Raw genomic sequence first — 57,671 nt, 5'->3', positions numbered from 1 at the left:
GGCACAGCATTTTGACTACATCGCCATCGGTGGCGGCAGCGGCGGCATCGCCTCAGCCAACCGGGCAGCCATGTACGGCAAGAAAGTCGCCCTGATCGAAGCCAAAGAGCTGGGTGGCACCTGCGTCAACGTCGGCTGCGTACCGAAGAAGGCCATGTGGTATGCAGGCCAGATCGCCGATGCCCTGAAATATGGCGCCGACTACGGCTTCGACACCACGCTCAACCACTTCAGCTGGGCCAAGCTGGTCGAATCCCGTCAGGCCTATATCGGGCGCATTCACCAGTCCTACCAGAACGTGCTGGGCAAGAACCAGATCACTGTCATCAAGGGCTTCGCCCGCTTCGTCGACAGCCATACCGTCGAGGTGAACGGCGAGCACTACAGCGCCGATCACATCCTGATTGCCACCGGCGGCCGCCCCGAGGTCCCGACCATTCCGGGCGCCGAACTGGGTATCGACTCCGACGGTTTCTTTGACCTGCAAAGCCAGCCCAAACGGGTTGCCGTGGTGGGTGCCGGCTATATCGCCGTGGAGATCGCTGGCGTGATGCAGGCACTTGGCTCCGAGACCCATCTGGTAGTGCGCAAACATGCGCCGCTGCGCAACTTCGACCCCATGATCCACGAGACCCTGGTGGAGATCATGGCGCAGCAAGGGCCCAAGCTGCACACCCACGCCATTCCCAAGGCCGTCATCAAGAACGCCGACGACAGCCTGACCCTGCAACTGGAAGATGGTCGCCACCTCACCGTGGACTGCCTCATCTGGGCCATCGGTCGCGTGCCTGCCACCGACAACCTCAATCTGGCTGCCACCGGCATCACCCTGGACGAGAAGGGCTTTATCCCGACCGACAAGTTCCAGAACACCGCCGTCGCCAACCTCTATGCCGTCGGTGACAACACCGGCCGCATCCAGCTCACCCCGGTGGCTGTCGCGGCAGGCCGCCGCCTCTCGGAGCGGCTGTTCAACAACAAGCCGGGCGAGCACCTCAACTACGATCTGGTGCCGACCGTGGTGTTCAGCCACCCGCCCATCGGCACCATCGGCCTGACCGAGCCGGAAGCCGTTGCCGAGTACGGGGAAGATCAGGTGAAGGTCTACCGCAGCCAGTTCACCGCCATGTACTCGGCCCTGACCCAGCATCGCCAGCCCACCCGGATGAAACTGGTCTGCGTCGGGCCGGAAGAGAAGGTAGTCGGCCTGCACGGCATCGGCTTCGCCATGGACGAGATCCTGCAGGGCTTCGGCGTCGCCATGAAGATGGGTGCCACCAAGGCGGACTTCGACAACTGCGTTGCCATCCATCCCACCAGTGCGGAAGAGTTTGTGACCATGCGATAAGCGGAGTTGAAGCTGGCCTGTCATTATCAGACCAGCTTCTACAACTGTGTTTCCACTCACCATCCGACCAGCGCGGAAGAGTTTGTGACCATGCGATAAGCGGGGTTGAAGCTGGCCTCATCACCATCGGGTCAGCTTCCACCACTTGCTACCAAACCCGGCCCAGGCCGGTTTTTTTGTACCTTGCCCGTCCACCAGCCAACAAAACCCGCCTTCTTTACGCCGATTTTACGCCAGCCAAATTGGGCTTTATGGCGCCTTTACGCCCGTTTTACATACCCTTTCAGCGTCAATGAGACCCATGGGATCGACACGGATATGCATCGATCCCTGACGCTAATTACCTCAACGGAGTCGTTATGAATTGGCTATATCTGCTGCTGGTCCTCGCCCTCGCGGGCTATCTGCTGCGCGCCCTCGCGCGCACTCATGAGTGAGGAACCGGATATGTGGCAAGAGATCATCTATCCCGTCACGTTCGTGCTGCTGGTGCTGCTGCCGGCGCCTCTGCTTGGCAACTACCTGTATCGGGTGTTTGAAGGCAAGAGTCGCTGGCTGGCCCCGCTTGAGCGCGCCACCCTGGCCTGCTGCGGCACGGACGGGCGCGAGCAGGACTGGAAGTCCTACGCCCTCAGCCTGCTGGCTTTCAACGGCGCCGGTTTCGGCCTGCTGTTCCTGATCCTGATGGCGCAGGGGCTGCTGCCCCTCAACCCGCAGCAACTGCCAGGGTTGAACTGGCAACTCGCCTTCAACACCGCGGTCAGCTTCATGACCAACACCAACTGGCAGGCCTACTCCGGCGAAGCCAGCCTCTCCTACTTCAGCCAGATGGTGGGGCTCACCACCCAGAACTTCGTCTCCGCCGCCACAGGCGCCGCCGTCGCCATCGCCCTGTTTCGCGGCATCGCCCGCCAGCAGACCACCCACCTTGGCAACTTCTGGCAGGATCTGGTGCGCTTCTGCCTCTACGTGCTGCTGCCGATGGCGCTGATCCTGGCGCTGCTGCTGGTATGGCAGGGGGTGCCCCAGAGCCTGTCGGCCTACCTGCCGTTCCACGCCCTGGAAGGTCAGGAGCAGCTGCTGCCGCTCGGCCCGGCCGCCTCCCAGATCGCCATCAAGCAGCTCGGCTCCAACGGCGGCGGCTTCTTCGGCATCAACTCGGCCCATCCGTTCGAGAACCCGACCGCCCTCTCCAACTGGCTGGAAATGGTCGCCCTGCTGACCCTGGCCGCCGCCATGGTCTGCACCCTGGGCCGTTACGTGAAGGATCTGGCCCACAGCCGCGCCATCCTCATCGCCATGACCATCATGCTGGTGCTGGGGCTCTGCCTCGCCATCGGCCAGGAGCTGAAACCGGATCCCGCCCTCGCCCACCTCACCAGCGAAGCCGGCAACTGGGAAGGCAAGGAGAGTCGCTTCGGCCCCGTGCTGTCCAGCATCTGGGAAGTGGCCACCACCGCCGCCTCCAACGGCTCGGTCAACACCATGCACGACAGCTTCACCCCCCTCGGCGGCATGGTCGGCATGATCAACATGCTGCTGGGTGAAGTGGTGTTCGGCGGCGTCGGTGCCGGCATCTACGGCATGATGCTGTTCGTGCTGCTGACCGTGTTCCTGTGCGGCCTGATGGTGGGGCGCACCCCAACCTATCTGGGCAAGCGGCTCGGCATCACCGAGATGAAGTGGGTGGCCGCCAGCATGCTGGTGATGCCGGTCGGGGTATTGGTGATCGGCGGCATTACCCTGCTGATGCCGAACTCCGCCACCGTCATCGGTCACGATGGCCCCCATGGCCTGTCACGACTGATCTATGCCTACGCCTCGGCCGCCGGCAACAACGGCTCCGCCTTCGCCGGCTTTGCCGCCGCCGACAGCTGGCAGTGCATCGCCATCGGGCTGGCCATGCTGCTCGGCCGCTTCGGCTACATCATTCCGGTGCTGGCCATCGCCGGCCAGCTGGCCCGCGCCCCGCGTCAGGAGCGAAGCGAGGGGGACTTCCCCGTCAGCGGCCCGCTCTTCATCACTCTGCTGATCGTCACCGTGCTGCTGATGGGGGGTCTCTCCTTCCTGCCGGTGCTGGCGCTGGGCCCGGTGGCGGAACACCTGAGCCTGCTGGGAGGAGCCTTCTGATGCTGCACCTCCGACTGATCTGCGTGACCAACTATTCGATGCAGGGAGCTTTCCAATGAGCAAGTCCGCTTCAATGAGCACCGACACCCTCAAGGTGAAGGGCAAGAAACAGAAATCACAGATCCTGCAGGCCATGGTGGAAGCCCTCTATCGCTTCAATCCCAGGGCGCTGCTCGGCAGCCCTATCCTGTTCACCCTCTGGCTGGCGGCCGTGATGGCGACCCTGGAGTCACTGCTGGGGCAGCCGCTCTCCGGCGTCGCCCCTTCGCTGGCCTGGCAGCTGACCGCCTGGCTCTGGCTCACCCTCTGGTTTGCCAACTTCGCCGAGACCCTGGCAGAGGGGCGCGGCAAGGCGCGGGCCGACAGCCTGAAGGCCGGCATGAGCCAGCTCAAGGCACGTCGAGTCACCAGCCCGCAGGATGTCAAGGGCGAGTGGGTACCGGCCACCAGCCTGCTCAAGGGCGATCTGGTGCTGGTGCGCAGCGGCGAGATGATCCCGGCCGACGGCGAAGTGGTCGCCGGCATCGCCTCGGTCAACGAGGCGGCCATCACCGGCGAATCCGCCCCCGTCATCCGCGAGTCCGGCACCGACCGCAGCGGCGTGACCGGCAACACCACTGTCGTTTCCGACGAGATCTGGGTGCGCATCACCAACAACCCGGGCGAAAGTACCCTGGATCGCATGATTGCCCTGGTGGAAGGGGCCAAGCGGCAGAAGACCCCCAACGAGATGGCGCTGGACGCCCTGCTGGTAGGGCTGACCCTGATCTTCCTGCTGGTGGTGGCCACCCTGCCCTGGTTCCTCGACTACAACGGCACCCAGGTGCCCCGGCTCTATCTGCTGGCGCTGTTCATCACCCTGATCCCGACCACCATCGGCGGCCTGCTCTCCGCCATCGGCATCGCCGGCATGGACCGGCTGGTGAAGCTCAACGTGATCGCCAAGTCGGGCCGGGCGGTGGAAGCCGCCGGCGACGTGCGCACCCTGCTGCTGGACAAGACCGGCACCATCACCTTCGGCAACCGGATGGCGGACGAGCTGATCCCGGCCCCCGGCGTGGACCCCTCCCTGCTGGCCCAGGCCGCCATGCTGGCCTCGCTCGGAGACAATACCCCGGAGGGCAAATCCATCCTGACCCTGGCGAGCAAGAGCCACACCAGACCGAGCCAGCTGGAGAGCGACATCATCATCCCTTTCAGCGCCGAGACCAGGCTGAGCGGGCTGGATCGCAATGGCCATCGCTATCGCAAGGGGGCGGTGGACGCCGTGCTGCGCTACCTCTCCCTCGATCGCAAGGCAGTGCCGGAGCTCATCCTCAAATCGGTGGACAACATCGCCCGCCAGGGCGGCACCCCGCTGCTGGTCTGTACCCACGAGAAGTTGCTGGGGGTGGTGTACCTCAAGGACATCATCAAGCCGGGTATCAAGGCCCGCTTCCAGATCCTGCGCCACATGGGGATCCGCACCGTGATGATCACCGGTGACAACCCGCTGACCGCCGCCGCCATCGCCGCCGAGGCCGGGGTGGACGACTTCATCGCCGAGGCGACGCCGGAGAAGAAGCTGGCCTACATCCGTCAGGAGCAGGCCGACGGCCGGCTGGTCGCCATGTGCGGGGACGGCGCCAACGACGCCCCGGCGCTGGCCCAGGCCGACGTGGGGCTGGCCATGAACGAGGGAACTCAGGCAGCCAAGGAGGCGGGCAACCTGGTGGATCTCGACTCCAACCCCACCAAGCTGCTGGACGTGGTGCTGGTGGGCAAGCAGCTGCTGGTGACCCGCGGCGCCCTGACCACCTTCTCCATCGCCAACGACGTGGCCAAGTACTTCGCCATCCTGCCGGCCCTGTTCATCGCCGCCTATCCGCAGCTGGGGGCGCTGAACCTGATGCAGCTGGGCAGCCCGGAGAGCGCCATCCTGTCGGCCATCATCTTCAACGCCCTGATCATCGTCGCGCTGGTGCCGCTGGCCCTGCGCGGGGTCAGCCTGAAGGGAACGGCGGCCAGCCTGCTGCGCCGCAACCTGCTGATCTACGGCGTCGGCGGCCTGATAGTGCCTTTCATAGGTATCAAGCTGATCGACCTGGTCATCACCGGCCTGGGCCTAGTGTGACTACATAGCGGGGTGCAGGCCTGGCTTGTACCCCATCAATCTTTTGGAGCAAAAAATCATGATAGCAATCAGAACCCTGCTGACCCTGACCCTGCTGCTGGGGGTGGCATATCCGCTGGCCGTCACCGGGCTGGCCCAGCTGCTCTTCCCCTGGCAGGCCAACGGCAGCCTGCTCACCAACGCCAAGCAGCAGGTGGTCGGCAGCGCCCTGCTGGCCCAGAAATTCGAGCGGGCCGACTACTTCCACTCCCGCCCCTCCGCCAGCGATTTCGCCACCATAGGTGGCGGCGGAAGCAACCTGGGGATGAGCTCGCCGCTACGGGCCGAGTTTGCCGCCGCTGCGGCCAGGGCGCAGCCGGAAGCCAGGGTCCCCGCCCTGCTGACCCGCTCCGCCTCCGGCCTCGATCCCCATCTGCCCCTCGATGCAGCGCTGGCCCAGGTGGATAGGGTCGCTGGGCAACGGGGGCTGGATCCCGTTCAGTTGACGGAGCAGGTCAAGTCGGCGGCACAAGCTGGTATCCTTGGCCCGCAGGTGGTCAACATTCTCCAGTTGAACCTGCAACTCGATCATCAAAAGGGCGCCTGAGGGCGCTCCTTGCCGTTCGGGAAGGCTCCCTTTCGACAACGGGGACAAGCATGAGCAATGAGGTCACGGCCGCAGTTCGGCCGATGCAACGGGAGCACGGGGATGCGTGATGAAGTGAGGGCGGACGCCCTGCTGGCTAGCCTGGAGCAGGAGCACAGGGGCAAGCTGAAGGTGTTTCTCGGTGCAGCCCCCGGCGTCGGCAAGACCTACGCCATGCTGCAGGCGGTGCGGGAGCAGGCCAGAGAGGGAGTCGACATCCTGATCGGGGTGGTGGAGACCCACGGCCGCCAGGAGACCCTGGCCCTGCTCGACAAGCTCGCCATCCTGCCGCGCACACTGCACCTGCACCGCCAGCAGCGGCTGGAGGAGATGGATCTGGACGGTCTGCTGGCGCGCAAGCCCGCCATCGCCGTGGTGGACGAGCTGGCCCACAGCAACGCCCCCGGCAGCCGCCACGAGAAGCGCTGGCAGGATGTGGAGGAGTTGCTCGGTGCCGGCATCGATGTCTACACCACCCTCAACGTGCAGCACCTGGAGAGCCTCAACGATCTGGTGTGGCAGCTGACCGGGGTCAGGGTCAAGGAGACCCTGCCGGATCAGGTGCTGCTGGAGGCCGACAGCCTGGTACTGATCGACCTCCCCCCCAAGGAGCTGCTCGGCCGCCTCAAGGAGGGCAAGGTCTATGTGCCCCACCAGGCCAAGGCCGCTCTGCAGTCTTTTTTCTCCCTCAACAACCTGACCGCCCTGCGGGAGCTGGCGATGCAGACCGCCGCCAGCCACGTGGAGGGGGATCTGCAGTTGCAGTGGCAGGCCGCTGGCAAGACCACCTTGCCGCTGCGGGGCAAGCTGATGGTCTGCATCGGGGATGAGCACGGCGCCGCCCTGGTGCGTTACGGCCACCGCTTCGCCCAGCGCAGGCAACTGCCCTGGCTGGTGGTGCACATCGACTGCAGGGGGCAGCGCTCCCCCGAGCTGGAGCAGGCGCTGGCCCTCGCCTCCCAGCTGGGGGCCAGAGTGCTGACCCTCTCCAGCCCGGCCGTGGCCGATGCCCTGCTGGAGACCGCCGAACAGCAGCAGGTCTCCCAATTGCTGCTCGGCAAATCCCGCAACCCGCCCTGGCGTCGATCCCTGGTACAGCACCTGCTCAAACAGGCGCAGGGATTCGAGATCACACTGGTGGATACCGAGAAGCGCAAGCCCGGCCTGACCCTGCCAACGGCAGGCCCGGGTGAGCTTCGCCAAAGCCTGCTGGCGGTGGCCATCATGGGGGGAACCTCGGCCGCGGTCTGGGCCCTCTCCCACTGGCTGCCCCCCGCCTCCCTGCCCATGCTGTTCGTGCTGGGGGTACTGGCCACCGCGCTCACCACCAGCCTGGTCCCCGCCATCCTGGCCGCCGTGCTGGGATTCGTCGGCCACAATCTGTTGTTCACCGTCCCCTACTTCTCCCTGAGCGTGGCCAGCCACAGCGACCTGCTCACCCTGTTCGTGCTGCTCATCGTCGGCATCGCGGCCGGGCGCCTCGCCTCCCGCCAGCGTCAGCAGCTGGTCAGCCTGCGCGAGACCCAGCAGCTCGGTAACGCCCTGCTCTCCCTGAGCCAGGGACTGGCCACCGCCAGCAGCCCGGTGGACGTGCTGAGACAGGGAACCCAGGCCATCGCCCTCGCCCTTGGGCAGCCCGTGTTCGCGCTCGATGGGGATTACCAGTACCGGGCCGGTGACACCCAGACCGGGCCGGGCCAGACCGACAAAGCCGCCATTGACTGGTGCCTGGCCCAGAAGCAGAGCGCCGGTGCCCATACCGCCACCCTCAACGCCGCCGAGGCCCAGTATCATCACCTCGGCGATGACCTGGTGCTGGGCATCCGGCTGGCCAGCCCGCTCACCTCCGCCGCCGAGCACCAGCTACAGGCCCTGCTCACCGATATCCGCGCCGCCCTGGCGCGGATCGATCTCAACGAGCGGCTGGCCGACAGCCAGTTGCAGGCGGAGACCGACCGGATGCGCGCCGCCCTGCTCTCCTCGGTCTCCCACGACCTGAAGACGCCGCTGGCCACCATCATGGGGGCCGGCAGCACCCTGCTGGAATACGGGGACCGGATAAGTGCGGAGGACCGCATCGAACTGCTGCACTCGGTGCAGGACGAGGCGCGCCGCCTGCACGGCTATGTGCAAAACCTGCTGGACATGACCCGCATCGGTTCACCGGATTTCCAGCTGAAACGGGACTGGGTCGACCTGGCGGACCTGGTGGAAAGCGCCCGCCGCCGGCTCGACTCCTCCTGGCGCCAGCACAAGCTGCTGGTGCACTTCGATCAGCAGATCCCCCGGCTCTATGTGCACGGCGCCCTGATCGAGCAGGTGCTGGTCAACATACTCGACAACGCCTCCCGCTACTCACCGGCCGGCACCCCCATCGAGTTCAAGGTGATGCTGGCGGACCCCGACCTCATCATCGACATCATCGATATCGGGGTCGGCATCGCCGAGTCGGATCGGGACAAGATCTTCAATCTGTTCTACACCCAGCCGGTCGGTGACTGCGGCAGCCGCGGCACCGGGCTTGGCCTCGCCATTTCCCGCGCTATGATAGAGGTCCACGGCGGCCGCATCTGGGCATTCGCCGGCCCCAACGGCAACGGCACCTGCATGCGCATCTCCCTGCCGCTGGCCCTCAACGCACCGGCGGCCTGATGGTCGCCGCCCTTTTCAATCAGCAAACGGGAGGCTGAATGGCTCACATACTGGTCATCGACGACGAGGCGGCCATCCGCCGTTTTTTGCGGATCAGCCTGATCGCCGAAGGACATCAGGTGAGTGAGGCGGTCGGCGTCACCGAGGGGATGGCGCAGTATCGCCACCTCAACCCCGACCTGGTGATCCTGGATCTGGGCCTGCCGGATGGTGATGGCATCCAAATCCTGCACGCCATCCGCGAGCATCACGCCAATCCCGTTCTGGTGCTCTCGGCGCGGGACTCCGAGCAGGAGAAGGTGCGGCTGCTGGATGCGGGGGCCAACGACTACATGAGCAAGCCGTTCGGCGTCGGCGAAATGATGGCCCGTATCCGGGTGCTGCTGCGCCAGCGAGTCGGTGCCACCAGCGGCGAGTGTCGACACTTCCCCCACTGTGATCTGACTCTGGACAGCAGCAGCCACAAGGTGACCCTGCAGGGCGAGGAGATCCCTCTCTCCCGCAAGGAGTTCGCCCTGTTGCAGGCGCTGGTGTGCCACCCCGGCAAGCTGGTGCAACAGACCCAGCTGCTCATCGACATCTGGGGACCGAGCCACAAGGAAGATACCCACTACCTGCGCATCGTCATCGCCAGCCTGCGCAAGAAGCTGAGAGATAACCCCCAGCAACCCACGCTGATCGAGACCGAATCCGGCATCGGCTACCGCTTTATCGGCAGCTGATGCAAGAAGCTGGGCGGCAACATTCCCAGCAACCCACCCTGATCGAAACTGAAGCCGGCATCGGCTACCGCTTTATCGGCAGCTGATGTTTCACGTGGAACGACGCCAACCACAGCACAGGGCCAGCAGACCGCACCCCCCGAGCAGCAGACCGAGATCCTGCAAGCTGGCTGCAACCGCCAACCCCAGGCTGAGCAACAGGTAGTAACCGAGCCCGAACAGGGCGCCGGCACTGCCCGCCACCTCCCGGTAGGCCAGCAGCGCCTGGCTCAGCACATTGGGGATAGCCAGCCCGAACGCGACCACCACTCCCGTCATGGGCAGCAGAAACCAGAGCGATGCCTGACTGGCCCACACCAGCCAACCCGAACCCAACGCCAGCACGGCGGCGAGCCGTATTAACGAGGCAGGCGTCCAGCCACGGCCCAACAGATGCTTGTTGAGCAGGCTGCCCACCAGGGTCGCCAGCGCCAACACGATGCCGGAGTAACCAAACTCGCCCGCGCTCAACCCCAGACTGGCAAACAGAAACGGCGCCAGGCTGTAGTAGCCGAACAGCATGGTGTTGAACAAGGCGACCAGGGCAGCGCTGCGCCACAAGCCGGTATCACGCACCATCCGGCAGGCCAGCGGCCAGAGTGCGACCCTTTGGGTGGTGGCCGGGCGGGTTTCCGGCAGTTGCCAGCAAGCCATCAGCAACAAGCCGATTGCCAGCGCCAGCAGGGCGCCGAATACCCCGACATAACCCAAGCCATCAGCAAGCAGGCCACCGCTCACCAGCCCCAGCACCGGGCTCAGGGAGAGCGCGATGCCCATCACCGAAAAGACCCGCGCCAGATCGCTGCCCTGATAGCTGTCACGCAGCATGGTCTGGGTCACGACCGATCCCACGGCGGCGCCGAAGGCCGCGATGACCCGGGCCAGCAGCAGGGTTTCAAATTGAGTGGCCAGCAACGCCAGCAGGGTGCCGGCGCCATAGGTCAGCAACCCCGCCAGCATGGCGGGACGCCGCCCGATGAGATCGCACAGTCGGCCCCAGCAGACCACGCCCGCCGCAAACGCCAGAAAATAGACCGACAGGGTCTGGGACGCCTGCCCCTCGCTCACCCGAAACTCAGTGGCGATATGGGTCAGCACCGGGCTGTAGATGGTCTCCACCATCTGGGGAAACATCATCAATCCGACCACCAGCCAGCGCGGTGGCAACCTGTTGTTCATGACACACCTCCTTCACAAGAGGTCGCCATTCTAGAGAGGGATAAGATGTCCGATTACAATAAGACGGACTATAAACAGCAAGAATCGGACACATGGCCTTTATTCTTCCCGATCACCCCTTTGATCCGGACCAGCACGACGGCAGCGCCATCGGTATTGCCGCCGCCCTCGGCTGGCACGACTCCGGCCGCCATCAGCACCAGCGTCACCAGCTGCTGTTCGCCCAGGCAGGCTGCATGACCATAGAGCTGGACGATCAGGTCTGCCTGCTGCCGCCGACGCGAGCGGCCTGGTTGCCAGCAGGCCTGCCCCACCGGGTATTGATGCGCGGGGTAGTGGCCTATCGCTCCCTCTACTTCCAGCCGGAGCCCGCGTTGCCAAACGAGATGGCGGTGCTGGCGGTCAACCCGCTGCTGCGGGAGATCATCGAGCGGATGGCGCTCTGGCCCTGGGACAAGCCGGAAGCAGAGCAAACCTGCACACTGGCATTATTGAAAGAAGAGCTGGCGCAAGCGCCGCGGGAATCCTGGCAGTTGCCGCTGCCGTCAGACGGGCGTCTGATCGGCTGGCTGCAGGAGATAAAGCGGGGTGACACCCTGCCCGATCGGCTCAACCGGCTGGCCGAGCGGGTGGGTGCCAGCGACAAGACCATAGGCCGCATCTTCATGCGGGAGACCGGCATGAGCTACCAGGCCTGGCGCCAGCAGTGGCGACTGCTTCGGGCCATGGAACTGCTGGCAGAAGCCGAGCCCATCAGCCGGGTGGCCGCTGCCCTGGAGTTCGCCAGCGACAGCGCCTTCATCGCCTTCTTCAGGCAGCACACGGGGCAGACCCCCTTGCGCTACCTCAACTCTCGGGATGAGTCGCATCGGCCGAACTCGCCTCCACCACCAGGGTCTCCAGGGCCAGCAGCTTGAGGTTTTGAATGGCCTCTGCCACCACGTCATGGGAAGCCTGCTGCTGCAAGGCCAGCATCTCCTGTTGCAGGGCGGCGCTATCCAGCTCGGGTCTGGGGTTCTCGGCGGCCATGGCATTCAGGCTCAGGCTGCTGGCAATCAGGGTAGCGATCAGGATCTTCATCTGGCGTGCTCCGGTGTGGTTGAGATGACCACATAACTATTCCAATAGTTGTGCCAGATTTATAACAACATGATTTTATTGATATAAATGATTTTTTGATGCTGCTACCCCCCTTCCTGAATCGAATATTGGTTATTTTAAAACCTATAAATGGTTTTTTTTACCACCTCCATCATGGCAACCCTGTTCCACGTGAAACGCCCCGTTTTTTTGATCGACACCCGCTTTTGAAGTGAGCTATGGTGCTAGCTCCCCCCTTAACTGACTCTGGATTTGCCACCGAATGGAATTCTCCTTGTTCGGCGAGAAGTTCACTCGCCACGCCGGTATTACCCAACTCATGGACGACCTCAATCAAGGGCTGCTGAATCCCGACGCCATCATGCTGGGAGGCGGCAATCCGGCCCCCATCCCCGCCATGCTGGAACGCTTTCAGGCCGAGGCCAATACCCTGCTCGACAACGGCGAACTGATCAAGGCCATGGCCAACTACGATGGCCCCCAGGGCAAGGACAGGTTCACCAAGGCGCTGGCGACCCTGCTCAGCAAGGAGCTGGGCTGGGAGATCTCCGCCCGCAACATCGCCCTGACCAACGGCAGCCAGAACGCCTTCTTCTATCTGTTCAACCTGCTGGCCGGCGAGTTCGCCGACGGTCGCAAGAAGAAGGTGCTGTTCCCCCTGGCCCCCGAATACATCGGCTATGCCGACTCGGCCCTCTCGGACGATCATTTCGTCGCCTACAAGCCCACCATCGAGAAGCTGCCCGATGGCCAGTTCAAATACCACGTGGATTTCGAGAGCCTGCAGGTGGGCGACGACATCGGGGTGATCTGTGTCTCCCGGCCGACCAACCCCACAGGCAACGTGCTCACCGACGAGGAGATCGAACACCTCGATCAGATCGCCCGTGACAAGGGGATCCCGCTGCTCATCGACAATGCCTACGGCGTGCCCTTCCCCGGCATCATCTTCAGCGACGCCAAGCCGTTCTGGAACGCCAACACCATCCTCTGCATGAGCCTCTCCAAGCTCGGCCTGCCGGGCACCCGTTGCGGCATCGTCATCGCCGACGAGAAGATCATCCGGGCCATCACCAACCTGAGCGGCATCATCAATCTGGCGCCGGGCAGCCTGGGTCCGGCCATCACCATTCCGATGATCGAGAGCGGAGACATCATCACCCTGAGCGAACAGGTGGTGAAACCCTTCTACCAGCAGAAAGCCACCTTCGCGGTCCAGCTGCTGCGCGAGGCCATTCCGGATCCGCGCTTCCACATCCACAAGCCGGAGGGTGCCCTCTTCCTCTGGCTCTGGTTCGAAGACCTGCCGATCCACTGCCAGGAGCTGTATGAGCGGCTGAAGGCGAAGAACCTGCTGATCGTGCCCGGCCACTACTTCTTCCCCGGCATCGACGACCCCGAGTGGCGCCACAGCCAGGAGTGCATTCGCCTCAACTATGCCCAGAGCGAAGATCTGGTGCGTCGCGGCATCGCCATCCTGGCCGACGAGATCAACGCCCTCTACGCCGGTTGATTCCCCCTTCGGCATGAAAAAAGAGGCCTGCAGATGCAGGCCTCTTTTCTATCAGGTGGTCAGCGATGTTGTTTAACCGGGAAGTGCCAGCTGATCGGGTTTGCCGATGGGGATGGCACGGGGCTTGAGCGCTTCCGGCAGCTCCCGGGCCAGCTTTATGGTCAGCAGACCGTGCTCCAGCCTGGCCCCCTGCACTTCCACGTGCTGGCTCAGCTTGAAGGCGAGCTCGAAGTCCCGCTCGGCGATCCCCTGATGGAGGAACTGGCGCTCGCCCATGGTGGCGACCTTGCGCCCCTTCACCTTGAGGGTGCCATTTTCGGTCTCCAGCTCCAGCTCATTGCGATCGAAACCGGCCACGGCAACCGTGATGAGGTAGCTGTCGTGATCCCGCTTTTCGATGTTGTACGGGGGGTAGGCCGAGGTCTTCTGATCGAACAGGCCTTCCAGCTCGCGGGCCATCCGCTCGAAGCCGACGGCATTGGAATAGAGATGAGAAAAATCGAGGTTACGCATGATCCTATCCTTCTATAAAGCAACAGGGTTTACTCTCCACGGGCCCGCCATCGGCACCCGGGAAACATCAGCAATGCAACGAGGTCAGGCTGTCAGCCGTTGATCTCGATCTTGCGGGGCTTCATCGCCTCGGGCACTTCGCGCACCAGGTCGATGTGCAGCAGACCGTTCTTCAGGTCGGCCCCCTTCACCCGCACATAGTCGGCCAGCTGGAAGCGACGCTCGAAGCCGCGTTCAGCAATGCCTTGGTAGAGGTAGTTGCGCTCGGTGTCGGCCTGCTTGCTGCCCTTCACCGTCAGCAGATTTTCCTGGAAGCTCAGCTCCAGCTCTTCCTGGGTAAAGCCCGCCACCGCCATGCTGATGCGGTAGTCGCTGTCACCCAGCTGCTCGATGTTGTAGGGGGGATAGCCGGCATTGCCATTGCTGGCGGCAGATTCGATGAGAGTGGCCAGACGATCGAAACCGATGGCAGAACGATAGAGCGGAGAAAAGTCGATAGAACGCATAGTATTACCCTCTTGTGAGCGATAACGGATTGTTTGCCCTCCTGATGGACGGGCGCCTGGTCGAAACCTCTGTCGAGCGTTCCGGCCTTGTTATCTATATAGGGGCCAGCATTTGGCTTTCAAGGGGTAAAAACAAAAGAAATGCAGGCCATCAAGAATGGCCCGATTAGATCGATAATAGGCCTGCGGGCCACTCATGATCCGTCCCTCATCCCTCCATACTGGCCGTGTCCCCAACGAGAAACCGGAGCACGTCATGAAGATTACCCAGGTTCGCAACGCCACCCTGCTCATCCACTACGCAGGAACCCGCTTCCTCATCGACCCCATGCTGGCCCCCAAGGGGAGCTACCCCGGCTTCGAAGGCATGGCCAACAGCCATCTTCGCAACCCCCTGGTCGAGCTGCCGCTGCCCATAGCGACCCTGCTGGAGGTGGATGCGGTGATCGTCACCCATGACCATCTGGATCACTGGGACGATGTCGCGAAAGCGAAGATCCCCAAGCACCTTCCCCTGTTCGTGCAGCATCAAAAAGATGCCGACACCATGAGGGGATGCGGCTTCGAGGATGTGCGCCTGCTGGGCGAGGTCGGCGAGTTCGCCGGCATCCGCCTGCAACAGACGGAAGGCCGACACGGCAGCGATACCATCATGTCCCTGCTGGGGGATCGCCTTGGCGAGGTCAGCGGAGTGGTCTTCTCCCATCCCGCCGAAAAGACCCTCTATCTGGCCGGCGACACCGTCTGGAATGCCCAGGTTGAACAAGCGCTGCACCGGCACCAACCCGAGGTTGTCGTCCTCAACTGCGGTGATGCCCAGGTGACGGGTCTGGGCGCCATCATCATGGGCAAGGAGGATGTGGCCGCCGTCTATCAGGCCGCCCCGCAGGCCACCCTGATCGCCAGCCACATGGAGGCGGTCAATCATGCCCTGCTGTCCCGGCGGGAGCTGCGCGACTACCTGGACAGCCAGGGGATGGCCGCCCGGGTACGGGTGCCCGAGGATGGCGACACCATGGTGCTCTGAACGAGGGGCCGGGCACCACATGGCTCTTCGGCTTTCTGTTGCTGCCCCGTATGATGGGGATCCGAGTGCAAAGGAGTCTGCCACCATGCCCCGTCCCCTCATCGTCGCCGTCATCACCTTCGATCGCTTCAGCCCCTTTCACTGCTCGGTGCCCTGCCTCATCTTTGGCGACAAGATGATGCCGGGCCAGTCGTTGTTCGAGCTGAGACTCTGCGCCGGGGATGACACGCGGCAACCCGCCTCCTCCCAGGGCTTTCGCATGGAGGCCGACTATGGCCTGGAGGGTCTGCTGGAGGCGGATATCATCATCATCCCCTTCTGGCGCGATCCGGCCGAGCGCCCCGCCCAACCCTTGCTCGATGCCCTGGTTGCCGCCCGGATCAGGGGAGCCCAGATCGTGGGGCTCTGTCTCGGTACCTATGTGCTGGCCTATGCCGGCCTGCTGGACGGGCGCGGTGCCGCCACCCACTGGGAATTTGAACAGGAGTTCGTCCAGCGCTTCCCCCGGGTGCGGCTCGATACCAATGCCCTCTACGTCGACGACGACGGGCTCATCACCTCGGCTGGCACCGCCGCCAGCCTGGACTGCTGCCTCTATCTGGTTCGCCAGCATCACGGCAGCCAGATTGCCAACAAGCTGGCCAGGCGGCTGGTGGTGCCTCCCCACCGGGAGGGTGGCCAGGCCCAGTTCATCGAGCAGCCGGTACCCGCCTCCACCCGGGATGCCAGGATCAACCAGCTGTTCGATCACCTGCGCCTGCACCTGGCCGCGCCCCACACCCTGGACAGCCTGGCGGAACATTGCATGATGAGCCGACGCACCTTTAGCCGCCGCTTCCAGCTCGCCACCGGTCTCTCCCTCGGGGAGTGGCTGATGGCGGAGCGTCTGCGCCGCAGCCAGACGCTGCTGGAGTCCAGCACCCACACCGTGGAACGCATCGCCGAACTGGTGGGGCTCGGATCTGCCACCATATTGCGCAAGCACTTTCGCACCCGCTTCGGGGTGTCGCCGCGGGAGTGGCGCCGCACCTTTCGCGGTGACAGAGTCTAGGTCCCTCATGTTTCACGTGGAACGCGCCCTCTCCCTTCCATCCAGAAAACAAAAAGCCGCTCACGAGGAGCGGCTTTTGATGGTTGTCGGACCGTCTGATTAGACGTCGAGGTTGGCAACCCGCAGGGCGTTGGTCTCGATAAAGTCGCGACGGGGCTCTACGGCGTCACCCATCAGGGTGGAGAAGAGCTGGTCGGCGCCGACCGCATCGTCGATGGTGACACGCAGCATGCGACGGGCTTCCGGATCCATGGTGGTTTCCCACAGCTGCTCCGGGTTCATCTCCCCCAGCCCTTTATAGCGCTGGATGTAGATGCCACGCTTGCCTTCGCCCATCAGCCACTCGACCGCTTCCACGAAGCTGGCGACCGGCTTCACCTTCTCGCCACGCTTGATGTAACCGCCTTCCTCGATCAGGTTGGCGATCTCCTTGCCCAGGGAGACCAGCTGACGGTACTCGGAGGATTGCAGGAAGTCGTAGCTGAGCGGGTATTCACGGTCGACCCCGTGCTGGCGTACCACGGCGTGGGGCACGAACAGGCTGCGCTCCTCGTCGCGGCGTACCTGCATCTGGTACTGGATGCCGTGGTTGCTCTCGTTGAGCACGGCTTCCATGCTCTGGCACCAGGCCTGCAGATCGCTCTCGCTGGCCAGCAGGGTTTCGTTCAACTCAGGCTGATAGATCAGCTGGGTCAGCACGGCTTCCGGGGCGCGACGGGACATGCGGGTGATGAGGTGAGAGACGGCGCGATGCTGGTTGACCAGACGCTCCAGCGCCTCGCCACCGATGGCCGGGGCAGATTCGTTGACGTGCAGGGTCGCACCGTCCAGCGCCATGGCGGTCTGGTACTGCAACAATGCGTCTTCGTCTTTCAGGTACTGCTCCTGCTTGCCCTTCTTCACCTTGTAGAGCGGCGGCTGAGCGATGAAGACATAGCCACGCTCGATGATTTCCGGCATCTGACGATAGAAGAAGGTCAGCAGCAGGGTACGGATGTGCGCACCATCGACGTCCGCATCCGTCATGATGATGATGTTGTGATAGCGCAGCTTGTCCGGGTTGTACTCGTCGCGACCGATGCCACAGCCCAGAGCGGTGATCAGGGTGCCCACCTCCTGGGAGGAGATCATCTTGTCGAAACGGGCCTTCTCCACGTTCAGGATCTTGCCCTTGAGGGGCAGGATGGCCTGGTTCTTCCGGTTGCGACCCTGCTTGGCGGAACCGCCAGCAGAGTCCCCTTCCACGATGTAGAGTTCGGAGAGCGCCGGGTCTTTCTCCTGACAGTCCGCCAGCTTGCCGGGCAGACCGGCGATATCCAGCGCGCCCTTGCGGCGGGTCAGTTCGCGGGCCTTGCGGGCCGCTTCACGGGCACGGGCCGCATCGATGATCTTGTTGACCACGATTTTGGCGTCGCCCGGGTTTTCCAGCAGGAAGTCGGCCAGCTTCTCACCCATCGCCTGTTCCACGGCGGTCTTCACTTCGGAAGAGACCAGCTTGTCCTTGGTCTGGGAGGAGAACTTGGGATCCGGTACCTTGACGGAGATAACGGCAATTAGACCTTCACGGACGTCGTCACCACTGGCGGCGGACTTGGCCTTCTTGCTGTAGTCCTCCTTGTCCATGTAGTTGTTCAGCGTCCGGGTCAGCGCGGTACGGAAGCCCACCAGGTGGGTACCGCCATCCCGCTGCGGAATATTGTTGGTGAAGCAGTAGACCCCTTCCTGATAGGCGTCGTTCCACTGCATGGCGACTTCGACACCGATGCCGTCCTGCTCTGTGGTGAAGTGGAACACCTTGGGGTGGATCGGGGTCTTGTTCTGGTTCAGGTACTCGACGAAGGCCTTGATGCCCCCTTCGTAGCAGAAGTGCGCCTCGCGGCCATCACGCTCGTCCATCAGACGGATGGAGACGCCGGAGTTGAGGAAGGAGAGCTCGCGCAGACGCTTGGCCAGGATCTCGTAGTGGAACAGGGTGTCGCTGAAGATGGTCGGGCTCGGCCAGAAGCGAACTTCGGTCCCGGTGCCAGTGCTGTCACCAATCTGCTTGAGGGGTGCCTGCGGCTCGCCCAGGTGATAGGTCTGCTCGTAGACATGACCGTTGCGGCGGATGGTCAGCAGCAGCTTGTCGGAAAGCGCGTTCACCACGGAAACGCCCACACCGTGCAGACCGCCGGACACCTTGTAGGAGTTGTCATCGAATTTGCCGCCGGCGTGCAGCACGGTCATGATGACTTCAGCGGCCGAACGACCCTCTTCCGGGTGGATGTCCACCGGAATGCCGCGACCGTTGTCGCGCACGGAGACGGAGCCGTCGGAATGGATCTTGACCTGGATATCGGAGCAGTAGCCAGCCAGAGCCTCGTCGATGGAGTTGTCGACGACCTCGAACACCATGTGGTGCAGGCCCGATCCATCGTCCGTATCGCCGATATACATCCCCGGGCGCTTGCGGACCGCATCCAGGCCCTTGAGCACCTTGATATTCGAGGAGTCGTAAGTATTTTCACTCATAGCTTACTCTCTGCCTTCTCTAACGTTTCGGAGATCTTGCCTTGTTCCACGTGGAACAGCTTGCAGTCACTCGCATCCATCATGTCTGCGAGCTGACCGGTATCGATGGCGGTGATGAACACCTGGGACGCGCACTGCTTCAGCCTTGCGGCCAGCAGACGACGTTTGTCGACATCCAGTTCAGAGGCAAAATCATCAATTAAAAAAATACAGCCGCGGCTGCTATGTTGATTCAAATAGAGCCCTTGGGCCAGCCGCATGGCACAGACCAGCAACTTCAGCTGACCCCTGGACAAAATATCCTGCGCGGGCACGCCGTTCGCCTTGAGCCGCACGTCCGCCTTCTGCGGACCGACCCCAGTGTACCCCAGCGAACGATCCCGTTCGAACCCCGCCTCCAGCAATGCATCGAGGGGAGTGTCTTTTTCCCAGCCTCGATAGAATCCAAGACTGATATCGAACTCCGGCAGAAAATCTGCCGTCATCTCCTTGATCAGGGGCGTAATGGCCTGACAATAACTGGCGCGAAACCCCGCCAGCTCGCCACCCAGTCGCACCAGCTCCTGATCCCAGAATGCCAGTTGACGATACTGGGTGCTCTGGCGCAGCAAGGCATTGCGCTGCTTCAGCAGCCGACGCACCCGCCCCCAGAGGGAGAAGAAGGTCGGCTCCTGATGGAAAACACCCCAGTCGAGCCAGGCCCGGCGAGCCTGGGGCCCACCGGTCAGCAGGCTGAAACCATCGGGGTGGATCAACTGTACCGGCAACAGCTCCGCCAGATCGGCCAGGCGCTGGGCCTGGGCACCGGCGATCTTGAGCTGGGTTTCGCCCCCCTTGTCCTTGGCAAGCCCGATGGGCACCTGACGCCCCTCCAGCTCGCACTGGGCAAACAGGGTAAAGGCCCGCTCGCCCTGGCGGATGACCCGCCCGGTCAAATGGGTACGAAACGAGCGGCCGAGACCAAGGTAATGAATGGCTTCCAGCACGCTGGTCTTGCCGCTGCCGTTGCTCCCGACCAGGATATTGAGGCCGGGAGACAGTGCGAGACTGGCGTGCTGAATGTTGCGAAAGTCGCTGAGCTGGAGTTTGACCAGGGACACGACTAGATCCGCATCGGCATCACCACGTACTGGGCATCTTGGTTCTCAAAATCCTCAATAATGGCGCTGCTGATGGAATCGCTCAGGCTGATCCGGATTTGGTCACATTTTAACGTATTCAACACGTCCAGCACATAGGAGACGTTGAAGCCGATCTCCATCTCGCCAGCGGCGTATTGTACGTCAAGCAGCTCTTCGGCTTCTTCCTGTTCCGGGTTGTTGGCGGTGATGCGCAGCAGGTTTTCCTGCAGATTGAGACGCACCCCACGGAATTTCTCGTTGGAGAGGATGGCGGCACGGGCAAAGGCCTGGCGCAGATCCTCGCGACCGGCGATCAGGGCCTTGTCACTCCCCCGGGGGATGACGCGGCGCCAGTCCGGGAAACGGCCATCCACCAGCTTGGAGGTGAAAATGAAGCCATCCAGGGCGGCGCGCAGATTGCTGCGGCCCACTTGCAGCCTTACCGGCTTGTCTTCCGCTTCCAGCAGGCGCACCAGCTCCAGCACCCCTTTGCGCGGCAGGATGACCTGATGATCGGGCAGCGATTCCCCCACCACCTCGCGGCGGCAGGTGGCCAGCCGGTGACCGTCCGTCGCCACGGTACGCAGGCCGTGGCCTTCGCTCTCGAACAGCATGCCGTTCAGGTAGTAGCGCACGTCCTGGCTCGCCATGGAGAACTGGGTCGCGTCGATGAGTTTTTTCAGCTCCAGCTGGCTGATGTCGAACTCGAGCACGGATTCCCAATCCTCGATGTTCGGGTATTCGGTCGCCGGCAGGGTCGACAGGTTGAAGCGGGAGCGGCCGGAACGGATGATGAGGCGCTCTCCCTCGGTGCTGAGACGGATCTCCGCCCCCTCCGGCAGACCGCGACAGATGTCCAGCAGCTTGCGCGCCGGCACTGTGGTGCGGCCATCCTGGCTGTCGCTGTTGAGATAGACCTGTCCGATCATCTCCACCTCGAGATCGGTCCCGGTCAGCGACAGCAGGCCATTGCTGACATCGAGCAGGACGTTGCCGAGGATGGGCAGGGTCGGCCGGCCACCCAGGGCACCGGACACCAGTTGCAGGGGACGTAACAGGGCCTCACGGCTAATTTCGAGCTGCATCTGTGCTCTCCGTTGTTATTGGGAGGAAAGGATTCGGATCAGGCTGGAACATGCAATCTGCATCTGTGCACTCCGTTCCGTTATCAGGAAGAAAGGGTACGGATCAGGTTGGAATAATCTTCCTTGATGTCGTGACTCTCTTCCTTCAGCTGCTCGATCTTGCGGCAGGCATGAAGAACCGTGGTGTGGTCACGGCCACCAAAGGCATCCCCTATCTCAGGCAAGCTGTGGTTGGTCAGCTCCTTGGCCAGCGCCATCGCCAGCTGGCGCGGGCGGGCAACGGAACGGGAGCGACGCTTGGAGAGCAGATCCGCCAGCTTGATCTTGTAGTACTCCGCCACCGTCTTCTGGATGTTGTCGATGGTGACCAGCTTCTCCTGCAAGGCCAGGAGATCGCGCAGCGCCTCGCGCACGAAGTCGATGTTGATGGCGCGGCCGGTGAAGTTGGCGTTGGCGATCACCCGGTTGAGGGCGCCTTCCAGTTCACGGACGTTGGAGCGCAGCCGTTTGGCGATGAAGAAGGCCACTTCGTCCGGCAGATGGATCTGGTTCTCGTCCGCCTTGCGCATCAGGATCGCAACCCGGGTCTCCAGCTCCGGCGGTTCGATCGCCACCGTCAGGCCCCAGCCGAAGCGGGACTTGAGACGATCTTCCACCCCGTTGATCTCTTTCGGATAACGGTCCGAGGTCAGGATGATCTGCTGGTTGCCTTCAAGCAGGGCGTTGAAGGTGTGGAAGAACTCCTCCTGGGAGCGCTCCTTGTTGGCGAAGAACTGGATGTCATCGATGAGCAGGGCATCGACGCTACGGTAATAACGCTTGAACTCTTCAATGGCGTTATTCTGCAGCGCCTTCACCATGTCCTGCACGAACCGTTCGGAGTGCATGTAGATGACTTTGGCGTCTTTCTTGCGATCCTTGATGGCATTGCCAACGGCGTGCAGCAGGTGGGTCTTGCCAAGGCCAGTGCCGCCATAGAGGAACAGCGGGTTGTAGGCACCACCCGGATTGTCGGCCACCTGACGGGCGGCCGCACGGGCCAGCTGGTTGGACTTACCCTCGACGAAATTCTCGAAGGTATAGTTCACGTTGGTGTTGCTCTTGTGGTTTGGCTCGGGCTTGTTTTCGGCCTTGTTTTCCCAGCTCTTGGGAGAGTTATTCACAGGATCGACACCACGGGCCGGCGCCCTGGCGACCGCGACGGGATGAGGGCGATTGCCGATATCAAAACGCAGGGTGGGAGCGTCGGCTCCGCACAGCTCGTTGATGATGCCGTTGACCCGGAGCAGGTACTTGTCGCGTACCCAGTCCAGAACAAAGCGGTTCGGTGCATACAGGGTCAGAGTATTGTCACTCAACTCCGCTTGAAGCGGCCGGATCCACATGCTGAATTCTGCCGAGGGCAACTCATCTTGCAGCCGGTTAAGGCACTGCTGCCATAGCGAAGCAGTCACTCTAGACTCCCGTCAATTGATTAAGTAAAGACCGGCTATTCTACGTTTTTAGTGGCCGGATCTCCAGTTGCTGCCGCACGGATCCAGCAAATAAGATCCTTGACTTTCAAGGATCCAACGCCCCAGGATCCCATTTCATCCCCAAAGTTACCCACAGCCGGATATCGGCAATGTGGACAGAATGGCGCGCTGCAACCATAGTTATTTTATATAACCAAATATCATTTATTTTTTATATTTTATTCCAATAACATCAGCGCCAACCCGTGATTACAACTAAAAATACAGCACTACAGAGAGAGGAATCCCCATGAAATCCACCATCAAACTGATTTCCGGCGCCGCCATTCTGCTGGCCAGCCTATCCGGCCAGGCCATCGCCCAGGAAACCATCAAGGTCGGCATGTCCGGCAAATATTTCCCGTTCACCTTCGTCAAGCAGGACAAGCTGCAGGGCTTCGAGGTGGACATGTGGAACCAGATCGGTGAGCGCACCGGCTACAAGGTCGAGTTCGTGACCGCCAGCTTCTCCGGCCTGTTCGGCATGCTGGAAACCGGCCGCGTTGACACCATCTCCAACCAGATCACCATCACCGACGAGCGCAAGGCCAAGTACGCCTTCTCCCAGCCCTATGTCTATGACGGTGCCCAGATCGTGGTCCGCAAGGGCAACAACACCATCCACGGCATCAAGGACCTGGAAGGCAAGAAGGTCGCCGTCAACCTGGGCTCCAACTTCGAAGAGCTGCTGCGCAAGAACGACCCCAACAAGAAGATCAATATCCGTACCTATGACTCCGCCTTCGAGCAGGATGTCGCCCTGGGCCGCATCGACGCCTTCGTGATGGACCGCGTCTCCACCGCCCAGCTGATCAAGGAATCCAAGCTGCCGCTGCAACAGGCAGGTGCACCGTTCGAAACCATCGAGAATGCCCTGCCCTTCCTGAAGACCCCGGAGAAGCAGGCCGTGCTGAAGAAGGTTGACGATGCCCTCACCGCCATGCGCAAAGACGGCACCCTGACCAAAATCTCCGAAAAATGGTTCGCAGCGGACATCACCAGCAAATAAATGATGGAATTTGACCTCGAGTACACGCTAGGGCTGTTTCCCATCCTGCTCAAATACCTGGGCACCACGATGGAAATGGCCCTGTGGGGATTCGTATTGGCACTCGTACTGTCGCTGATCCTGGCGATAGTACGGGTGTTTCGCGTTCCCGCACTTCACTGGCTGGCGATGCTGTATATCTCGTTCTTCCGGGGTACACCGCTGCTCGTCCAGCTGTTCCTGCTCTATTACGGGCTGCCGCAGCTCTTCCCCATCTTCGTGGGGATGGATGCCTTTACCGCCGCCATCATCGGCCTGACCCTGCACTTTGCCGCCTACATGGCCGAGTCGATCCGGGCAGCCATTCTCGGCATCCACAAGAGCCAGATGGAAGCCGCCCTCAGCATCGGCATGAGTCGGCTGCAGGCGATGCAGCGGATCATCCTGCCCCAGGCGGCCCGCATCGCGACACCATCGCTGATGAACTACTTCATCGACATGATCAAGAGCACCTCCCTGGCGTTTACCCTGGGTGTGGCGGAGATCATGGGCAAGGCCCAGATGGAAGCGGCCTCCTCCTTCAAGTTCTTCGAGAGCTTCATGGCGGTGGCGCTGATCTACTGGGTGGTGGTTATCTTCTTCACCCGCTTGCAGCATCTGCTGGAAGTGCGGCTGAACCGTGCTTATTAAAGGAGGCCTGTCATGATCAACCTAACGGGTCTCTCCAAGGCCTATGACGGAAATCAGGTGCTCAACGGCATCGATCTTGAGGTAAAGAAGGGGGAGATTGTCGTCATCATCGGCCCCTCCGGTACCGGCAAGTCGACTCTGCTGCGCTGCCTCAACCTGCTGGAAACCCCGGATGCAGGGCGGCTCGTCATCGATGACCTCGCCGTGGATCTGGCCAAGGCCAGCGACCAGCAGGCCATCGAACTGCGCAAACGCGCCTCTTTCGTGTTCCAGAACTACGCCCTGTTCGCCAACAAGACGGCGCTGGACAACATCGCCGAGGGGCTGATCACCGTCTGGAAGCAGCCGAAGGCGGAGGCTCGTGCCACTGCCCTGGGCATCCTCAAGGACATCGGCCTCGCCGAGAAACAGGATGCCTACCCGGCCTCCCTCTCCGGCGGCCAGCAACAGCGCGTCGGCATCGGCCGGGCCATGGCGGCCCACTCCAAGGTGATCCTGTTTGACGAGCCCACCTCCGCCCTCGATCCCGAGTGGGTCGACGAGGTGCTGGGCCTGATGAAGCAGCTCGCCCGCCAGCACCAGACCATGGTGGTGGTGACCCACGAGATCGAGTTTGCCCGTGATGTCGCCGATCGGGTGATCTTCATGGAAGGAGGCCGGATCGTGGAGCAGGGCCCGCCGGATCAGATATTGGTCGATCCGCAGGATCCCCGTACCCGGGAGTTCCTGCGCAAAGTACTTAAATAGCTCTCTCTTTGGCGGCCTGGCCGCCTTTTTTCTTGAGGGATCCTTGTTTAACCCCGGGTTGCCAGTATAATTCGGGGCCCTTGATCCTCCGGATCCTGCCAGATTACCCCGCTCGGTCGACGAACGGGGCGAGATGGAAAGGAACGGCGGATTGACGAGAAGCTGAACTCTGTTTAGAATTCGGCCTCTTTTGCTAGTCGTCACACGCTATAGCTGGCGCGTCGGCTAAGTGTGACAATCAAAACTGTACAGAAATACGGAATCGAATCATGAAACGTACTTTTCAACCGTCCAACCTGAAGCGCAAGCGCTCTCACGGTTTCCGCGCTCGCATGGCTACTGCCAACGGCCGCAAAGTTCTGGCCGCTCGTCGTGCCAAGGGTCGTGCCCGCCTGGTAGTCTAATGCCTACCCAGCACACCTTCTCTCGGGAGTTACGTCTGTTAACTCCCGAACACTTCAAACGCGTTTTCGCCGAGCCTGTCCGGGCCGCTTCTCCGCAAATTACGCTTCTTGCTTGCCCCAACTCCCTCGAACACCCCCGTCTTGGCCTCGCCGTGCCCAAAAAGGCGCTCAAGCGTGCCGTCTGGCGCAACCGTGTAAAACGAGTGGTTCGGGAAAGTTTTCGCCTCAATCAAGCCAATCTGCCCGCTATCGACATCGTCGTGATCGCCAAGGGTGGCGTGAAGGAGATGGACAACGAAGCGCTGTTCAAGTTACTGGAAAAGCTATGGCGCACTCTGTCACGCCGTTGCAATGGGTAGCAATCAAACTGATACGCCTGTATCAGCTAATCATTAGTCCCCTGCTCGGGCCGCGCTGCCGTTTCACCCCGACTTGTTCCCAATTTGCGATAGAAGCAATCCGACTTCACGGTTTCATAAAAGGCGTTTGGTTAGCCAGCAAACGTCTATTAAAATGCCATCCCTTATCCGAGGGTGGTTATGACCCGGTTCCGCAACCAAAGCGAAGAAACTGAAGACTATGGAATCACAACGCAATTTACTCCTGATCGGTTTGCTGTTCGTGAGCTTCTTGCTCTGGCAACAGTGGGAGTCCGACAAGGCTCCGAAGCCGGCCCCGACTACCGTGGCCCAAACCGAACATTTCGTACCTGAAGCCGGTCAGACCGGTGATATTCCTCAGGTTTCCGAGCAAGCAAATGGTAACGCCGCGCGCAAGCTGATCACCGTCTCCTCCGACGTGCTCAAATTGACCTTGGACACCCAGGGCGGTGACATCGTCTCTGCCGAGCTGCTGGCCCACAAGCTGGAAGAAGGCAAGGAACAGCCGTTCACCCTGCTGACCAGCCAGCCTGCCCACCTCTATGTGGCCCAGAGCGGTCTGGTCGGTCGCAATGGTCCGGACAGCCAGGCCCAGGGTCGTCCCACCTATGAAGCCGCCCAGACCAGCTATCAGCTGGCCGATGGTCAGGATCAAGTCGTCGTTCCGATGACCTGGACCGACAGCAAGGGTGTGGTCTTCACCAAGGAGTTCGTGCTCAAGCGCGGTGATTACGCCGTGGGCGTCGACTACAAGATCGACAACAAGTCTGCCGAGCCGGTCCAGGTACAGTTCTACGGTCAGCTGAAGCAGACCATGACCACGCCGAAGGATCAGGAAGGTCATGCCATGGTGGCCAGTGCCTACCGTGGTGGTGCCTTCTCCAGCGAAGACTCCCGCTACAAGAAGTACACCTTCGACGAGATGAAGGATGCCGACCTGAACAAGACCACCCAGGGTGGTTGGGTCGCCATGCTGCAGCACTACTTCGTCTCTGCCTGGGCCCCGAATGCCAACGACACCAACAGCTTCTACAGCCGCGTGATCCCGGGCAAGGACCAGGCCATCATCGGCTACAAGGCGCCGCTGGTTGACGTCGCTGCCGGCCAGCAGGCCGAAGTGAGCGGCAAGCTGTGGATCGGTCCCAAGCTGCAGGATCAGATGGCCAAGGTGGCAAACCACCTGGATCTGACCGTCGACTACGGCTGGCTCTGGTTCATCGCCCAACCGCTGCACTGGCTGCTGACCGTGTTCCACGGTTTCGTCCAGAACTGGGGTCTGGCCATCATCATGCTGACCCTGCTGGTGCGCGGCATCATGTTCCCGCTGACCAAGGCCCAGTACACCTCCATGGCCAAGATGCGCATGCTCCAGCCCAAGCTGGCTGCGCTCAAGGAACGCTTCGGTGACGATCGCCAGAAGATGTCCCAGGGCATGATGGAGCTGTACAAGAAGGAGAAGGTCAACCCGCTGGGCGGCTGCCTGCCCATCCTGGTACAGATGCCCATCTTCATCGCCCTCTACTGGGCACTGATGGAGTCTGTCGAGCTGCGCCACGCGCCGTTTGCCCTGTGGATCACCGACCTGTCGGTGAAGGACCCCTTCTTCGTGCTGCCAATCCTCATGGGTGCCTCCATGTGGTATCTGCAGAAGATGAGCCCGACCACCATCACGGACCCGATGCAGCAGAAGGTGATGCAGTTCATGCCGATCATCTTCACCTTCATGTTCCTCTGGTTCCCGGCAGGTCTGACTCTGTACTGGCTGGTGAGCAACGTCATCTCCATCATCCAGCAGACCATCATCTATCGTCAGCTGGAGAAGAAAGGCCTGCACTCACGCAACTGATGCGCAGCCCATCTTTCCTGATGACAAAAGAGGCGGCCTTCGGGCCGCCTTTTTTATTACAATGTCCCCCACCCTCTTACTCATTCAGCCAACCAGCGAGTCAAGCAAGATGACAACAGATACCATCGTGGCCCAGGCCACCGCCCCCGGCCGTGGCGGCGTCGGCATAGTCCGCGTCTCCGGCCCTGCCGCCGAGCGGGTCGCCGAGATAGTGCTCGGCAAGCTCCCCAGGGTGCGTTATGCCGAATATCTGCCGTTCAGGGACGAGCAGGGCCAGGCGCTGGATCAGGGCATCGCCCTGCTGTTCAAGGCCCCCAACAGCTTCACCGGCGAAGACGTGCTGGAGCTGCAGGGCCATGGCGGCCCCGTCATTCTCGACATGCTGATCCGCCGCATCCTGCAGATCGACGGCATCCGCCCCGCCCGCCCGGGCGAGTTCAGCGAGCGCGCCTTCCTCAACGACAAGCTGGATCTGGCCCAGGCCGAGGCCATCGCCGATCTCATCGAAGCCTCCAGCGAGCAGGCCGCCCGCAGCGCCATGCACTCCCTCCAGGGGCAGTTCTCCGGCAAGGTGCAACAGCTGGTGGAGAGCCTCACCCGGCTGCGCATCTATGTGGAAGCGGCCATCGACTTCCCGGATGAAGAGATCGACTTTCTCTCCGACGGCAAGGTGGCGGGTGACCTCTACGCCATCATGTCCGAGCTGGACGACGTGCGCGGCGAGGCCAAGCAGGGTGCCCTGCTGCGAGAGGGGATGAAGGTGGTGATCGCCGGTCGCCCCAACGCTGGCAAATCGAGCCTGCTCAACGCCCTCGCAGGCCGCGAGTCCGCCATCGTCACCGAGATCGCCGGTACCACCCGCGACGTGCTGCGCGAGCACATCCATCTGGATGGCATGCCGCTGCACATCATCGACACCGCGGGCCTGCGCGATACCCAGGACAAGGTGGAACAGATCGGCATCGAGCGCGCCTGGGCCGAGATCGAACAGGCCGACCGGGTGCTGTTCATGGTGGACGGCACCACCACGGATGCGGTCGATCCCCACGACATCTGGCCGGAATTCGTTGATCGGTTGCCAAAAAACATCGGCCTCACCGTGGTGCGCAACAAGGCGGACCTGACCGGCGAGGATCTGGCACCGAGCCAGGAGCAGGGCCACGCCGTCTATCGCATCTCCGCCAAGACCGAGCTGGGGCTGCCCGCACTGCGCGAGCACCTCAAGGCCTGCATGGGCTTCCAGGGCAACACCGAAGGGGGCTTCATGGCCCGCCGCCGCCACCTGGACGCACTGGAGCGTGCCGCCGAACGGCTGCTGGTAGCCAGGGAGCAGCTTGAGGTCTATGTGGCTGGCGAACTGGTAGCCGAGGAGCTGCGCCTGGCCCAGGAGTCCCTGTCCGAGATCACCGGCGAGTTCAGCTCCGACGATCTGCTGGGCCGCATCTTCTCCAGCTTCTGCATCGGGAAGTAATGTGGTGAAAAATCAGCAATAAAAAGCAGCCAGAAAGAACATAAGACATTGTAAATAATGGACTTTGTTTTTTACTGGCTGTTCTTGCCTGATCTTGTTTCGTGAGAATTTACCCCGAGAGTACCCCGAAGTAACCTCTTGGGGTACTTTTGGGGGACACTCATGAACATCAGCATCGAATACCGGGCACCGGACGCCGAAGGCAAGCGCGCTCTGCGCTTAACCTACTACGCCGGCTCCTACCTTGACCCCGCCACAGGCATCCGCAAGCACAAGCGCAGCAGAGAGACCCTGGATCTCTTCCTGTACGACAAGCCGCGTACCCCGGCACAGCGGCTTCACAACAAAGAAACACAGCGGGCAGCCGAAGCCATCCGCGCCAAGCGGCTCTTCGAATACGAGACCGGCAAACACCACCTGGATTTCTCGAACGCCCACAAGGCCAGATTCTTTGAGTACTTCCAGGAAGTGACCGACCAAAAGGCGGCAGGCAGCAAGAGCAACTATTCCATCTGGGTGTCTACCCTCAAGCATTTGCGCCAGTACCATAAACTGCCTGATTTGACTTTCGAGGAGGTCGATCAGCTGTTCCTGGAGGGTTTTCGGCACTACCTGATGCACAAGGCCCGCACCAAAAGCGGCACGCCACTGAGCCGCAACACCCAAAGTGCCTACTTCAACAAGTTGAGGGCAGCCCTGAACCAAGCAGAGCAGGAGCGGCTGCTGATGGATAATCCGGTACGACGCGTCAAAGTCATCCAGGGAGAGAAGAACAAGCGCGTTTACCTGACCGAAGACGAGGTACGAGCCCTGGCCCAGGCCGAATGCCGCTACGACGTTCTTAAGCGCGCCTTTCTGTTCTCCTGCTGCACTGGCTTGCGCTGGTCCGACATTCATAAGCTGACTTGGGCAGAGCTTGAGCCCTTCTACGGCCATTACCGAATCGTCTTCACCCAGAAGAAGACTAGCGGCCTGCAATACCTGGATTTGAATGACATGGCGATGCAGCTGATGGGGCGCCCAGGCAAGACATCTGAGCGAATCTTCAAGGGCCTCAAGTACTCGGCTTGGCACAACATGGAGCTCACCCGGTGGGCGTTGCAGGCCGGGATCACCAAGAAGGTCACCTTCCACAGCGCACGTCATTCCTTTGCCGTCATCCAGCTTAACCGCGGCGTCGATATCTATGCCCTCTCCCGCTTGCTGGGGCACAGTGAGCTGAGAACTACCGAGATCTATGCCGACATCCTTGAATCGCGGCGAAGAGATGCCATGCTGGATTTCCCCAACGTATTGGAGTGATAGAAGATGGGACGCACCCTCGACGAGATCCTGGCCAGTGAAAAGCCTGAAGTGGTCGCGGCCGCCAAACAGCAGGCTGCGCTGATACTTAACCAGTTAGAGCAAGAAGCGGATCCTGGCCAGGAAGAGCCAACAAAAGCGCCGGCGCCACCCAGCGCTGGTGTAGATGATCTTAGATAATCTAGATCGGATTTCAGGATCGCCCTGCAGCCCAAGTAGCACCTGGGTTTCGCTCAATTGGTTTGTGACCATTATCGTGAGCTTTGTGACCACTTTCGTGATGGTCTGTGACCATTATCGTGATAGTGCAGGCCGGCCGATGGTAAACCGCCCCTTGGCATGTTCGCAGATAGACCAGCCCAAAGCAGTCAGCTCATCCAATGCCTTACGAACTCGCGATTGCCGCTTGCGGCGGGTGGCCATGCTGGCTTCCTCAGGAAAGACATAAGCAACCAAGGTGTCTAACTGCACCACTCTACTCTGGCCAACATCGACCCAGGCACATAGCCGTTGATGTAACAATCTGGTGATGCTGCTATTCAGGCGCCGCACCTCTGTCATGTCGATACGAACATGGCGGCCAGTGCCCATAATGGCGGAGGTCAGCAAAGGATTAAGCGCCACAAAGAGCCCATCGGTCAGGGCGTCGCTGGCATAGTTCGCAAGCAGACGAAAACCGCTGCGCTGGCCAGCCACCTGGGCTATCACCGACACCTTCCACAACCGCTCGACACAGCGGCGCACTGTATTGGTGTCACGAGGGTTGGCGTAGCCTATCTCCTTGGCCAGTTTGCGCAGGCTGCTTTTGACCACCAAGACGCGTTGCTGATTGGCTGCCCAGCGAGGCTCTAGCAGGGTCCGCAAGGTGTTGCCCTCCCCGGTAGCGGCAATGGGTTCGATGATGGCGCTGTAGTCCTCGATACCAGCCAGGGCAACCAACCCTTGAAGTACGCGCAAATCGTCAGCCCCCAAGGGTTCTGGCCCGGAAAACTCAATCTGATTGCCCCCACCGAATCGATACACCACATCCAGCTTGTCTCGGCGGCGCTGGCCACGAGAGATGGCTCTGAACAATCCTGGCGCCAGACAGTGCATATGGTCGTGCCGGGCATGAGTTAGTTCAAAGCAAGGCACGCTTGCCTCCCGCTCGGCGTGCTACGTCCAACCTGGCAGGGCGCAGCACGCCACCTTCCCCCCGCACCAGCCAGCGCTCTGGTAACGGCGGAACATAGTTGCTTTTACTAACCCCAAACCGCACGTAGCGATGGCTCTGCTGTGCCGACAAGCTCAGCTGCTGCGCCTCCTTCCTGGTCATGGTGGCGAGGTAGCCCTGCCAACGCACATTGTCTACCAGCACAGACGAACCACGGCTGGCCTGCTGCTGATCGCCAACCTCCTGGAAGGCTGCCAGCTTGCTGGTGTGGTGCAAAAACAGCACGGCGCATCCCTGCCCCATGGCCAGCCGTTCCAACTGACCCAGCACCTGCGTCATGGCACTTGCCACGTTCTCGTCGGTATCATGAAAACGCCGCAGGGTGTCGATAACGATCAACCTCACGCCCTCAGCCCAAAGGGCAATCACCTCCAACCACTGGCTATCCAACAGGTTGGGGCTGGCTCCCTGAAGCGGAATCAACCGAAGGTCACGTTCAAGCGCCGCACGCTGACGTGCATCAAGGTTCTGACCCAAGGCAAATAACCGGTGATGTAACACCGGCAGAGGATCCTCAGCAGGCAGGTAGAGCACAGCTCCCTGTTCCAGCCTGCCAAGCTCAAGCCAGTCCGGCCCGCCGGCTATCTGCATCCCCAACTGCAGTGCCAGCATGGATTTACCGGCACCGCCTGGTGATACCAAGGCACCGACACAGCCCACCGGCAGCCCCGGTAGGACAAAGTCGATTGGCTTGGGAGGTTCGGTAAAGGCCGCCTGAAGATCCAGGGGCCAGTGAGATGCAATGAGATCCTGCGCCATACCCACCTCACAGCCGCCCATGGCGGGCTTGCCGCACGCGCTTGGCCACATGCTTAGTGAGCTCTGCGTCTGGGGAGATACGATGGGAAAGCAGCCAATCCAGCAGCTCATCGCGCTTAAAGTAGATCTTCTTACCCTGGGGCTTGTAGAACGGCAGGCGTTTTTCGCTAGTCAACCGGTACACATAACTTACTGACACCCCCAATAGCTCGGCACACTCCTCGGCAGAAAGCACCTCCTTCAGCGCCTGTCCTTGCTGGATCACCAGCCGTTTCAGCTCATAAAGCTCTTTCAAAATTGACCCATTTGGATCGCTATAAACAGACAGATTTTGCTCACGCATGCAGATGGTCTCCTCGTAGCAATCATCAGCATGCAAGAGCGTACCGGGGGCTTGGCGAAATCCTCGTCGCTGTAGTTGTCCAATTTGGGCACCAAGAGCGTTTTTTGCGAAGGGAAAACTTTCACATGTGCATATTTGGCAAGAGACAATAAACGTACAGATAGGTACATCTGTTTTTGCGCACTACAACACACACCCAAATATTCGCCTAACACTCCTACAATCGAAAACGTTGTGCATATACAGCTTCACCTCACACAGCAAATCAAAATGATTGCACCCCTATATTGGATGTCTTAAGGTACGCATCTGCCATTAAAACAACGGGATAACAGTGCCGACCTTTTCTTCTCAGCTCAGCAGCCATTCTCATTCCCAGCGAGAACGCCTAGCGTTTATAGATTTTTGCTTGCAGTACCATGGTTCGGTGGGCCGTGGCGAGCTGATGGGGCACTTCGGCACTGCCGTGGCTTCCTGCACCCGAGATTTCACCCTCTACCGAAATTTAGCCCCCGATAACCTGGAAATGCGTCACGAAGACAAGCGCTACCACCGCACTTCCAGCTTTCGGCCATTGTTTCAGCATGACAGCCGGACAGTACTGAACATACTGGCTCATGGGTTTGGTAACGGAGTAAGTAGGGATAAGCCCAGTACAGGCTTCTGTGAAGATGCATCGGATCTGAACACTCCCTCACAAGACATACTGGCACCGCTCAGCCGGGCGATCAGCCAGCAGCAAGCGGTAAAGATTAGGTATTTGTCGCTGAACTCGGGTAGCAGCGAGCGCACAGTGGTTCCCCACAGCCTAGCCAAGAACGGCAAGCGCTGGTATCTGCGTGCCTATGACCGCACGCATGAAGACTTTCGGGATTTCGCCTGCATGCGCATTGTTTGTGTAGAACAGAGCAAGCGGCCTACGGTAGATAGTCACGAACAACAACACGCCGACCGAGCCTGGAACTCCCAGTTAACACTGGAGCTGGTGCCGCATCCTGGTCTGCTCTACCCCGAAGCCATTGCTCACGATTATGGAATGGAAGAACAGCATGGCAACTACGCTCTGCAGCTGTCCACCAGGGCAGCCCAAGCCGGATACCTGCTCAGATACTGGAATGTCGATGCCTCCGCTAACCACCGTCTGTCGGCCACAGAACACCACCTATGGTTGCGCAATGTCTCGCAACTGATCCAACAGTACAACGACGTGTTATCCAGCTTTACTCTGGCACCCGGTTTTCACATGGAGCCCAAGCCGATATGACCTCACAAGCAATACAGGAAAAATTCGGCTTTAAGTATGGCCGCAACGGTGCCCATGCCTGCCGCACCATGATGCTGAATGAAATCGCCACCCTGTTTGAAGGCCGGCCACCCAGCACTACCCCAGCTCAGTACCAGGAAGATATCGAGCACTTCAATGTGCTACACAAACCCACCGAAAAAGCCCGCAAGCTCACCTGGCGCCACCTAGTGGACTTATATGGCATGAATCCCGAGCAGCCGTTGTTTCGCACATTCCGCCGCTTATGGGAATTTGATGAGCAAGCACAAACCGTCCTTGCATGCCAAATGAGCCTGGCGCGGGATCCTTTGTTACGTTTGTCCAAACCCAAAATACAGTCTCTGGAGCTGGGTCAACCCATCACTCGTGAGCAAATGGAGCAAGCACTGGCAGAACTGTGCCCGGATCGGTTTAGCCCCGCAACTCTCAAGTCTCTGGCACAGAATGTGAGCGGCACCTGGACCAAGGCCGGCTACCTCAAGGGCAGAGTCAAAAAACTACGCAGCGAACCAGTTATTCGGCCTGTAAACGTGGCCTTCGCCCTGTTTCTGGGCTACCTCCAAGGATCCACAGGTAATCGCTTGTTTACCACCGAGTGGGCACGGATGCTGGAGTGCCGTACCGAACGCCTGCTAGAGCAGGCCAGAATGGCCAGCCATGTAGGGCTTATTACCTTCAAACACTCCAGTGAGGTGGTGGAAGTGACTTTCCCAGACTATCTCACCAGGGAAGAGGAGACCTGGCTGCATGAGTAACCGACTGAACCGGCTGATCAAAAGCTTTTCCGGCTATATCAGCATCCCCTGGATAGCGGGGCTGGCTGATGAACAGCGCGTACTGTTTGCCGTCTATCACAAGGAAGACGAGTTGAAGCTACGCGCTCGCGTGGAAGAGTTTCGCCTGGCCTCAGAAAGCGCCGGCCATCGCTGGCTGGAGCTGGACGTCACCCGCTTGTTCCCCGATTGGATGGCCAGCCAGAAATACCGGGAAGAATACTTTGAAGAACCCGACAGTCTGGCCCCCAAATACAAAAAGTTTGCCCGTCAGGCCGTAGACATGCTGGCCGCAAAAATCGATGAACAGTCTGACGAAAACACTCTGGTGGCCCTTGTTGGCTGCAGCACATTGTTTGGTTTTGCCTCAGTATCCGACTTTGTAAAACAGCTCTCGGCTCATGTGCCGGGCAGGTTGCTGGTGCTGTTTCCGGGCGAATACACAGATAACACCTACCGGCTGCTGGATGCCCGGGACGGCTGGGGCTATAAGGCCACCGCCATTACCGCAGACAACTAACAATAAGAAATAAAGGAGCACGTACAGGATGCTTAACCGCGATATTTACCAGCTCGATCCAACCAAAAACCGGCTGGCCAACAACGGTGTGGCCGAGGTTAAGGATGACCAATCCGCTCAGGCCCTGAATACCCTGCGCTACGAACTCGAAACCTTCGTCTGCGATGGCGAGTATGAAGCCGGCATGGAGAAAATTCTCTCCACCTATCTGCGCAACTTGGCCGACGGCCACGAGCAGCCCGGCGTGTGGATTTCCGGCTTCTTCGGTTCGGGTAAATCTCACTTGGCCAAAATGCTGCGGGCGCTCTGGGTCAACCAGCCGTTCAACGGTGGAGTCTCGGCTCGGGACATTGCCGACCTAACCCAGGAAATTCAGGATCACCTGAAGGAGCTCAGCGTGACCGCTGCCCGCCATGGTGGCCTGCATGCCGCTTCTGGCACTTTGGGTGCCGGGGCCGACAACAACGTACGTCTGGCGCTACTAAATATCGTCTTCAAATCAGCTGGACTGCCCGAGCAATACCATCAGGCTCGCTTTGTGATGTGGCTGAAAAAAGAAGGCCTGCTTGAACAGGTAAAATCTCTGGTGGAAGCGGAAGACGACGACTGGCTCGACGAGCTGGACGACCTCTATATGTCCCGCAGCATCGCCGGCGCACTGCTGGAGGTGGACAACACCCTGGCCTCCGACATCAAGCAAATGCGGCAGTTGCTGAAAGAGCAATACCCTCATGTGCAAGATGTCACCAACAAACAAATGGTGGATGCCATTGCCGAAGCCCTGTCACAGGATGGCCAGTTCCCCGCCACCCTGATTGTGCTGGACGAGGTGCAGCAATATGTGGGCACCGATGCCGAAAAGGCGCACCAGGTGCAGGAAGTGGTGGAAACCTGCTGCAAACACTCGGCGTTTTCCAACAAGCTGCTGTTTGTCGCCACCGGACAAAGCGCCCTCTCCGGCATGCCCAACCTGCAGCGCCTGATGGGCCGTTTTCAGATCCCCATTCAGCTGTCCGACACCGACGTGGAGTCGGTGATCCGCAAGGTGATCCTGCAGAAAAAGGAATCCGCCAAGCCTGAGCTGGATCAGGTGCTGAAAAACCACCTGGGTGAAATTTCACGCCAGCTGCGCGGCACCAAAATTGAACATCACCGCGACGATGAACAGGTCATGCTGGCGGACTACCCCCTGCTGCCGGTACGCCGGCGCTTCTGGGAAAAGGTGCTGCGCATTGTGGATACCACCGGCACAGTGTCGCAGCTGCGCAACCAGCTCAAGGTGATCCACGAGGCCGCCCAGGCCACCGCCGATGAGCCCCTGGGCCATGTGGTGCCCGCCGACTTCATCTACAACCAGATTGCGGTAAACCTGCTGCAAACCGGGGTGATCTCCAAGGAAATTTCCGAAGTCATTGGCCGCTTCTCCGCCGGCAACGAACAGGATCAGCTCAAGGGCCGCATTCTGGCTCTGATCCTGCTTATCGGCAAACTGCCCACCGATCCCACCGCCGACTGCGGCGTGCGGGCCACCGCCGATATGCTCTCGGACCTGCTGATCGACAACCTGAGCAACGGCAAAGACGCCATTCGCACTCGAGTGCCCCAGCTGTTGCAGGCCCTGGCCGACGACGGCCTGGTGATGGCCATGAAAACCAGCGTGGGCACCGAATACCGGCTGCAAACCCAGGAAAGCGCCCAGTGGTACGACACCTTCCGCCAGGAAGAGGCCGACTTGCGCGGCAACATGCAGCGCATTGAAAACATTCGCGTCGATCTGCTGCACAAAACCGTGCGGCAGCAAATTGCCCAGGTGCGCCTGACCCAGGGCAAATGCAACGAGCCCCGCCAGGTGATCCTCTGCACCGAGGCCGAGCTGCCGGCAGACGCCGATAAAAAGATTTACGTCTGGCTGCAGGACGGCTGGAGCATGGACGAAAAGAGTTTTGTCAGTGAAGCCCGACGCCGTCCGCCCGCCGAGCCCACCATTTTTCTGTTTGTGCCGGCCCGCAACCGCTCCGAGCTGACCAACGCCATCATCGCCGAGCATGCGGCGGACGCCACCCTGCAAAAGCGCGGCATTCCCAACACCGACGCCGGCAAAGATGCCCGCACCGCCATGGAAACCCGCCACCGAGACGCCAAAAAACAGGTGGAGGCGCTGCTGCGCGAAATCTTCGACGGCGTGCTGGTGCTGCAGTCCGGCGGCAGCGAAGTGGACGGCAACACCATTACCGACAGAGTAGACACCGCCGCCCGGGCCTCGTTAATCCGCCTGTACCGTGAATTTGACGCCGCCGACCACACCGGCTGGGGCACAGTCTTTACCCGTGCCGGCAAGGACGGTGGCCAGAACGCCCTGGAAGCGGTCGAGTTCAAGGGCGATCCGGAGCAGCACCCGGTGTGTGCCCAGATAAAACGCTTTATCGGCGTGTCGAAAAAGGGCAAGGAAATTCGCGAGCAGTTTCAGCAGGCTCCTTACGGCTGGCCTCAGGATGCCATAGACGGCGCCCTCTTTACCCTGGTGGCCGCCGGCATTCTGATCACCGAAGACGCCAGCGGCAATGCCGTGCCGCTCAGCAAGCTGGAACGCAAGCACATTGCCCAGACCGGCTTCAAGCCCGAGAGCATTACCATACGCCCGGTGGATTTAATCAAAATTCGTGGCGTACTCACCGCCTGCGGCATTCCCTGCCAATCCGGGGAAGAAGGCAGCAAACTGGTAGAGCTGATTGAAAAAGGCCGCAGCCTGGCGACCAGAGCCGGGGGGGAAGCGCCCTTCCCCGAGCGCCCGAGCACCACCGTCTTTGATGAGCTGGCCCGTCAGTCCAACAATGCCCAGCTCAAGCTGGTGTTGGACCATCAGGACGACATTAAAACCGCCATCACCAACTGGGCCGGCACCGCCGAGCGCATCGCCGCCCGCCGGGAAGACTGGACCCTGCTGTGCGAGCTGCTCAGGCTGAGCAAAGGCTTGTCCTTTCATGAGCAGGTGCAACAGGAGGTGGACGCCATTCTGGCCCGTCGCTCCATACTGGACGAGCCCAACCCCACTCGCAGCCTGATCCAGCAACTGGTCACCAATCTGCGCAATGCCATCAACCACCATATTGATGCCTACTGCAGCCAGCATGCCCATTGCCTGGCCCAGCTGCAGGCCGACAGCCACTGGCAGCAGCTCAGCCCCGAGCAGCAAAACACCATGCTGAACAAACGCAACCTGCTCACCCTGCCCCAGCCCGGGCTGAACGACGCCGACGCCATTATCGACGCCCTGACCGAAGTCAGCCTGGAGCAATGGCGCGATCGCACCGACTCCCTGGCCAGCAAATTCGACAGCGCCCGGCTGGAAGCGGTGCAACTGCTGCAGCCCAAGCTGCAGCGCATCAGCCTGCCCCGCACCACCTTTGAAAACGAAGCCGAAGTGGATGAGTGGCTGGCACGAGTAAAACAGCAGATCCTCGACAAACTCAGTGACGGACCGGTGACCTTCTGATGAACACACAGATACATGCAACCATGAACAGCCGTATTCCTCTGGAAAAGACCCTGCGCCGGGCGCTGGAAACCACCGTTATCAAGGCCCGGGACGTGGCCGAACGGGCCGCGGCCCAGGCGCTGGAGCGCCTGTGTGTGGGCGATGCCAAGGCCGCCGACTACCTGACCGATGAACAAAAGCAGTTGCGTAACCGGCTGCGGGCTCATGGCCGCCAGCTGGGCGACATTAAACAGAACAATGGCCAGCAAAGCACCGGCAAGCTGGTGGCCGAGGTGGCCTATGAGCACTGGCACCGCATGCTGTTTGCCCGTTTTCTGGAGCAGAACCAGCTGCTGATGTACGACCAGCACACCGCCCTGACCCTGGCGGAGTGCAATGAGCTGGTGCAGGAGCCGGACATTGCCCGGGACGAGCAGGAAGCCCGCTGCACCAGCGGCTGGGAGCTGGCCGGGGTGCTGGCCTCCAAAATGCTGCCGCAGATCTTTCGCATCGACTCGCCGGTGTTTGAGCTGGAGCTGGCCCCCGAGCACCAGCGCACCCTGGAGCAACTGGTCACCGGCCTGGCCCTGGAGACCTTTCAGGCCCAGGACAGCCTGGGCTGGGTATACCAGTTCTGGCAGAGCAAGCGCAAAGAAGAGGTGAACAAGTCCGAGGTAAAAATCGGTGCCGACGAGCTGTCGCCGGTGACCCAGCTGTTTACCGAGCCCTATATGGTGAGCTTTTTGCTCGACAACAGCCTGGGGGCCTGGTGGGCCGGCCAGCGCCTGTCTGAAACGGACTGGAAGCAGGCCGAAAGCGAACAGGAACTGCGCGACCGAGCCGCCATTCCCGGCGTGCCCTTAAGCTACCTGCGTTTTGTAAAAGACGACGCTACCCAGCAATGGCAACCCGCCTCCGGCACCTTTGACGCCTGGCCCAAGCAGTTAAGTGAGCTGAAAGCCCTGGATCCCTGTTGTGGCTCCGGCCATTTTCTGGTGGCGGCCTTTTTAATGCTGGTGCCCATGCGCATGACCCTGGAAAGCTTGGGTGCGCAGGAGGCCATTGACCGGGTGCTCAGCGAAAACCTGCATGGCCTGGAGCTGGACCAACGCTGCGTGGAGCTGGCCGCCTTTGCGGTGGCGCTGGAAGCCTGGCGCTACCCCGGTGCCGGTGGCTATCGAACCCTGCCCGAGCTGCACCTGGCCTGCACCGGTCTTTCCGTTACCGCCGCCAAGGACGAATGGAAAACCCTCGCCCACCAGGCCGGCAAGCACAACCTGAGCAGCGCCCTGGACTGGCTGCAGCATACCTTTGCGGATGCCCCCGTGCTGGGCAGCCTGATCAACCCTCGCCGCAGCCAGGCCGATATGGCCTCCTGGAGCGACATTCAACAGTTGCTGAAGGATGCCCTACAGCAGGACAACACCGGCACCGATCGGGACAGCAATGAGCATAACAACCGGCAGGAAGCCGGCATCGTAGTCCAAGGGTTAATCAAGGCCGCCGAGCTGCTGGCCGGCCAGTATACCTGGGTGATCACCAATGTGCCCTATAAAAAAACTGGGGAAATGGTTGAGGAAGTAGATAATTTTTTAACCAAAAACTATCCACATGCTAGAAGATCGTTAGAGACTTCCTTTCTGTCAAGATGCATGGAATTTCTATCACCTTGTGGGGTTAGCTCTCTAGTGCTTCCTCAAAACTGGCTCTTCCTTAATGGTTACAAAGATTTTAGGAAGGTTCTTTTAGATACATACAGCTGGAAGTCGGTCGCAAGACTTGGTGCCGGAGCCTTTGAAACAATATCAGGAGAGCATGTAAAAGCTATCTTGCTTACTCTTGATAACCAACCACCATCAGTTATGAATGGCACCGGGAAGGACAATACATTCTTTATTGATGCTGCAAGTGAAAGAAAACCAAATGAAAAATCACACTATTTAAGAGCACAAAGGGTGACTCTATTACCACAATATCAGCAACTTAAAAACCCTGACTTCAGAATAACATTGGGAAATGAAAATGAAGGTACAATAATATTAGCTGATTACGCAAACGGCATTCATGGCACCAATACCAAAGATGCGCCTAAATAGCTGTTCCGAATAGTAGATCACCGGAGGAAGGGAACTCAGTCCAGTTTGTGCGATCTGATTAGTCGCTAAACAAAACAAGCCACACCCAAAGGACTGAGTTGATGCCTATCCTACCACCTCTGCCACGACCACAACGGCGCCGCATTCACAAAATCATCCATGCCACCCGTGATAAAGGACATGCTCGTCGCTTGATGGCCATCTTGCTGTTACATGAAGGACGCACGATCACCGATGTTCATCACCTTACCGGCGCTGCGCGCTCGACCATCGGTCGTTGGCTTCGGTGGTATCGAGATGAAGGCATAGATGCGCTAGAAGCCTTACCGGCTGGCCGTGCCCCAGTCTTACCTATCGCCAAGATTGTCACCTTACTGGTGCTGCTCATGCAGTTTTCTCCGCAAGATTTTGGTTATCAGCGCAGCCGTTGGTGTACCGAACTATTGGCTATAAAAATCAATCGGTTAACAGGGCTCAATGTGGCAGCCTCCACGCTCCGCCGATGGTTACCTCGTATGGGCATTGTCTGGCGCAGGCCCGTGCCGACCTTGCGGATAAAAGACCCAGCCTATCAGGAAAAAATGGCGAATATCGACGCCGCGCTGGCCCGCTGTGATGCCGATAATCCGGTGTTTTATGAGGATGAAGTCGATATAGACCTCAATCCCAAATTAGGAGCCGACTGGATGTTCAGAGCGCAGCAAAAGCGGGTTGTCACACCGGGGCAGAATGCCAAGCATTATCTGGCAGGCGTTCTCCACGCAGGCAACGGAAGGGTACTTTACGTCAGCGGGATCAAGAAAAACTCATCGCTGTTTATTGCCATGCTGGAAAAGCTGCGCCACCACTACCGACGAGCCAAAACCATCACGTTGATCCTCGATAACTACATCATTCACAAAAGCAAACAGACCGAGCGATGGTTGAAGAAGAATCCCAAGTTCTGCCTGGTGTTCCAGCCAGTTTACAGCCCTTGGGTTAATCACATAGAACGGCTATGGCACAAGTTACATGAAACCATCACGCGCAATCATCAATGCATAGGGATGGCAAACCTGCTGGCCCGAGTGAAACACTTCATGGATGCCGTGTCTCCTTTCCCGGGGAATGGCTATGGCACAGCGAAGGTGTAGCACTATTGGGATCAGTTATTTAGGTTCATTAGGTGTTTTTGGGAGATTGAGCTTACCAACCCTGATTGGGTGCCTGGTCAGACCACTGTAGAAAAGGTTCGTGACTTTGGTGGACTTTCTACAGCATACCACTGGGAGCAAGAGAAAGGCGAACTGAAGAAGCTATCAGAAATAGGAAAAGCGATACTTGCAGGAGGACTTGCTTGGGGGAAAAAAGGTATAAGTGTTAGGCAAGTAGGCCACCTCCCATGTTCCCAATATTTAGGTTCAAAATTTGATCAAAATTGCGCAGCAATTATTCCATCAGATGAAAACCTCTTGAGTGCTGTTTGGTGTTTTTGCTCATCAGAAAGTTTTAAAAATCATGTTAGACACATAGACCAAAGCCTTAAGGTAACTAACTCGACTCTAGTAAAAGTTCCTTTTGACCATAAATATTGGGTGAATGTAGCGGAAGAAAAATACCCCAATGGCCTGCCCCAACCCTATAGCAATGATCCCACCCAGTGGATCTTCCATGGCCATCCCTGTGGCTCGGTAGTGTGGGACGAGCAGAAAAAATGGACCGTCCAGGGCGAACTGCGGGTGGATGACACCGTATTGCAGGTGGCGGTGGCCCGCTTGCTGGGCTATCGCTGGCCGGCGGAGCTGGATGAAGACATGGAGCTAGCCCAGGAGATGCTGCACTGGCTGGGGGAAAGCGACAAGCTGCTGACCCATGCCGACGACGACGGCATCGTCTGCCTGCCCGCCGTGCGCGGCGAAAAGGCCGCCGATATTCGGCTGGAAGCCCTGCTGCAGGATGCCTACGGACAAGCCTGGACCACCCCGCTCAAGCAACGCCTGCTGGACACAGTAGGCAGCAAGTCACTGAGCCTCTGGCTGCGCGACAAGTTCTTTGAGCAGCACTGCAAGCTGTTCCAAAACCGCCCCTTTATCTGGCATGTATGGGACGGCCTTAAAGACGGCTTCAGCGCCCTGGTCAATTACCACAAGCTGGACAAAGCCGGCCTGGAGCGCTTGATATATACCTACCTGGGCGACTGGATCCGCAGCCAGCAAAGCGCCATGGCCAACGGCGAAGACGGTGCCGATGTGCGCCTGGCCGCCGCCGAAAGCCTTAAAAAAGCACTGGAAGCCATTCTCGAAGGCGAAGCCCCTTACGATATTTTCGTGCGCTGGAAGCCGCTTTCCGAGCAGCCCATCGGCTGGAACCCGGATCTTAACGACGGCGTGCGACTCAATATTCGACCCTTTATGACCGCCAGAGACATGAGCAAAAAAGGCGCCGGAATACTACGCGCCAAACCCAATATCAAATGGACCAAGGACCGCGGCAGCGACGTGCCCTCCGCCCCCTGGTATCACCTGGGCCTGGAATACGGTGGCAAGGAAGGCGATCGCATCAATGACCACCACCTACACCTGGCAAAGAAGCTGGCGGCGCGAAATTAGGAAGGGAATGCATGATCGAGTCTGTTAATAAATATCCTTTATCCAGCCTGCTGGATATTGAAGCCCAGGCCATCTATGTCATTCCCCGTTATCAACGTGAGTACACATGGGGACGCTGGCAATGGGACGCCTTATTTGATGACTTGCTGGAAAATGATAATGACTACTTTCTTGGTTCGATCATCTGCATTAACCAGGAAAAAGATTCCCTAGCAACACGCAAGTTAGAGCTTGTAGATGGGCAACAGCGCATGACGACATTATCGCTGCTGTTAGCTGCAATCTATCAAAGCTTGAGAGTGTTCCCTGATTTAACGGACGATTATCGGTTCGAACTGTATAACCTTAAGCACAAGCTGGTGCTCAAGAAGCAGCTCGAACAACCACGCCTAGTTCCACAGGTACAAAACAATAATCAGCAGGATTTCTATCTGGTTCTTGGCGAGGCAGGTCTCCTTCAGGATGTGGAACCTGTGGCTTACGCCGGAACACGCCGGGTAATGAAAGCCTACCGGCATTTTTTAAGTCGTATCGAACAGCTGCAGGAAGGCAGCCATAACAAGGCTACCAGCCTCTTGGCATTAATTGAAAAGGTTAACTCAGCGACGTTGGTCAAAATCGATGTAAATAGCCACTCCGACGCTTACACATTGTTTGAGTCCCTGAACAACCGAGGGGTACCACTGACTGCAATCGACCTTATCAAAAACAAGCTGCTGGCAACGCTGGAGTCGAAAGACAAAGGCGGCATCGACAAGCATTACAACCGCTGGAAGAAGGTGATGGACGCCTTGGGCGATGACTATGGCATTCAAGAGCGTTTCTTCCGCCAGTATTACAATGCGTTCAAGCCTGAGTTAAAGGGCGTTGTGTCGGTGCCGGTGGCAACCAAATCGAACCTGATGCTGGTGTACGAAAAGCTGATCAGCCACGATGCCGAAGCCTTTTTGCAGGCTATGATCCGCCTGTCTGCATACTATGCGCAAATAGTTGGTTACCGAGCCGTGCCGGAGCAACCCAAGCTATCAAATTTGCTACTGTCTTTAGACCGGATCCAGGGTGCCGCAGCCTATCTGCTATTACTGGTCTTGTTTGAGCGAAAAGATGCACTGCAGTTAGAGAATGAACATTTGGAACAGACAGTAGACTTCCTGATCGCCTTTTTTGTTCGTCGTAACAGCACTGACCAGCCTCCAACCCGCGATCTGACTCGCATCTTTATGGACATCGCCGAGGGGATTCTCCCCCTACGGGGCAACGTGGTAGTCAGTCATATCAGACAATGTCTCAGAGCCAACAGCGCCAGTGATGAGCAGTTCGAGAACAGCCTCAAGGGCCCGATTTACGAAGACAACAAAGCGGTATGCCGCTTTGTGCTGTGCGCACTTGAAGAGGCCCGCATGACCCGGGAAACCCAGGTAGACTTGTGGGCAGTGAAGGGCAAGCAGTATGTTTGGACCATCGAACATATCTTCCCCCAGGGCGAAAAGATCCCTCAAAGCTGGGTAGATATGATGGCAGATGGTGATGCCGATAAGGCTGAAGAACATCGCCAGACTTACGTTCATTGCCTCGGTAACCTGACCATTTCCGGTTACAACAGTTCGCTGGGCAACAAGAGCTTTGCTGAAAAACAAAACCGTACCGACAGCCAAGGCCGCAAGGTTGGGTATAACAACGGCCTTTATCTGAATCACTCACTAGCTGCGGAAGAGAGCTGGACAATTGATAAGCTACGGGCCAGAACAAACCAGCTGGTAAAGAAAGTGCTGGAGCAGTTCCCTCTATCCGTAAGAGAACAATAGAACTCCAAAGTAATGCAGAACAGCCCTGCATTGGAGAGAAAAGATGATTAAAGAACTAAGATTGTGTGGTTTGAAGCGTACCGCCAGGGACTGCTATGAAACTGATTGATTTGCTGGCCGACGAAGTGCGGGCCAGTGCTGCCTATAACTCTAATATTCAGGTCGCGCCCAGCGTGATCCTCTGGACCGACAAACAACGCCAGTGGGAGAGTGCCCTGCCGCTGCTGCAGTCCGCTATGCCCGAGCTGGTGGTGCTGGGCGACTATGCCCCCGACAAGAAACAGGGTCCGGCCATCTGGATTAAGTGTGTGATTGAACGGGTGCTACCCGAGTTTGAGCTACCCGAAGATCGCACTCCCATCATTTATCTGCCGGGCCTTGAGCGACGGGACTTGCGGGCCATTGCCGAATGTCCCAAAGCCCTGATGCCCCTGGCCGAGCTGCAATACCGTGGTTGCTGGTGGGCCTATAACAGTGCGGGCCGCGACTGGACTGTAACGGCTTTTCTATCTTCCGCCAATGGCGGTGCCGGCTTGGATGTGGCCAGAGACGAAAATACGCTTCAGGCCATGTTGCGGGTACTGCCGGAAGTGCTGGAAAGCGAACGGGAAGATCTGGCCAACCGCCGGTTGGAGGCTGCCGATTTCAACAAGCTGATCTCCAGCGATCCGGTGCGCGATCTACTGAGCTGGATGAACGACAGCCAGGCCATGCAGGCTCGCTGGGACAGGACACGCTGGCAGGCGCTGCTTGGCATTTGTGAAACCGAATATCACTTCAGCCCCGAGCGCGATGGAGCCCTTACTGCCGCCGAGCTGCTGTGCCAACGTCAGGGAGTCTGGGAAAGCGTGTGGCAACGCTTTGTGGAAAGCAGCCATTACTACAGAAACCTGCCTCAGTTGCTGCTGAAGGTGGAGCCTGATTTGGCCGCAGATGGCTCAAGCTACCCGGTGATTAACCAGGCCGAAGAAAGCGCCCTGGAGCATGAACTGAGCCAGCTTCTTCCCCTTGGTTCGGCAGAGGTACGCAAGCAAATTCTCGCGCTGGAAAAGCTACATCAGGTTCGCCGACAGTGGATCTGGCACACGCTTGGATTATCTCCGCTGGTAGGCGCGCTGGAGCACCTGACCCATATCGCCCGGCTTACCGGTACCGCTTTTTCCGGTATTTCCATGGAAGAAATGGGACTGCAATACCGCGATCGCTACTGGGAAGCCGACGATCACTTGTTGCGAGCACTGGCCTATCCACTGAGTCCCCGTCAACAGGAGCTGATCCAGGGCCTGCTGGCACAGATGTATACCCCCTGGCTCGACGAAACCACCCGCACTTTTCAGGAGCTGGTGCGGCAGAAAGGCTATGCGGGCACCCAATTGGCCAAAGAAGCCACGGCGGAATATCAGCCCACCGGTGAGCTGGTGTTCTTTGTGGATGGCCTGCGCTTTGATATTGCCCGGCGACTGCTCCAACGCCTTGAGCACCTCGGTGATGTGCGGCTGGGCCATGACTGGGCCGCCCTCCCCTCGGTCACTGCCACGGCAAAGGCCGCCGTTACCCCGGTGAATGACCGCATTACCGGACGGGCCGACGATAAGGATTTTCAGCCCAGCCTGATGGAAAATGATACCCCCTTCTCCTCTCACTACCTGAAGAAATTCCTGGCCGAAAAAGGCTGGGGGTATCTGTCCGAAGGCGAAACCGGAGATCCAAGTACCAATGCCTGGGTGCAAAGCGGCGACATCGACAAGGAAGGTCATGTAAGAGGCCTTAAACTGGCCGCTCGTATCGATGCCCTGCTGGATGAAATTGTGGAGCGGATTGAAGAGCTACTGGCTGCCGGTTGGCGCAAAATTCGCATTGTCACCGACCATGGCTGGATACTAACACCAGAGCCCATGGCCAAGGTTGACCTGCCCAAACACCTGACTGAAACCCGCTGGAGCCGGTGCGCTCTGCTGAAACAGTCAGTGGCCAGCGGCTTTTTGCAGGTAGGCTGGTACTGGAACCCGCTGGTGAGTGTGGCCATGGCTCCCGGAGCCAGAAGCTTTGTTGCCGGCCGGCACTATGACCATGGCGGCCTGAGTTTACAGGAATGCTTGACCCCCGTGATTGAACTGGAAAGTCAGCAGCCGGTAACAACTACCAGTACTGTAACAGCGTCCATTACCGACATTCGTTGGCTGGGGCTGGTATGCAAGGTGAAGGCGGAAACCAATGCCGACACAGTGGTGGCCGTACTTCGCACCCTGCCGGCAGATCCAGATTCCGAGATTTGCACACGCAAACCACTCAAGGACGGTAAGTGCAGCCTGATGGTGGATGACCAGTATGAGCAAACCTCGGCAGTATTGGTGCTGCTGGACGCTCAAGGCAACCTTTTAGCAAAGAAACCAACATTGGCGGGAGATGAATAGTGGAACTGGACCAACTGGACCGAAAAGCCGCCGAGGCCTTTGAAGGCTACCTTGTTCGCAAGGATCTGGTGAGAACCTTCGCCCGCCAGTTTCCGGTCCCCACCTATGTGGTGGAGTTTATGCTGGGCCGCTATTGTGCCAGCACAGACCCGGTCGAGATTGAAGAAGGTCTTGAAATCGTGCAGCGGCAGTTGTCCTCACGCACGGTGCGCGCCGGTGAAGAGGAACTGTTCAAGGCGAAGGCCTATAAGGCCGGCACAGTAAAGCTTATCGACATCGTCAGCGTGCGCTTTGTTGAAAAGGAAGGAGGCTATGTTGCCTCCTTGCCCAGCCTGAACCTCAGCCGGGTGCGTATTGCTGACAAGATCGTCGATGACAATGAGCGTCTACTGACCGGCGGTTTTTATGCCGAAGTGACGCTGGAGTACGACCCCATCATCGCCGAGGAGAAAGGCAATGCCTTTGGTATTGCCGAGTTGCGCCCCATACAGATGTCCAAGCGCAACGTGCTGGAGGTGATGGCCGAAGCACGCCGTCATTTTGACAGCCGGGAGTGGCGCAACTTTCTTATCCGCTCCATTGGCCTTGAATCTGAAGCCCTGTCGGACAGGGCCAAGGACGCTGTTCTGCTGCGAATGGTGCCCTTTGTGGAGCGCAACTATAACCTGGTGGAGCTGGGCCCGCGCGGCACCGGTAAAAGCCACCTGTTCCAGCAGGTATCCCCCTATGCCCACCTGATTTCCGGGGGTAAAGCCACCATTGCCAAAATGTTCGTGAACAACGCCAGTGGCCAGCGTGGTTTGGTCTGTCAGTACGATGTGGTCTGCTTCGATGAGGTGAGCGGCATTTCCTTCGACACCAAAGAAGGAATCAACATCATGAAGGGCTATATGGAGTCCGGCGAATTCAGCCGTGGCAAAGAGAGCATCCGCGCCGATGGCTCCATGGTGTTTGTGGGCAACTTTGACGTGGATGTGGAGCACCAGCAGCGGGTTGGCCACCTGTTTGGCCCCCTGCCTGCGGAAATGCGTGACGACACTGCTTGGATGGACCGCATTCATTGCTATCTGCCCGGCTGGGATGTGCCCAAAATGAGTAAGGAGCTAACCACAGACCATTTTGGCCTGGTCAGCGACTTTTTCTCCGAGTGCATGAGCCGGCTGCGCTTTCAAAGCCGGGTATCCGCCATGCAAAACCGGGTACATCTAGGTGGCGCCCTCAGTGGCCGTGATACCAATGCAGTGAACAAGACCGTTTCCGGCCTGCTGAAGCTGCTGTATCCCGATCCGGATATGCCAGTGTCCGATGCAGATCTGGAATGGGCCACCCGTCTGGGCCTGGAAGTGCGTCGCCGGGTCAAGGAGCAGCAAAAGCGGGTAGGTGCAGCCGAGTTCCGCAATACACATTTCAGCTATTTCTGCCGTGACGATGGCATTGAAAAGTTTGTGGCAACCCCGGAATTGCGGGCCGACAACGAAATTGGTGATGACCCGTTGGAGCCGGGCCAGATCTGGACCATCAGCGAAGGCGGATCGGATATTGACGACAACGCCGGACTTTATCGGATTGAAGTGAACGAAGGGCCAGGCTCAGGGGTGAAAATTCTGAATAACCCCGCTCCCGCCGCCTTCAAAGAGTCGCTCCGCTATGCGGAGCAGAATCTTTACTCCCGTGCACAACAGCTGGTGGGAGACCGGGAGCCCCGCTCTCACGAATACAGTGTGCAGCTACGGGCGTTCGATACCTCCAAGAAAGGCTCCAAGCTGGGTGTAGCTGCTCTGATCGCCATGTGTAGCAGCCTGCTGAAAAAATCGGTGAAAGGTGGTCTGGTTGTGGTTGGTGAAATCAACCTAGGGGGTTCAATAGAACCCATCAATAGCGCGGTTAATATCGCCGAGCTGGCCGTAGAAAAGGGGGCCACTACCTTGCTGATGCCCGTTACCGCTCGTCGGCAGCTCTACGACTTGTCTGATGACATGGCGACCAAGGTGGATATCCAGTTCTACCTAGACTCCCGAGATGCGCTGCTGAAAGCGATTGTGGAGTAACCCGCTCGAGCGGCACATAGAAGGTGCGATCAATCGGGTCGCACCTTCGTCATAAATGGATGATCAGGTTTTGAACTTTGATATTAATCATCGACCAGGTCAGATAATAACTACAACTATCTGACCTCCATTTCACCTCGTGATACTGGCTCAATATTCCAGATAGATAGAATAATTGGCCCTACTTTCCATCCAATAGTTTTGACTAACCGGGATATCAGGCTTCCATAAGGAAGCCCCGCTCTAACATTCCAGATATATATGAAGGCATCTACCAAGATTCCAAGGAGCTCGTTCTGAAGCGACATTCCACTATCTGGAATATCCGCACCAAGATTCCAGATAGATAGTTATGTGGAGGGGAACTGGACAGGGATTGGCCGGGGATGAGGGCGCTGATTCCACTGGTCAATAAGCCACTGGATTCCATAGTTCCAACTTTGTCACGAACGAACAAACTCAACATTTTCAATAAGTTGATTGAACACCAACGCCTTCGGTGCCATGCTGAAATTATGTTCAGTGGTGGAGCAACACGATGGATGCGTTCAGTTGGGGGATGGTGGGCTTGCTGGCCTTCTTCACGCTTGTCTTCGTGTGGAGTCTGTATAGCTACAAGGCGCATGCAAAAGAGCGGCACCATGAAACCGATCGCTGATATCGCCCTCATGGCGGTGGTTGTGCTGGGCTTGATGGCACTGGGCAACACGCTGTTCGCATGGCTGCTGATCTGCCTGCCACCGGTGTACTGGTGCTGGCCAGTATTGGCGTGGACTACCAGACGGCCTATCACGGCCTGGCTACTGCTACTGGCCCTTGCCGCCCTCACCTGCTGGCATTGGCCCGCCGGGCTGTTCACTGCGCTGAGCATCGCACTTATCTGGACAGCGAAAACCCTGAAGACAACCCCACGCCCAAAGCGCAAGAGTGGGCCGGTCATCAAAAATTACTACTTCTGGAGCTGACTGCGCGCTTCCTTGGCCACACTGGCGATAAGGTGCCGAGAGCAGCCAAGCATCTCCTGGATCGCGGAATAACTGTGGCCTGTCACCAAGAGGCTACCGATGTACTGACGCTTCTTCTCATCTTTCTGCCTACCACGGTATTTCCCCTCCTCTTTGGCTTTGGCAATGCCTTGCTGCTGCCGGCGCCGCCTGTCGTCGTAGTCCTTGCGGGCCACGGCGGCCAGCATATCCAACAGCATTCCATTTACAGCCTGCAAGATGGTACTGGTGAAATCGGAGCCGCTGTCACCCTGTAATGCCACCCAGGAGGTTGGCAGCTCAGGGGAGACGATGGCCAGTTGCTTCTCCGCCAAGCGCGCCTTCAACGTCTGCCAGTCGGCCTGGGTCAAACGGGCAAGGCGGTCAATCTGTTCCACCAGAACAATGTCTCGGGGCCCGGCATCGCGAATAAGCCGCATCAGCTCGGGCCGGGCCAGCGTCGCCCCGGATTCGTTCTCCACATAAAAAGAGGCGATCTGGTGGCCATGCTCCCTGGCAAAGGTCACCAACTGCTCCTTGGCGCGCTCAGCGTCTTGATCGACAGTGGAGGCTCGCAGATAAGCGCGAATGAACATCGACGTCACCCTTAAGTCTGTTTTAAATAGTTCCTTAACATTAGTGCATTTTTGTCATTTTCAGAAGACGACTGCACCAGTTGATTGGGCGTAATGGCTGTTGTGCAGCCAGCTCCTGACAGTTCAATATCAGAAGTGATCTGCACCAATCTCGACTATGCTCAATACTCGTGTGCACCAAAGCGAGGTGAGCGGGGTTCTAGGGATTTTCCGTCCAAATGCGACATTCAGACTGCTAAGTGATTGATTTATTGTGACTGGCTATGTGAAGCGCCAAAAAAGTAATACCCCTCTGGAGGCCGCGGACGGCGTGGCCTCCAGAGCACTTTGTCGTTTTTGGACGGAAAATCCCTAGAACCCCAATGTTCTCGGCCTGGCGTGGCTCGGCCTGATCGGAGCGGGTTTAACCTACTTCCTTTGGTTCCGGGGGATCTCGCGACTCGAACCTACAGTTGTTTCCTTACTGGGCTTTCTCAGCCCGGGGACCGCCGTGTTGCTAGGATGGTTGTTCTTGGATCAGACGCTGAGTGCGCTTCAAATCATCGGCGTCCTGCTCGTGATCGGGAGTATCTGGCTGGGCCAACGTTCCAACCGCACTCCTAGGGCGCGTATAGCTTGCCGGAAGTCGCCTTGACCCGCATGGCATAGGCCTATCGTTTCCACGATCAGCGATCGGCTCGTTGCCCTGCGCCGCTCCAAAGCCCGCGACGCAGCGCCGGCAGGCAGAGCAAGTAGAGGGCAGCGCCTGCAATCCATGCCCACCCGTTCCACGTTGTTATAGAAGCCGCATAGATCGCCGTGAAGAGGAGGGGTCCGACGATCGAGGTCAGGCTGGTGAGCGCCGCCAGTGAGCCTTGCAGCTGCCCCTGACGTTCCTCATCCACCTGCCTGGACAACATTGTTTGCAGCGCCGGCATTCCGATGCCACCCGAAGCAAGCAGGACCATGATCGGGAACGCCATCCATCCCCGTGTCGCGAAGGCAAGCAGGATGTAGCCTGTGCCGTCGGCAATCATTCCGAGCATGAGTGCCCGCCTTTCGCCGAGCCGGGCGGCTACAGGGCCGGTGATCATTGCCTGGGCGAGTGAATGCAGAATGCCAAATGCGGCAAGCGAAATGCCGATCGTGGTCGCGTCCCAGTGAAAGCGATCCTCGCCGAAAATGACCCAAAGCGCGGCCGGCACCTGTCCGACAAGTTGCATGATGAAGAAGACCGCCATCAGGGCGGCGACGACGGTCATGCCCCGGGCCCACCGGAACGAAGCGAGCGGGTTGAGAGCCTCCCGGCGTAACGGCCGGCGTTCGCCTTTGTGCGACTCCGGCAAAAGGAAACAGCCCGTCAGGAAATTGAGGCCGTTCAAGGCTGCCGCGGCGAAGAACGGAGCGTGGGGGGAGAAACCGCCCATCAGCCCACCGAGCACAGGTCCCGCGACCATCCCGAACCCGAAACAGGCGCTCATGAAGCCGAAGTGCCGCGCGCGCTCATCGCCATCAGTGATATCGGCAATATAAGCGCCGGCTACCGCCCCAGTCGCCCCGGTGATGCCGGCCACGATCCGCCCGATATAGAGAACCCAAAGGAAAGGCGCTGTCGCCATGATGGCGTAGTCGACAGTGGCGCCGGCCAGCGAGACGAGCAAGATTGGCCGCCGCCCGAAACGATCCGACAGCGCGCCCAGCACAGGTGCGCAGGCAAATTGCACCAACGCATACAGCGCCAGCAGAATGCCATAGTGGGCGGTGACGTCGTTCGAGTGAACCAGATCGCGCAGGAGGCCCGGCAGCACCGGCATAATCAGGCCGATGCCGACAGCGTCGAGCGCGACAGTGCTCAGAATTACGATCAGGGGTCTGTTGGGTTTCACGTCTGGCCTCCGGACCAGCCTCCGCTGGTCCGATTGAACGCGCGGATTCTTTATCACTGATAATTTGGTGGACATATTATGTTTATCAGTGATAAAGTGTCAAGCATGACAAAGTTGCAGCCGAATACAGTGATCCGTGCCGCCCTGGACCTGTTGAACGAGGTCGGCGTAGACGGTCTGACGACACGCAAACTGGCGGAACGGTTGGGGGTTCAGCAGCCGGCGCTTTACTGGCACTTCAGGAACAAGCGGGCGCTGCTCGACGCACTGGCCGAAGCCATGCTGGCGGAGAATCATACGCATTCGGTGCCGAGAGCCGACGACGACTGGCGCTCATTTCTGATCGGGAATGCCCGCAGCTTCAGGCAGGCGCTGCTCGCCTACCGCGATGGCGCGCGCATCCATGCCGGCACGCGACCGGGCGCACCGCAGATGGAAACGGCCGACGCGCAGCTTCGCTTCCTCTGCGAGGCGGGTTTTTCGGCCGGGGACGCCGTCAATGCGCTGATGACAATCAGCTACTTCACTGTTGGGGCCGTGCTTGAGGAGCAGGCCGGCGACAGCGATGCCGGCGAGCGCGGCGGCACCGTTGAACAGGCTCCGCTCTCGCCGCTGTTGCGGGCCGCGATAGACGCCTTCGACGAAGCCGGTCCGGACGCAGCGTTCGAGCAGGGACTCGCGGTGATTGTCGATGGATTGGCGAAAAGGAGGCTCGTTGTCAGGAACGTTGAAGGACCGAGAAAGGGTGACGATTGATCAGGACCGCTGCCGGAGCGCAACCCACTCACTACAGCAGAGCCATGTAGACAACATCCCCTCCCCCTTTCCACCGCGTCAGACGCCCGTAGCAGCCCGCTACGGGCTTTTTCATGCCCTGCCCTAGCGTCCAAGCCTCACGGCCGCGCTCGGCCTCTCTGGCGGCCTTCTGGCGCTCCTGCTGCGGCGTCCGCTCGTGGGCCGTGGCGCGGGTCCGCGCGCCGGCCTCGTGCGCCTGGCGCTCGCGGGCGAGGTCCAGGGCGGCCGTCTTCACGTTCTGCCTTGCGCAGATGAGATAGATCTAGCGTGGACTCAAGGCTCTCGCGAATGGCTCGCGTTGGAAACTTTCATTGACACTTGAGGGGCACCGCAGGGAAATTCTCGTCCTTGCGAGAACCGGCTATGTCGTGCTGCGCATCGAGCCTGCGCCCTTGGCTTGTCTCGCCCCTCTCCGCGTCGCTACGGGGCTTCCAGCGCCTTTCCGACGCTCACCGGGCTGGTTGCCCTCGCCGCTGGGCTGGCGGCCGTCTATGGGGTTCTAGGGATTTTCCGTCCAAATGCGACATTCAGACTGCTAAGTGATTGATTTATTGTGACTGGCTATGTGAAGCGCCAAAAAAGTAATACCCCTCTGGAGGCCGCGGACGGCGTGGCCTCCAGAGCACTTTGTCGTTTTTGGACGGAAAATCCCTAGAACCCCGGGAAGGCGTCGACAGCTATCTGGCCGTACTGGACGCGCAACGCCTGCTGTTCAGCTCGCAGCAGCAGCTGGTATTGAATCAGCTGGCGCAGCTCAATAGCGAGATCGATCTGTACCGGGCATTGGGCGGCGGCTGGCACACGGCGTCAGTGGCGCCAGCTGCCGCCAGCGCCGATCCCGAAGCATGAAGTGTTGTCATCTGTTTTTCATGAGGAAACAAATCATGTTGTTGAGATCCTTGCCGGCCGGCGCACTGGCTGCGGCCTTGCTTGCCACGCCCGCCGTTGGTGCAGAATTGTCTGCCGCGGTGGGCGCCACGGGCCAGGGCGGCGCCACGTTGCGCATCGGTGCGTCAAAGCCCTGGGAAGCGCGCTGGTTCGACAGCGGCACGGGGCACCTTTCCGGTTACTGGGACGCGGGCTACACCTATTGGGTGGGCGGCAAAGAGGCTTCCGGAGCCCATTACGCCTCCCTAAATAAACCCGGCTTCGCGCTGGTGACGCAGAGCCAAGATCACTACGGTTTCGCCCTCTAGGCGGTAACGCGCCAGATAACCACTGTCCCCAAAGGGGATGACCCACTCGCGGAACACCTCCGGGAGCCCTTCAATAGGACGCCCCATCGCGGGTTGTTGCCCGAGCTGGGCCAGCGCCGAACGGATGGTTTGGGCTGCTCGCTGTGCAACAACTGGGCTCTTACTGTGCAAGAACTCGCGCAGCCGTTTAAGGTCACGCAGAGCAGCCGGAGAGAGGATCACTTGTGGCATGCAGGTGCACCACCTTCAATCTCGGTGCCCCAACCAGCCAACCACTGATCGGTCTCCTCAAGAGAGACATGCAAACCAGTCTCCTGAAACTCCTGCCAAGCATCGAGGGTATCGCGGCGGAACGCCTCCTTGCGCTCTTCGCGCTCAACATACTGGGTGATAGCTTCGCGCATCATCCAGTGCGCTGAACGGTCGCGGGCAGCAGCTAGCTGCTTGATCCGGCTTTGGGTATCGCTATCAAGTTTGATAGACATGGGTTTGGTAGCTGCGGACATAAGACCTCACTGTTAGCCAAAGGTATTACCTAGCGATACCTAAATTTACCACGCAATCTAAGCGCCGTCACAACCCGATTGCAGTACTGCAATGTCGCCCCCGAACTGGGGCGACTAGCGCAGTCTATCGCCACTGGCTCGGGGGCCGCCAAGCGCAGCGCGGCAGAGCGGGCTAGACCTTCATCCAGCGCAGCAACAGAGCCAGCGCCGCAATCCATGCCGCCACGTTCCAGGAAGGCCCCGCCAAGGCGCTGTAAAGTGGCCCCAGCGCCAGCCAGTCAGCCGCCCAGTACAGCAGGGCTTTCGCCGCGAACACGGCGGCCAGCGCCGCCACTGTGTGCCACAACATCAACCCCGGAAATCTATCGCTCAACCACATAGGCACCACCTCCCTTCAATCCAACTGAAGGCCTGCATCGAGGAGCCGCTGCCGCCACTCGGGGGTTCTAGGGATTTTCCGTCCAAATGCGACATTCAGACTGCTAAGTGATTGATTTATTGTGACTGGCTATGTGAAGCGCCAAAAAAGTAATACCCCTCTGGAGGCCGCGGACGGCGTGGCCTCCAGAGCACTTTGTCGTTTTTGGACGGAAAATCCCTAGAACCCCTGAGCATGGCGACGGACACCCCACGGATTCCAGAACAAGGCGTGGCCACTCTGCCTGATGAGGCTTGGGAGCGTGCGCGCCGTCGTGCGGAGATCATCAGTCCGTTGGCGCAGTCGGAGACGGTCGGGCACGAAGCGGCCGATATGGCGGCTCAGGCGCTGGGCTTGTCTCGGCGCCAGGTATACGTTCTGATCCGGCGTGCCCGGCAAGGCAGCGGCCTCGTGACGGATCTGGTGCCCGGCCAGTCCGGTGGAGGTAAAGGTAAGGGGCGCTTGCCGGAACCGGTCGAGCGCGTCATCCACGAGCTACTGCAAAAGCGGTTCCTGACCAAGCAGAAGCGCAGCCTAGCGGCCTTTCACCGCGAAGTCACTCAGGTGTGCAAGGCTCAAAAACTGCGAGTGCCGGCGCGCAATACCGTGGCCTTACGGATCGCTAGCCTTGACCCGCGCAAGGTCATCCGCCGGCGGGAAGGCCAGGATGCCGCTCGTGACCTACAAGGTGTGGGCGGCGAGCCTCCTGCCGTGACCGCGCCGCTGGAGCAGGTGCAGATAGACCATACGGTCATCGACCTGATCGTGGTCGATGACCGCGACCGGCAACCTATTGGCCGCCCGTACCTGACCCTCGCCATCGACGTGTTCACCCGCTGCGTGCTCGGCATGGTCGTCACGCTGGAAGCGCCGTCTGCCGTTTCGGTTGGCCTGTGCCTCGTGCATGTCGCCTGCGACAAGCGCCCTTGGCTGGAAGGACTGAACGTGGAAATGGATTGGCAGATGAGCGGCAAGCCCTTGCTGCTCTACCTAGACAACGCGGCCGAGTTCAAGAGCGAGGCCCTGCGCCGGGGTTGCGAGCAGCATGGCATCCGGCTGGACTATCGCCCGCTGGGACAGCCGCACTATGGCGGCATCGTGGAACGGATCATCGGCACGGCGATGCAGATGATTCACGACGAACTGCCGGGAACGACCTTCTCCAACCCTGACCAGCGCGGCGACTACGATTCCGAAAACAAGGCCGCCCTGACGCTGCGCGAGCTAGAGCGCTGGCTCACATTGGCGGTCGGCACCTACCACGGTTCGGTGCACAACGGCCTGCTCCAACCGCCGGCCGCGCGCTGGGCCGAGGCCGTGGCGCGTGTCGGCGTACCGGCCGTCGTCACACGCGCTACTTCGTTCCTGGTCGATTTTCTGCCGATCCTCCGGCGCACGCTGACCCGCACCGGCTT

General features: G+C 59.6%; 51 protein-coding genes and 2 pseudogenes (2 of these 53 only partly in view). 36 read left to right on the top strand and 17 right to left on the bottom strand.

Annotation, left to right across the window (positions count from 1 at the left end):
* The 6 genes from gorA to I6L32_RS07440 all read left to right on the top strand — a co-directional run.
* Positions 1 to 1,348, top strand: the 3' portion of a protein-coding gene (gorA, locus tag I6L32_RS07465) for a glutathione-disulfide reductase (RefSeq protein ID WP_216944886.1). Its footprint begins 2 nt before the window's first position; the window shows 1,348 of its 1,350 coding nt (coding positions 3–1,350); only part of the start codon is in view: it crosses the left edge, with 1 base visible at position 1; the stop codon is at positions 1,346 to 1,348.
* A gap of 447 nt (positions 1,349 to 1,795) precedes the next feature.
* Complete coding sequence (gene kdpA / locus I6L32_RS07460; RefSeq protein WP_216944885.1) at positions 1,796 to 3,478, top strand: potassium-transporting ATPase subunit KdpA; 1,683 nt, start codon at positions 1,796 to 1,798, stop codon at positions 3,476 to 3,478.
* Between the two features lie 55 nt (positions 3,479 to 3,533).
* Positions 3,534 to 5,591 carry a potassium-transporting ATPase subunit KdpB gene (kdpB, locus tag I6L32_RS07455; protein ID WP_216944884.1) on the top strand — a complete coding sequence of 686 codons (2,058 nt, stop codon included), beginning with the start codon at positions 3,534 to 3,536 and terminating at the stop codon, positions 5,589 to 5,591.
* Between the two features lie 58 nt (positions 5,592 to 5,649).
* Entirely contained in the window at positions 5,650 to 6,177 is a 528-nt protein-coding gene (locus I6L32_RS07450; RefSeq protein WP_041212076.1) for a potassium-transporting ATPase subunit C, read from the top strand.
* 102 nt (positions 6,178 to 6,279) lie between these two features.
* Positions 6,280 to 8,868 (top strand): sensor histidine kinase KdpD, encoded by a 2,589-nt coding sequence (locus I6L32_RS07445; protein WP_183149137.1) that lies wholly within the window; start codon positions 6,280 to 6,282, stop codon positions 8,866 to 8,868.
* 38 nt (positions 8,869 to 8,906) lie between these two features.
* On the top strand, positions 8,907 to 9,590 hold the full coding sequence (locus tag I6L32_RS07440; RefSeq protein WP_216944883.1) for a response regulator: 684 nt from the start codon (positions 8,907 to 8,909) through the stop codon (positions 9,588 to 9,590).
* Positions 9,591 to 9,680: 90 nt separating this feature from the next.
* Here the strand turns inward: I6L32_RS07440 and I6L32_RS07435 are convergent, their stop codons facing one another.
* On the bottom strand, positions 9,681 to 10,808 hold the full coding sequence (locus I6L32_RS07435) for a multidrug effflux MFS transporter (protein WP_216944882.1): 1,128 nt from the start codon (positions 10,806 to 10,808) through the stop codon (positions 9,681 to 9,683).
* A gap of 92 nt (positions 10,809 to 10,900) precedes the next feature.
* Here I6L32_RS07435 and I6L32_RS07430 point away from each other — a divergent pair, with 92 nt between their 5' ends.
* Positions 10,901 to 11,725 carry a helix-turn-helix transcriptional regulator gene (locus tag I6L32_RS07430; RefSeq protein ID WP_128313065.1) on the top strand — a complete coding sequence of 275 codons (825 nt, stop codon included), beginning with the start codon at positions 10,901 to 10,903 and terminating at the stop codon, positions 11,723 to 11,725.
* On the opposite strand, the gene I6L32_RS07425 is transcribed toward I6L32_RS07430, so the two are convergent.
* Positions 11,655 to 11,888, bottom strand: a complete 234-nt coding sequence (locus I6L32_RS07425; protein ID WP_216944881.1) for a hypothetical protein — start codon at positions 11,886 to 11,888, stop codon at positions 11,655 to 11,657. The genes I6L32_RS07430 and I6L32_RS07425 overlap by 71 nt on opposite strands.
* A 283-nt stretch (positions 11,889 to 12,171) precedes the next feature.
* On the opposite strand from I6L32_RS07425, the gene I6L32_RS07420 reads away from it, so the two are divergent.
* On the top strand, positions 12,172 to 13,422 hold the full coding sequence (locus I6L32_RS07420) for a valine--pyruvate transaminase (RefSeq protein WP_039040650.1): 1,251 nt from the start codon (positions 12,172 to 12,174) through the stop codon (positions 13,420 to 13,422).
* Positions 13,423 to 13,494: 72 nt separating this feature from the next.
* Here I6L32_RS07420 and I6L32_RS07415 read toward each other — a convergent pair whose 3' ends face one another.
* Complete coding sequence (locus tag I6L32_RS07415; RefSeq protein WP_216944880.1) at positions 13,495 to 13,935, bottom strand: Hsp20 family protein; 441 nt, start codon at positions 13,933 to 13,935, stop codon at positions 13,495 to 13,497.
* A 92-nt stretch (positions 13,936 to 14,027) separates the two neighbouring features.
* A complete protein-coding gene (locus tag I6L32_RS07410) occupies positions 14,028 to 14,441 on the bottom strand; it encodes an Hsp20 family protein (protein WP_010672291.1) in 414 nt (137 codons plus the stop codon).
* Positions 14,442 to 14,697: 256 nt separating this feature from the next.
* Here I6L32_RS07410 and I6L32_RS07405 point away from each other — a divergent pair, with 256 nt between their 5' ends.
* A complete protein-coding gene (locus I6L32_RS07405) occupies positions 14,698 to 15,468 on the top strand; it encodes an MBL fold metallo-hydrolase (protein WP_216944879.1) in 771 nt (256 codons plus the stop codon).
* A gap of 85 nt (positions 15,469 to 15,553) precedes the next feature.
* Positions 15,554 to 16,519 (top strand): GlxA family transcriptional regulator, encoded by a 966-nt coding sequence (locus tag I6L32_RS07400; RefSeq protein ID WP_216944878.1) that lies wholly within the window; start codon positions 15,554 to 15,556, stop codon positions 16,517 to 16,519.
* 99 nt (positions 16,520 to 16,618) lie between these two features.
* On the opposite strand, the gene gyrB is transcribed toward I6L32_RS07400, so the two are convergent.
* From gyrB to dnaA, 4 genes are all read right to left on the bottom strand, one after another.
* Positions 16,619 to 19,030 carry a DNA topoisomerase (ATP-hydrolyzing) subunit B gene (gyrB, locus tag I6L32_RS07395; RefSeq protein WP_203763714.1) on the bottom strand — a complete coding sequence of 804 codons (2,412 nt, stop codon included), beginning with the start codon at positions 19,028 to 19,030 and terminating at the stop codon, positions 16,619 to 16,621.
* A complete protein-coding gene (gene recF / locus I6L32_RS07390) occupies positions 19,027 to 20,130 on the bottom strand; it encodes a DNA replication/repair protein RecF (RefSeq protein ID WP_010672287.1) in 1,104 nt (367 codons plus the stop codon). The genes gyrB and recF overlap by 4 nt, the downstream gene beginning before the upstream one ends.
* 2 nt (positions 20,131 to 20,132) lie before the next feature.
* Complete coding sequence (dnaN, locus tag I6L32_RS07385; protein WP_039040646.1) at positions 20,133 to 21,236, bottom strand: DNA polymerase III subunit beta; 1,104 nt, start codon at positions 21,234 to 21,236, stop codon at positions 20,133 to 20,135.
* A gap of 83 nt (positions 21,237 to 21,319) precedes the next feature.
* On the bottom strand, positions 21,320 to 22,690 hold the full coding sequence (gene dnaA, locus I6L32_RS07380) for a chromosomal replication initiator protein DnaA (RefSeq protein WP_039040645.1): 1,371 nt from the start codon (positions 22,688 to 22,690) through the stop codon (positions 21,320 to 21,322).
* Between the two features lie 310 nt (positions 22,691 to 23,000).
* On the opposite strand from dnaA, the gene I6L32_RS07375 reads away from it, so the two are divergent.
* From I6L32_RS07375 to I6L32_RS07330, 10 genes are all read left to right on the top strand, one after another.
* Positions 23,001 to 23,759: an amino acid ABC transporter substrate-binding protein gene (locus tag I6L32_RS07375; RefSeq protein WP_216944877.1), complete on the top strand. Its 759-nt coding sequence runs from the start codon at positions 23,001 to 23,003 to the stop codon at positions 23,757 to 23,759.
* On the top strand, positions 23,760 to 24,428 hold the full coding sequence (locus tag I6L32_RS07370; protein WP_010672283.1) for an amino acid ABC transporter permease: 669 nt from the start codon (positions 23,760 to 23,762) through the stop codon (positions 24,426 to 24,428).
* A 12-nt stretch (positions 24,429 to 24,440) separates the two neighbouring features.
* The gene (locus I6L32_RS07365) at positions 24,441 to 25,175 is read left to right on the top strand and encodes an amino acid ABC transporter ATP-binding protein (protein WP_010672282.1); all 735 of its coding nucleotides are present in this window, start codon (positions 24,441 to 24,443) and stop codon (positions 25,173 to 25,175) included.
* Positions 25,176 to 25,444: 269 nt separating this feature from the next.
* On the top strand, positions 25,445 to 25,579 hold the full coding sequence (gene rpmH, locus I6L32_RS07360) for a 50S ribosomal protein L34 (RefSeq protein WP_005307156.1): 135 nt from the start codon (positions 25,445 to 25,447) through the stop codon (positions 25,577 to 25,579).
* Positions 25,579 to 25,938, top strand: a complete 360-nt coding sequence (rnpA, locus tag I6L32_RS07355) for a ribonuclease P protein component (protein ID WP_010672281.1) — start codon at positions 25,579 to 25,581, stop codon at positions 25,936 to 25,938. Before rpmH ends, rnpA begins: the two co-directional genes overlap by 1 nt.
* Entirely contained in the window at positions 25,905 to 26,153 is a 249-nt protein-coding gene (gene yidD, locus I6L32_RS07350; protein ID WP_010672280.1) for a membrane protein insertion efficiency factor YidD, read from the top strand. The genes rnpA and yidD overlap by 34 nt, the downstream gene beginning before the upstream one ends.
* Before the next feature lie 5 nt (positions 26,154 to 26,158).
* Complete coding sequence (gene yidC, locus I6L32_RS07345; RefSeq protein WP_010672279.1) at positions 26,159 to 27,805, top strand: membrane protein insertase YidC; 1,647 nt, start codon at positions 26,159 to 26,161, stop codon at positions 27,803 to 27,805.
* A 109-nt stretch (positions 27,806 to 27,914) separates the two neighbouring features.
* Positions 27,915 to 29,276 (top strand): tRNA uridine-5-carboxymethylaminomethyl(34) synthesis GTPase MnmE, encoded by a 1,362-nt coding sequence (gene mnmE / locus I6L32_RS07340; RefSeq protein WP_010672278.1) that lies wholly within the window; start codon positions 27,915 to 27,917, stop codon positions 29,274 to 29,276.
* A gap of 162 nt (positions 29,277 to 29,438) precedes the next feature.
* Positions 29,439 to 30,578, top strand: a complete 1,140-nt coding sequence (locus I6L32_RS07335) for a site-specific integrase (protein ID WP_125941656.1) — start codon at positions 29,439 to 29,441, stop codon at positions 30,576 to 30,578.
* Positions 30,579 to 30,584: 6 nt separating this feature from the next.
* Complete coding sequence (locus I6L32_RS07330; protein ID WP_156991768.1) at positions 30,585 to 30,758, top strand: hypothetical protein; 174 nt, start codon at positions 30,585 to 30,587, stop codon at positions 30,756 to 30,758.
* Positions 30,759 to 30,872: 114 nt separating this feature from the next.
* On the opposite strand, the gene repC is transcribed toward I6L32_RS07330, so the two are convergent.
* The 3 genes from repC to I6L32_RS07315 are packed head-to-tail and all read right to left on the bottom strand — an operon-like array spanning position 30,873 to position 32,893.
* Positions 30,873 to 31,652, bottom strand: a complete 780-nt coding sequence (gene repC, locus I6L32_RS07325) for a replication protein C, IncQ-type (protein ID WP_254203888.1) — start codon at positions 31,650 to 31,652, stop codon at positions 30,873 to 30,875.
* A 46-nt stretch (positions 31,653 to 31,698) separates the two neighbouring features.
* Positions 31,699 to 32,550, bottom strand: a complete 852-nt coding sequence (locus I6L32_RS07320; protein WP_125941658.1) for a helicase RepA family protein — start codon at positions 32,548 to 32,550, stop codon at positions 31,699 to 31,701.
* Positions 32,551 to 32,557: 7 nt separating this feature from the next.
* Complete coding sequence (locus I6L32_RS07315) at positions 32,558 to 32,893, bottom strand: helix-turn-helix domain-containing protein (protein ID WP_125941659.1); 336 nt, start codon at positions 32,891 to 32,893, stop codon at positions 32,558 to 32,560.
* A 409-nt stretch (positions 32,894 to 33,302) separates the two neighbouring features.
* Here I6L32_RS07315 and I6L32_RS07310 point away from each other — a divergent pair, with 409 nt between their 5' ends.
* The 11 genes from I6L32_RS07310 (at position 33,303) to I6L32_RS07260 (ending at position 50,862) form a co-directional block, all read left to right on the top strand.
* Positions 33,303 to 34,157: a WYL domain-containing protein gene (locus I6L32_RS07310; protein WP_125941660.1), complete on the top strand. Its 855-nt coding sequence runs from the start codon at positions 33,303 to 33,305 to the stop codon at positions 34,155 to 34,157.
* On the top strand, positions 34,154 to 34,933 hold the full coding sequence (locus tag I6L32_RS07305; RefSeq protein ID WP_125941661.1) for a hypothetical protein: 780 nt from the start codon (positions 34,154 to 34,156) through the stop codon (positions 34,931 to 34,933). Before I6L32_RS07310 ends, I6L32_RS07305 begins: the two co-directional genes overlap by 4 nt.
* Entirely contained in the window at positions 34,926 to 35,471 is a 546-nt protein-coding gene (locus I6L32_RS07300; protein ID WP_125941662.1) for a BREX protein BrxB domain-containing protein, read from the top strand. The genes I6L32_RS07305 and I6L32_RS07300 overlap by 8 nt, the downstream gene beginning before the upstream one ends.
* A 28-nt stretch (positions 35,472 to 35,499) precedes the next feature.
* Positions 35,500 to 38,964: a BREX system P-loop protein BrxC gene (gene brxC, locus I6L32_RS07295; RefSeq protein ID WP_125941663.1), complete on the top strand. Its 3,465-nt coding sequence runs from the start codon at positions 35,500 to 35,502 to the stop codon at positions 38,962 to 38,964.
* Positions 38,965 to 38,987: 23 nt separating this feature from the next.
* Positions 38,988 to 41,042 carry an N-6 DNA methylase gene (locus tag I6L32_RS07290; RefSeq protein ID WP_216944875.1) on the top strand — a complete coding sequence of 685 codons (2,055 nt, stop codon included), beginning with the start codon at positions 38,988 to 38,990 and terminating at the stop codon, positions 41,040 to 41,042.
* Positions 41,043 to 41,143: 101 nt separating this feature from the next.
* Positions 41,144 to 42,175, top strand: a complete 1,032-nt coding sequence (locus I6L32_RS07285) for an IS630-like element ISAhy2 family transposase (protein WP_216944874.1) — start codon at positions 41,144 to 41,146, stop codon at positions 42,173 to 42,175.
* Positions 42,176 to 42,616: 441 nt separating this feature from the next.
* Positions 42,617 to 43,630, top strand: coding sequence for a hypothetical protein (locus tag I6L32_RS07280; protein ID WP_216944873.1), 1,014 nt, complete (start codon positions 42,617 to 42,619; stop codon positions 43,628 to 43,630).
* A gap of 11 nt (positions 43,631 to 43,641) precedes the next feature.
* The gene (locus tag I6L32_RS07275) at positions 43,642 to 45,435 is read left to right on the top strand and encodes a DUF262 domain-containing protein (RefSeq protein WP_125941665.1); all 1,794 of its coding nucleotides are present in this window, start codon (positions 43,642 to 43,644) and stop codon (positions 45,433 to 45,435) included.
* A gap of 95 nt (positions 45,436 to 45,530) precedes the next feature.
* Positions 45,531 to 47,849: a BREX-1 system phosphatase PglZ type B gene (gene pglZ / locus I6L32_RS07270; RefSeq protein ID WP_125941666.1), complete on the top strand. Its 2,319-nt coding sequence runs from the start codon at positions 45,531 to 45,533 to the stop codon at positions 47,847 to 47,849.
* Positions 47,849 to 49,897: a protease Lon-related BREX system protein BrxL gene (brxL, locus tag I6L32_RS07265; protein ID WP_125941667.1), complete on the top strand. Its 2,049-nt coding sequence runs from the start codon at positions 47,849 to 47,851 to the stop codon at positions 49,895 to 49,897. Before pglZ ends, brxL begins: the two co-directional genes overlap by 1 nt.
* A 641-nt stretch (positions 49,898 to 50,538) precedes the next feature.
* Complete coding sequence (locus tag I6L32_RS07260; RefSeq protein ID WP_125941668.1) at positions 50,539 to 50,862, top strand: hypothetical protein; 324 nt, start codon at positions 50,539 to 50,541, stop codon at positions 50,860 to 50,862.
* Here I6L32_RS07260 and I6L32_RS07255 read toward each other — a convergent pair.
* The gene (locus I6L32_RS07255) at positions 50,847 to 51,476 is read right to left on the bottom strand and encodes a recombinase family protein (protein WP_125941669.1); all 630 of its coding nucleotides are present in this window, start codon (positions 51,474 to 51,476) and stop codon (positions 50,847 to 50,849) included. The two genes, I6L32_RS07260 and I6L32_RS07255, sit on opposite strands and share 16 nt — an antisense overlap.
* 361 nt (positions 51,477 to 51,837) lie before the next feature.
* Between I6L32_RS07255 and I6L32_RS07250 the strand changes: the two are divergent.
* Positions 51,838 to 52,110, top strand: a pseudogene (locus I6L32_RS07250) (EamA family transporter); the annotation flags it as partial.
* A gap of 31 nt (positions 52,111 to 52,141) precedes the next feature.
* Here the strand turns inward: I6L32_RS07250 and tet(A) are convergent.
* Positions 52,142 to 53,341, bottom strand: a complete 1,200-nt coding sequence (gene tet(A), locus I6L32_RS07245) for a tetracycline efflux MFS transporter Tet(A) (protein WP_001973670.1) — start codon at positions 53,339 to 53,341, stop codon at positions 52,142 to 52,144.
* Between the two features lie 105 nt (positions 53,342 to 53,446).
* On the opposite strand from tet(A), the gene tetR(A) reads away from it, so the two are divergent.
* Positions 53,447 to 54,097, top strand: a complete 651-nt coding sequence (gene tetR(A) / locus I6L32_RS07240) for a tetracycline resistance transcriptional repressor TetR(A) (RefSeq protein ID WP_000164043.1) — start codon at positions 53,447 to 53,449, stop codon at positions 54,095 to 54,097.
* Between the two features lie 31 nt (positions 54,098 to 54,128).
* Here the strand turns inward: tetR(A) and I6L32_RS07235 are convergent, their stop codons facing one another.
* Positions 54,129 to 54,371, bottom strand: coding sequence for a transposase (locus I6L32_RS07235; protein WP_000844627.1), 243 nt, complete (start codon positions 54,369 to 54,371; stop codon positions 54,129 to 54,131).
* Between the two features lie 392 nt (positions 54,372 to 54,763).
* Here I6L32_RS07235 and I6L32_RS07230 point away from each other — a divergent pair, with 392 nt between their 5' ends.
* Positions 54,764 to 54,985 (top strand): hypothetical protein, encoded by a 222-nt coding sequence (locus I6L32_RS07230; RefSeq protein ID WP_033991587.1) that lies wholly within the window; start codon positions 54,764 to 54,766, stop codon positions 54,983 to 54,985.
* Positions 54,986 to 55,020: 35 nt separating this feature from the next.
* Complete coding sequence (locus I6L32_RS07225; RefSeq protein WP_052150402.1) at positions 55,021 to 55,332, top strand: hypothetical protein; 312 nt, start codon at positions 55,021 to 55,023, stop codon at positions 55,330 to 55,332.
* On the opposite strand, the gene I6L32_RS23650 is transcribed toward I6L32_RS07225, so the two are convergent.
* From I6L32_RS23650 to I6L32_RS07210, 3 genes are all read right to left on the bottom strand, one after another.
* A complete protein-coding gene (locus I6L32_RS23650; protein WP_011222050.1) occupies positions 55,270 to 55,563 on the bottom strand; it encodes a type II toxin-antitoxin system RelE/ParE family toxin in 294 nt (97 codons plus the stop codon). The genes I6L32_RS07225 and I6L32_RS23650 overlap by 63 nt on opposite strands.
* The gene (locus tag I6L32_RS07215) at positions 55,551 to 55,817 is read right to left on the bottom strand and encodes a CopG family ribbon-helix-helix protein (protein ID WP_239895359.1); all 267 of its coding nucleotides are present in this window, start codon (positions 55,815 to 55,817) and stop codon (positions 55,551 to 55,553) included. Before I6L32_RS07215 ends, I6L32_RS23650 begins: the two co-directional genes overlap by 13 nt.
* 193 nt (positions 55,818 to 56,010) lie before the next feature.
* A complete protein-coding gene (locus tag I6L32_RS07210; protein WP_167576894.1) occupies positions 56,011 to 56,187 on the bottom strand; it encodes a hypothetical protein in 177 nt (58 codons plus the stop codon).
* 264 nt (positions 56,188 to 56,451) lie between these two features.
* On the opposite strand from I6L32_RS07210, the pseudogene I6L32_RS07205 reads away from it, so the two are divergent.
* Positions 56,452 to 57,671 (top strand): annotated as a pseudogene (locus I6L32_RS07205) (transposase) (its annotated part continues 31 nt past the right edge of the window); the annotation flags it as partial.

This window comes from Aeromonas sp. FDAARGOS 1402, from assembly GCF_019046925.1.
Taxonomy (GTDB): Bacteria; Pseudomonadota; Gammaproteobacteria; order Enterobacterales; family Aeromonadaceae; genus Aeromonas; species Aeromonas caviae.
This window is presented reverse-complemented; position numbering and strand designations above follow the sequence as displayed.

Bases quoted from the DNA above. Each gene is read 5' to 3' on its own strand.
- kdpA (WP_216944885.1), top strand. From the start codon at position 1,796: ATGTGGCAAGAGATCATCTATCCCGTCACGTTCGTGCTGCTGGTGCTG.
- kdpB (WP_216944884.1), top strand. From the start codon at position 3,534: ATGAGCAAGTCCGCTTCAATGAGCACCGACACCCTCAAGGTGAAGGGC.
- I6L32_RS07450 (WP_041212076.1), top strand. From the start codon at position 5,650: ATGATAGCAATCAGAACCCTGCTGACCCTGACCCTGCTGCTGGGGGTG.
- I6L32_RS07445 (WP_183149137.1), top strand. From the start codon at position 6,280: ATGCGTGATGAAGTGAGGGCGGACGCCCTGCTGGCTAGCCTGGAGCAG.
- I6L32_RS07440 (WP_216944883.1), top strand. From the start codon at position 8,907: ATGGCTCACATACTGGTCATCGACGACGAGGCGGCCATCCGCCGTTTT.
- I6L32_RS07435 (WP_216944882.1), bottom strand. From the start codon at position 10,808: ATGAACAACAGGTTGCCACCGCGCTGGCTGGTGGTCGGATTGATGATG.
- I6L32_RS07430 (WP_128313065.1), top strand. From the start codon at position 10,901: ATGGCCTTTATTCTTCCCGATCACCCCTTTGATCCGGACCAGCACGAC.
- I6L32_RS07425 (WP_216944881.1), bottom strand. From the start codon at position 11,888: ATGAAGATCCTGATCGCTACCCTGATTGCCAGCAGCCTGAGCCTGAAT.
- I6L32_RS07420 (WP_039040650.1), top strand. From the start codon at position 12,172: ATGGAATTCTCCTTGTTCGGCGAGAAGTTCACTCGCCACGCCGGTATT.
- I6L32_RS07415 (WP_216944880.1), bottom strand. From the start codon at position 13,935: ATGCGTAACCTCGATTTTTCTCATCTCTATTCCAATGCCGTCGGCTTC.
- I6L32_RS07410 (WP_010672291.1), bottom strand. From the start codon at position 14,441: ATGCGTTCTATCGACTTTTCTCCGCTCTATCGTTCTGCCATCGGTTTC.
- I6L32_RS07405 (WP_216944879.1), top strand. From the start codon at position 14,698: ATGAAGATTACCCAGGTTCGCAACGCCACCCTGCTCATCCACTACGCA.
- I6L32_RS07400 (WP_216944878.1), top strand. From the start codon at position 15,554: ATGCCCCGTCCCCTCATCGTCGCCGTCATCACCTTCGATCGCTTCAGC.
- gyrB (WP_203763714.1), bottom strand. From the start codon at position 19,030: ATGAGTGAAAATACTTACGACTCCTCGAATATCAAGGTGCTCAAGGGC.
- dnaN (WP_039040646.1), bottom strand. From the start codon at position 21,236: ATGCAGCTCGAAATTAGCCGTGAGGCCCTGTTACGTCCCCTGCAACTG.
- I6L32_RS07375 (WP_216944877.1), top strand. From the start codon at position 23,001: ATGAAATCCACCATCAAACTGATTTCCGGCGCCGCCATTCTGCTGGCC.
- I6L32_RS07370 (WP_010672283.1), top strand. From the start codon at position 23,760: ATGATGGAATTTGACCTCGAGTACACGCTAGGGCTGTTTCCCATCCTG.
- I6L32_RS07365 (WP_010672282.1), top strand. From the start codon at position 24,441: ATGATCAACCTAACGGGTCTCTCCAAGGCCTATGACGGAAATCAGGTG.
- rpmH (WP_005307156.1), top strand. From the start codon at position 25,445: ATGAAACGTACTTTTCAACCGTCCAACCTGAAGCGCAAGCGCTCTCAC.
- rnpA (WP_010672281.1), top strand. From the start codon at position 25,579: ATGCCTACCCAGCACACCTTCTCTCGGGAGTTACGTCTGTTAACTCCC.
- yidD (WP_010672280.1), top strand. From the start codon at position 25,905: ATGGCGCACTCTGTCACGCCGTTGCAATGGGTAGCAATCAAACTGATA.
- yidC (WP_010672279.1), top strand. From the start codon at position 26,159: ATGGAATCACAACGCAATTTACTCCTGATCGGTTTGCTGTTCGTGAGC.
- mnmE (WP_010672278.1), top strand. From the start codon at position 27,915: ATGACAACAGATACCATCGTGGCCCAGGCCACCGCCCCCGGCCGTGGC.
- I6L32_RS07335 (WP_125941656.1), top strand. From the start codon at position 29,439: ATGAACATCAGCATCGAATACCGGGCACCGGACGCCGAAGGCAAGCGC.
- I6L32_RS07330 (WP_156991768.1), top strand. From the start codon at position 30,585: ATGGGACGCACCCTCGACGAGATCCTGGCCAGTGAAAAGCCTGAAGTG.
- I6L32_RS07320 (WP_125941658.1), bottom strand. From the start codon at position 32,550: ATGGCGCAGGATCTCATTGCATCTCACTGGCCCCTGGATCTTCAGGCG.
- I6L32_RS07315 (WP_125941659.1), bottom strand. From the start codon at position 32,893: ATGCGTGAGCAAAATCTGTCTGTTTATAGCGATCCAAATGGGTCAATT.
- I6L32_RS07305 (WP_125941661.1), top strand. From the start codon at position 34,154: ATGACCTCACAAGCAATACAGGAAAAATTCGGCTTTAAGTATGGCCGC.
- I6L32_RS07300 (WP_125941662.1), top strand. From the start codon at position 34,926: ATGAGTAACCGACTGAACCGGCTGATCAAAAGCTTTTCCGGCTATATC.
- brxC (WP_125941663.1), top strand. From the start codon at position 35,500: ATGCTTAACCGCGATATTTACCAGCTCGATCCAACCAAAAACCGGCTG.
- I6L32_RS07290 (WP_216944875.1), top strand. From the start codon at position 38,988: ATGAACAGCCGTATTCCTCTGGAAAAGACCCTGCGCCGGGCGCTGGAA.
- I6L32_RS07285 (WP_216944874.1), top strand. From the start codon at position 41,144: ATGCCTATCCTACCACCTCTGCCACGACCACAACGGCGCCGCATTCAC.
- I6L32_RS07275 (WP_125941665.1), top strand. From the start codon at position 43,642: ATGATCGAGTCTGTTAATAAATATCCTTTATCCAGCCTGCTGGATATT.
- pglZ (WP_125941666.1), top strand. From the start codon at position 45,531: ATGAAACTGATTGATTTGCTGGCCGACGAAGTGCGGGCCAGTGCTGCC.
- I6L32_RS07260 (WP_125941668.1), top strand. From the start codon at position 50,539: ATGAAACCGATCGCTGATATCGCCCTCATGGCGGTGGTTGTGCTGGGC.
- I6L32_RS07255 (WP_125941669.1), bottom strand. From the start codon at position 51,476: ATGTTCATTCGCGCTTATCTGCGAGCCTCCACTGTCGATCAAGACGCT.
- I6L32_RS07225 (WP_052150402.1), top strand. From the start codon at position 55,021: ATGTTGTTGAGATCCTTGCCGGCCGGCGCACTGGCTGCGGCCTTGCTT.
- I6L32_RS23650 (WP_011222050.1), bottom strand. From the start codon at position 55,563: ATGCCACAAGTGATCCTCTCTCCGGCTGCTCTGCGTGACCTTAAACGG.
- I6L32_RS07215 (WP_239895359.1), bottom strand. From the start codon at position 55,817: ATGTCTATCAAACTTGATAGCGATACCCAAAGCCGGATCAAGCAGCTA.
- I6L32_RS07210 (WP_167576894.1), bottom strand. From the start codon at position 56,187: ATGTTGTGGCACACAGTGGCGGCGCTGGCCGCCGTGTTCGCGGCGAAA.